Origin of the sequence: Acidovorax sp. (assembly GCF_046291265.1) — a bacterium.
Classification (GTDB): Bacteria; Pseudomonadota; Gammaproteobacteria; order Burkholderiales; family Burkholderiaceae_C; genus Acidovorax.
This window is the reverse complement of the sequence record NZ_JBKBTV010000018.1, coordinates 1-57262: the sequence shown is the minus strand read 5'-3', so window position 1 is coordinate 57262 and position 57262 is coordinate 1. Positions and strand designations below refer to the sequence as shown.

The window sequence follows — 57262 nt, the reverse complement described above, 5'->3', positions numbered from 1 at the left end:
TAGCGTTTGATTTGGGCCGCTTGCCGTGGTGTGCCCCAGGCGGCGGCATACGGCTCGGTGTACAGCTCCACGCGGTCAGCGCCTGCGGCTTTGGCAGCGGCCATCTGCTCCGGCACCGGGTCCATGAACAGGCTCACACGCACGCCCAGCGCCTTGCACTCGGCGATCAGGGGCGCCAGCCGCTCGGCATCCTGTGGAAAGCTCCAGCCGTGGTCGCTGGTGAACTGGTCTTCGCTGTCGGGCACAAAGGTGGCTTGATGAGGGCGCACCTGGCGGATGAATTCCATCAGGTTCTGCGACGGGTTGCCTTCGATGTTGTATTCGCGGTCCGGCCAGGCCTTCATCAGCGTCGCCAGCTCGAAAACATCCTGGCCGCGAATGTGCCGCTCATCGGGCCGGGGGTGCACGGTGATGCCCTGGGCGCCGGCCTGCAGGCACAACTCGGCCGCGCGGGTGACACTGGGAATGCCGAGGTGGCGCGTGTTGCGCAGCAGGGCGACTTTGTTGACGTTGACCGACAAGGCGGTGCGGTGCGATGGCTGTGAAGTGGGTGTCATAGGGCCTGCAGGTCAATCATGAGCTGGCGGGTGCGCAGCATCGGACTGCCGCAATGGTATTGCAGCAAGGTCCGCAACTGCGGTTTGAGTTCAGCGGCCACTGGCGCACAGGCGCGCAAGGTGGCGGTGTAGCTGGCGGTGTCGTCCAGCGCGCGCTGCAGCGTTTGCCACTGGCTGCCAAGCAGGCCCGCGCGGTCTGCGGGGGACGCGGCACGCAGGCCGCCTTCGGCCACCAAGGTGTAGCGCGTGGTGGCCTTCAGCGGCTCCAATGTCATGGTCTGCGCATCCAGGCCGGGAAGCAAACCGATTTCACGCAGCAACAGCAGCTCGAAGCTGCGCAACACCGGCTCCAGCGCATCACCGTGCTCGCTGGCCAACACGCGCACCACACCGGCATAGGCATCGAACAGGGCATGGTGCGGGTCGGCGCGGGCCAGCAGGCGCAGCAGGAGTTCGTTAAGGTACATGCCCGACAGCAGCGCATCGCCCGTGGGCATCACATGCCCGCCCACCCACTCTGCGCCTTTGAGGGTGTGAATGTCCGCATTGCCATCGCCCGTGAGCGTGTAGGTCACCAGAAGGGGCTGCAGCGGCAGCAGCACCGGGCGAAAGTTGGAGCTGGGCTTTTTCGCGCCCTTGGCGACCAGCGCAACACGCCCTTGCTGGCGGCAAAAAACTTCCAGGATCAGGCTGGACTCGCTCCAGTCGTAGCTGTGCAGCACGAAGGCGGGTTCATCGGAGACACGGCGCGCGGGCATGGATTGCTATGTTATCAATAGCTGCTAGCGCTTATCCATCAAGCGCTGGAGGCCAATTCTCTTCAGATCAAAGATCCACTGCACTCGAACGCCCGGCGCACTGCCCGAAAGCGTCACGGCGCTCGTTGATCAGAAGGCCGCGGAGCAGGCCATGCCAGCGGATGTCACGGAACGGGCTTTGCCCGGCCGCTGACGTCGCCCCCTGGAGGGGAAGGCGCCGCAGGCGACTCAGGGGGAACTCACTCATAACCGAACGAGCGCACGCGGGCTTCGTCGTCGGCCCAGCCGGAGCGGACCTTGACCCACAGCTCCAGGAACACTTTGGCATCCATGAGCTTTTCCAGCTCCTGGCGGGCTTCGGTGCCGATGCGCTTCAAGCGCTCGCCCTTGTCGCCGATGACCATCATCTTGTGGTTGTCACGCTCGACCACGATGGTGGCGGCGATCTTGACCATGCGCTTGTGCGCCTTGCTGGCTTCTTCCTCGAACTTGTCGATGACGACTGTCGAGGTGTAGGGCAATTCGTCGCCCGTGAAGCGGAACAGCTTTTCGCGCACGGTCTCGGAGGCCAGGAATTTTTCGCTGCGGTCGGTCAGCTCGTCTTCGCCATACCACCAGGCCTGCTCGGGCAGGTATTTGGCGCAGATGCCAAACAGGCGTTCAATGTCACCCTTGTTCTTGGCCGACATGGGCACGAACTCGGCAAACGGATGGCGCTCCTGCATGCTCTTGAGCCAGGGGGCCAGCTCGGCGCGGCGGTGCACCATATCAAGCTTGTTGGCCAGCAGCAGCGTGGGAATGCCGGGTTTGAACAGCGACAGCACCTTGGCGTCGGCCAGCGTGAAGTTACCAGCCTCAACGACGAAGAGGATCAAGTCCACATCGCCGATTGCGCCCATGACCGTCTTGTTGAGCGACTTGTTGAGCGCGGTGGCGTGCCGGGTTTGGAAACCGGGCGTGTCCACAAAAATGAACTGCGTCTGCTCGCGCGTGCGGATGCCCGTGATGCGGTGGCGCGTGGTCTGCGCCTTGCGCGAGGTAATGCTGATCTTCTGGCCCACGAGGGCATTGAGCAACGTGGACTTGCCCACGTTGGGCTTGCCCACAATGGCGATCACGCCACAGCGCTGACCGGGGATAGCCGCCGGAGCGCCCGCGGCGGCCAGCATGGCTTCCAGGTCATTTTGCACCGGAGCGCTTTCTGGGTCTGCATCACCAGCTACATCTTTGGTAGCATCATTCATAATTTCTTTGCTTTCAATGTGGCCAGCATGGCCTCTGCGGCGGCCTGCTCGCCCGCCCGGCGGGAACCACCGATGCCACGCTCGGTGAGGCCCAGTTCGGGAATATCGCACTCGACATCAAAGGTCTGGCGGTGTGCGGCGCCTACCGTCGCCACCACTTTGTACTGCGGCAGCTTCATTTTGCGGCCCTGCAGCCACTCCTGCAACGCGGTTTTCGGGTCTTTGGAGGCTGCCTGCATCTGCGGATTGATCTCTACACCCTGAAACAGCCGGTGGACCAACGCCTCGGCGCTGGCATATCCAGCATCCAGGTACACAGCACCGATCAAGGCCTCCAGTGCATCGGCAAGGATGGAGGGACGCTGCTGCCCACCCGACTTGGATTCGCCCTCGCCCAGACGCAACACCTCGGAAACTTTCAACCGCAAAGCCAACTGGTGCAAGGTGTCTTGCTTGACCAGGTTGGCGCGTACCCGCGAAAGATCCCCTTCCGGCAGCGCCGACAACCGCTGGTACAGCAGGCTTGCCACGGCCAGATTTAGAACGGAATCACCCAGAAACTCCAGCCGCTCATTGTGGTCCGCAGAAAAACTGCGGTGTGTGGTAGCGCGCTGAAGGAGGGACGGATCGGAAAAGACATACTGCAGGCGGTCCTGCAACGCTAAAAGGCCAGGATGCACTTATTTGGTCTGCTCTTCGAAGCGGTAAACGAGGAAGGCCGGGCCCGCCAGAGCGATTTCACGCGAGTACTTGAATCCCACCACGGTTTTGTCACCGCGCTTGGTGATCTCAAGGTCACTGCCTTTGATGGACGTGATGTCGTCGATAGCCGCAGCCCGATCAAATGCCGCTCTGATACCTGGAACCGTGCCTTCGAATTTTGCCTTTTCTGCAGCTTTCTTTATGGCGACATTCTCCAGAAAGATAGGCACCGACTGACCGCCAATCGCGAAAGCGGCAACAGCAAACACGCCAATAAATACAAGCCCAAAAAATGACAAGCCGCGCTGACGCGACCGGCTGGCTGTACGATGCAATTTCATAATTTACCCTCTCCTTGTGTTCTGCGACGGATCCCGCTCAATGAAATGGACCAATTCGCTTGAGACTACCGAAATTCATCCAGACAAAAAAGGCTTTTCCGACAATATTGCCCTCAGGCACAAACCCCCAATAGCGCGAATCCAGAGAGTTGTCCCGGTTGTCGCCCATCATGAAGTAGTGGCCTTCAGGCACCTTGCAGGTGACGCCTTCGACACTGTAGCGGCAGTTGTCTCGGTAGGCAAAATTGCTAGCACCCTGCACAAAGGCGGGCACATCCGGATTGTTCAGCAGGCGGTGCGGCTGGTTCCCCAGCTGTTCTTCGAACTGCTTGAAATAGCGCATCGAATCTTCTTCAAAAAAATCAGGCGCTGCTTTGGTGTCCACGGCTTGGCCGTTGATCGTCAGGCGCTTGTTGATGTAGGCAACCTCGTCGCCCGATACACCCACGACCCGCTTGATGTAATCCAGGCTTGGTTGCGGTGGGTAGCGAAACACCAGCACATCACCGCGCTCTGGCTTGTTGCCCTCGATGATCTTGGTATGGATCACCGGAAGGCGAACGCCATAGGTGAATTTATTCACCAGAATCAGATCACCGACCAACAAGGTCGGAATCATGGACCCCGAAGGGATTTTGAACGGCTCAAACAGAAACGAACGCAAAAAGAACACCGCGGCTATCACGGGGAACAGGCCCGCTGTCCAGTCCAGCCACCAGGGCTGCATGAGAATGCGCCCCTTGGCCTCTTGCGCATCCACATCCACTTGCCGAATGCCCATGCGATCCAATTCGGCGCGACGTTGTGCTGCGGCGTCTTCGATGGCCTGTGCTGCCCGCCGACGGCGGGGCAGGAAATACAGCCGCTCGGCCAGCCAGTACGCCCCGGTGACCACCGTGGCCAGAAACAGCAAAAGCGCAAAGTTGCCTTCAATGGCACCCATGTACCAGGCGCCGATATAGCCCGCAAAAGCGGCCAGCACCATGGAGGTGATGATTTGCATGAACTGCATCAGTCTTCCACCTGCAAAATAGCCAAAAATGCCTCTTGTGGCACCTCGACCGAGCCAATCTGTTTCATGCGTTTTTTGCCTGCTTTCTGCTTCTCAAGGAGTTTGCGCTTGCGGCTGACGTCACCGCCATAACATTTTGCCAACACGTTTTTGCGCAAGGCCTTGATGGTCTCGCGCGCAATGATGTTGGCACCGATGGCCGCCTGGATGGCCACGTCATACATCTGGCGACTGATGATTTCGCGCATTTTCGCGACCACGGCACGGCCGCGGTACTGAGACTGCGAACGGTGCACGATGATGGACAAGGCATCCACCTTTTCACCGTTGAGCAGAATATCGACCTTCACCACGTCGGAGGCTCGATATTCCTTGAACTCATAGTCCATGGATGCGTATCCGCGCGACACCGATTTGAGTTTGTCGAAGAAATCGAGCACGATTTCACCGAGTGGCATCTCATACGTCAGCATGACCTGACGACCGTGGTACGCCATGTTCATCTGCACGCCGCGCTTTTGGTTGGCCAGAGTCATCACCGGGCCCACATAGTCCTGGGGCATGTAAAGGTGCACCGTGACAATGGGTTCACGGATTTCTTCCAACCGCCCTTGATCGGGCATTTTGGAAGGGTTCTCCACCATCACCACTTCGCCATCTGCCCGGACCACCTGATAGACCACGCTGGGAGCGGTCGTGATGAGATCCTGGTCGAACTCCCGCTCCAGCCGCTCTTGCACGATTTCCATGTGCAAAAGCCCCAAGAATCCACAGCGAAAACCAAAGCCGAGCGCCTGGCTCACCTCGGGTTCGTAGTGCAGCGACGCATCATTGAGCTTGAGCTTTTCCAGCGCATCACGCAGAGAGTCGTATTCACTTGCTTCGGTGGGGTACAAACCAGCAAACACCTGGGGTTGAATTTCCTTGAAGCCTGGCAACGCCTCAGAAGCTGGGCCCGCGTTGTTGGGCAACTTCTTTTCGAGCGTAATGGTGTCGCCCACCTTCGCTGCCTGCAACTCTTTGATGCCGGCAATGATGTAGCCGACCTGGCCTGCGTCTAGCGAGTTGCGCGGCTCGTTGGCGGGCGTGAAGACGCCGAGGTTATCGGCGTTGTACACCGCCTCGCTCGCCATCATCTTGATGCGCTCACCCTTGAGCAGACGGCCATCCACCACGCGCACCAGCATCACCACGCCCACATAGCTATCGAACCAGCTGTCGATGATCATCGCGCGCAGCGGGCCATCTGCCTTGCCACGTGGTGCAGGCACCTTGGCCACAATGGCTTCCAGGATCTCGTCAATGCCCATGCCGGTCTTGGCCGAACAAGGGATGGCGTCGGTCGCGTCAATGCCGATCACGTCCTCGATCTCTACCTTGGCATTCTCTGGGTCTGCGTTGGGCAGATCCATCTTGTTCAGCACCGGCACCACTTCGACTCCAAGGTCCAGCGCGGTGTAGCAGTTGGCCACGGTCTGTGCTTCTACGCCCTGAGATGCATCAACGACGAGCAGAGCGCCTTCACATGCAGACAACGAACGGCTCACTTCATACGAGAAGTCGACATGGCCCGGCGTGTCGATCAGATTGAGGTTGTAGACCTGTCCGTCCTGCGCCTTGTACTGCAGCGCAGCGGTCTGCGCCTTGATGGTTATCCCACGCTCTTTTTCGATGTCCATCGAGTCCAGAACCTGAGCCTCCATATCGCGATCTGACAAGCCTCCGCAGCGCTGAATCAAGCGGTCGGCAAGCGTCGACTTGCCATGGTCGATGTGCGCAATGATGGAAAAATTTCTGATGTGGTTCATCAACGGAAAGCGTCAAGTGATTGAATTAAAACAGTGCGCACAAGAAAAAAGGGCGCGTCGAATGGCGACGCGCCCTGAACCAACAATCATTGGCAACTGCGATAGTTGGATCTTCATTGTAGGCAAAAAGCCCGCCCGAGAAAGCCCGGGCAACTGCATCTGAGGGGAGTTGCCAAGGTGCAACAAGGATTTTATACACAGCTTATTCACAGTCGCATCAACAACAACGCTGGACAACTTGTGGGTGAGCTGTGGATCAGCTGTGCATTGCACAAAAACATCCCGCATCGTGAACATGGCACCCGTCGATATGCAATTGGCATTGAACAGGGACCTCTATTCTATCGAATTTGATCCAAGACCATGCGTAAAGTTAGCACAGGCTAACATCTAACTCGATCTTAGAAACGGGTGGAATACGCCTTCAGACTCGGTCAAGCAGCGAAAGCCCCCGCACTCAAGCAGGGAATCACGCCTTCGCAAACCCCGCAAATCATCAACGAGCGGGTCGGATCAACGCGTACTGCGCCCATTCTCCCCGGCGATACAAGATGTTGATGGGCTTGCTCTTGTCGGCCTTGCTCAGTGCAGCTTCGAACTCTTTGACGCCCGATACTTCCGTGTTGGCGATTGACAAGATGATGTCACCTTCCCGCAGCCCTGCACGCGCAGCAGCCTCTGTCACCGCAGCAACTGCGACACCACCGCGAAGCTTCAACTCTTTCTTCTGAGCATCGGTCAACTCCGTCACGGCCAAACCAATCTGTTGCGCAGCCACCGACGCCTTAGGCTTCTCCTCACGCTCCGGCGCCTTTGCCACAGCGGGCTTGTCTGCTTCGATCTCGGCAATTGTGATGCCCAAGTCACGCGAGGCTCCGCGTCGGAAAACCGTCAACGTGCTCTTGTTGCCCGGTTTGGTATTGCCCACAAGGCGCGGCAGGTCCGCCACCTTTTCAATCGGCTTGCCATCGAAGCGCGTGATGATGTCCCCCGCCTCCACGCCAGCCTTGTCCGCTGGCGAACCCGTCTCCACGCCTGTCACCAGTGCGCCCTGCGCCTTGCCAAGGCCGATGGATTCAGCAACATCCTTGGTGACTTGACCAATCTGCACACCAATGCGTCCGCGGGTAACGCGGCCCGATGCACGCAGTTGCTCGCTCACGCGGATTGCTTCGTCCATCGGGATCGCAAACGAGATCCCCATGAACCCGCCTGAGCGCGAATAGATCTGGCTGTTGATACCGACCACTTCACCACGCATGTTGATGAGTGGCCCACCTGAGTTACCCGGGTTAATGGCGACATCCGTCTGAATGAAAGGCAGGTAGTCGCCCGTGTCACGCTGCTTGGCGCTCACGATGCCTGCAGTGACCGTGTTCTCCAGGCCGAAAGGCGAGCCAATGGCCATCACCCACTCGCCAACGCGAAGGCGGCTGACATCACCCACTTTGACCGCGGGCAGCCCCGACGCTTCAATCTTCACCACCGCCACATCCGTGCGCTTGTCAGCACCGACGATCTTGGCCTTGAATTCACGCTTGTCCGGGAGGGTCACGATGACTTCTTCCGCACCGTCAACCACATGGGCGTTGGTCATCACAAAACCATCGGCCGTCAGAATGAAGCCCGATCCCACGCCACGCGGCTGGGGGTCTTCCTCTTGTTGCGGCCGTTGTGGCCGCTGCTGACGGGGTGCATTCGGAATGGGCACGCCGAAACGACGGAAGAATTCCAACATCTCTTCATCCATGCCGTTGGCATTGCCACGAGCGGCGGCTTTTTCTACCGTTCGGATGTTGACGACAGAAGGACCTACCTGGTCCACCAAATCCGTGAAGTCGGGCAACCCTCTCACCACGGCGGACGGCTGCGCGTTGGCGACTCCATGCGGCAACACCAACAGACTGGATGCCCCGGCAAAAACACTGACAAGTGCCGCGGAGCGCAGCGTATCCCAAACAAACTTTGGCATCATTGACCTTTCATGATTTGTAGCGACGGCTGTCAACAAACTGTGTGTGATGTGAAGAGTGTGCAGCGATTTGGTTCCCAAACGCACAGCGTCCGCCCGATGACCATTCGGACCATCTCCCATAGCGCTTGGCCCGCTCGACAATCGCGGTGAGGGGATGCGGCAGAAACTCAGCGAGCGCGCTCAAGCTGACCCGCAAAAAGACGCAGTGTCTGAAGCGGCACCTCCCCCACCACGGTGACCCAAGTGTCTGGCGGCACACGCTGCGCAAGCAATTGCGTAGCCCCCATGCTGGTCACCTGAGGCTCCGCGGGATAGCGCTGCGAATCAAAGGACTCAAAAAACAGCGATATCGAAGCCAGTCCATCCGAGTAAAGACACTGCAGCACGCTTGGAGCGCTTTCTGACGCAGAGACTGAACGACGAAGGCAACTTACCGCGATAAATCCCGCGACCGGCTGGCGCAAGATCCAACCTTCAGCCAGCGCGGTGGTGTTGACCACAGCAGGAGCGACCACCTTGAAGCCCGCCGTAGCGTCCATCATCCGAGACAATTGTTCTGCGCGGACCGAAGCATTCAAATCCAGCTCAGAAAAAGCGGCTTGCTCCAACACCCGGCCATCCCCGCCCAGCGTTTGAAGTTTGACGACCAGTCCCGTGTCGCGCTCGCTCCACAGCCGGTAACCGAACCGCAGAGAGTCTTGCGGCTTGAACCACACAACATCGGCTACATGGCCCGCTACCCGCTCTTGCCCTAAAAGGCGCACCCCGTAGAACTGAGAAATCGAAGCACCGCTGACGACCGGAACCCGTGGAAAAATGCCGGAGGCTTCACGCTGATCCGTGCGAACCACCCGAGACTGGGGCAAGAACGTACGCACCTCATCATTGCGTCGAAAAACGGTGCGTGGTGTGCCACTGAGCGCTTCCACGCGTTCCAGTTGCTGCGCTCCATCACACGCATGCCATATTCGCGAGCTGGCCATCGCCCCTGCGGACGACAACACCACGAAGGTACCGGTGTACGCCCGTGCGCAAGGCGCCAAGCGCACCCGTTCAATCCACTGCGCCGCATCGCGTTCGACCGTTGGTACTCGACTCGTGGCTTGACCAGGCGCATCAGCGGCGGGCGCAGCAGCAGCCGCTGATATCCAAATGGTCCCAAGCGCCAGTGCAAACAGAAGCTTGTTGCCACCACGGGGCAGGCTGCGGATTTCTTTCACCAGTTCAAAAGTAACCATCACCCGCTCTCAGCATCAGAAACCGCCCAGAACAGCGCCCACCTCAGCGACCCGGAGATTCGAACGTCGCGTTGCGCAAGAATCCTGCGGGCATCTGCAATGCAGAGGTGCTGCCGAACTGCTTGTGTGCGGCCAGAAGTTCATCGAGACGGGGGTCACGAAGCATGACTTGCTGACCATCACTGTCAACCACCGCAACCACAGGTGCTGCAGGCACCACCGACCGCGTCGGAGCGGAAGCCAATTGCCCCCCGGGCGCCTGACCCGTACCCTGCAGCGTGGCCAGCGACGTCCACCCAATGGCGGCAACAGCCGCCAGCGATGCAACGCCAGCAACCATCTTCCACCGAAAAACGGATGCATTGGCAGCCCGGTCCACGCCAGCAGCAGCAACCACAGCGACCAACGGCTCGGCAGGCCGCGGCGAAATAGTTTCTTGCGCAATCTGCTCACGCAAGCGGGCCATAAACGCCAGATTTGCGGGCCGCGCTAGTTCCGACGAGCGCAACACATCCCCGACCAAGTGATAAAGCTCCCAGGTCGACCGCCCTTCATCACCGCAAGCAAAAGACACGGCATCACGCCACTCTCCATCATGCAGTTGACCATCCGCCAGCGCCGAGAGCTGTTCACGTTGACTCAATTCATCGATCATCATGGTGTTATCCAAAGACCCGTCGTTACCTGATATAGCCTGATTCATTTCTATCACCTCACCAACGTTTGCCTGACTGGTTCTCAAGCAAAGGCCGTACGCGTGCCGAGATAGCTTCGCGTGCCCTGAAAATCCGGGAGCGCACCGTGCCGATGGGACAACCCATTGCGGTAGCGATCTCCTCGTAACTCAGCCCTTCGATTTCGCGTAACGTTACAGCCTGGCGCAAATCGTCGGGCAATGCCTCCATCGCCGCATTCACGGCTTGCGCAATTTCTCGGGCTGCAAGTACGGTTTCGGGTGTTTCTTCGCTGATTAGTTCATGCCCAAGGCGGGAAGTTTCATCATCATCGTCATTGCCGCGCAGGGCATTCTCTGAAATCACCGGATTGCGCTTCATGTCCATCAGCGCCTTTTTTGCGGTATTGACAGCAATCCGGTACAGCCAGGTATAAAACTGCGCGTCCCCCCGAAACTGATGGAGTGCGCGATAGGCCCGAATAAACGTCTCCTGCGCAATATCAGGAATGATGTCGGTGTCACGCACCATCCGCCCGATAAGTCGCTCGATGCGGCGCTGGTATTTGATGACAAGTAACTCGTAGGCACGCTGATCGCCCGCTACCGTGCGCTCCACCAGTTGGAGATCGCTGTCTTCGGGAGGGGAAGGCGGAATTACAGTCATGGGTACTCGGGATTCACACCCCACGGCTGTTGGCCGGGGCGGTTTCGTCAGCGTTGTCAGCGCCCGGTCTGGCGCGCGAATATACCGCACGGCGCAAGTCCATCCAACGCTCTGGCTGGCTCGAACGCTCCAACCACAGCCAGATGCGGCTACGCCCTGCGGGCAATACAGACACCCAAAGGCGGGTCTGCATGTCCAGAAGGACTTCGGGAGGCGCAGAAAGTGCCCACGGAACGCCCTTCGGGTCTGGATCTAAAAGATGCCAATGGAGCCCGTCCCAATGCAGAGCACCAACAAACTGGCCACGCCAGCACTGCAAAGCACCAACCCCGGCGAGGCACCAGAAAATCCAAGCAACAAATTTTGGAGGGGAGGCCGTCCCGGCGCCTTGAAAGGACCAAGCAGCCAAGGCGCAAAAACCCAGGACCAGCAGCGATACCAAGACCACGGCAAAGGCGGCGCTGCGCCTGAGCGGATAAGAAACAGAAGGCGGCTGCCGCGACACTCGGCTCATTCAACGCCACACATCTGCAACGAACGAGGTTGGAGCTCGCCCCTGTAGAGCTCGTGCGAGACGACAATAAGTCGAACGCCGACAAAGAGCCCGGGCTGGGCCAGAAAAACAGGAGTGTTCAGTGCCGTCAGACGCGCTTGAAAACCAACGTCCCGTTGGTGCCACCAAAACCGAAGTTGTTTTTGACTGCGACATCGATCTTCATGTCCCGCGCTGTGTTGGCGCAGTAGTCCAGATCGCACTCAGGATCCTGATTGAACAGGTTGATGGTGGGGGGAATCTTCTGCTCGTGCAGGGCCAGCACGGTGAACACACTTTCAATTCCACCCGCACCACCCAGCAAATGCCCGGTCATCGATTTGGTCGAACTGATCACGGTCTTGTAGGCATGCTCGCCCAAGGCCGCCTTGATCGCATTGGTTTCGTTAAGGTCACCCAAAGGTGTGGAAGTGCCGTGAGCGTTCAGGTAGTCGACCTGATCCGCATTCAAGCCCGCATTGCGCAAAGCACTGAGCATGGCGCGACGAGGGCCATCCATGCTGGGGGCGGTCATGTGGCCTGCGTCAGCACTCATGCCAAAACCACTGAGCTCGGCATAAATCTTGGCGCCACGGGCTTTGGCGTGTTCGTATTCTTCCAGCACCATCACCCCGGCCCCTTCGCCCAGCACAAAACCGTCACGGTCCTTGTCCCAGGGGCGAGACGCGGTTTTCGGGTCGTCGTTGCGGGTGGACAAGGCACGCATGGCAGCAAAGCCACCAATGCCGAGCGGAGAAACCGTGGCCTCGGTCCCACCGGCCACCACCACGTCTGCGTCTCCGTATTCGATCATGCGTCCGCCTTCACCGATACAGTGCAGGCCTGTTGTACAGGCCGTCACGACCGCAAGATTAGGGCCTTTGAAGCCAAAACGCATGGACACATGGCCAGCCACCATATTGATGATGGATGCAGGCACAAAAAAAGGCGTGATACGCCGAGGCCCGCGGCTGACCAGCTCTGCATGGGTGTTTTCGATCAGCGGCAAGCCACCGATTCCAGAGCCGATCACACACGCAATGCGTGTTGCGAATTCGTCGCTGAGAGCCTCACCCGTTGGCAAACCAGCGTCCTGCACCGCCTGCGCAGCTGCGGCAATGCCGAAATGGATAAAGGCATCCATCGCGCGCGCATCCTTCGCGCTGATGTACGACTCCAGGTCAAGACCTTTGACCTCCCCTGCAATTTTGCAGGCAAAGTTCGACGCATCGAACTTGGTAATGAGATCAATGCCGGATTGGCCGGCAAGGAGATTGGCCCAGGAATCGGCCACCGTGTTGCCCACGGGGCTGACGCAACCCAGGCCGGTCACGACAACGCGACGACGGCTCATGCGTAAAAAACCTTTTGCTGATCGCTTGAGTCAGGCGCAATGCGCCGCTCAGGCCTTCTGGTGGGTGTTGGCGTAGTCGATGGCGTTTTGCACCGTGGTGATCTTTTCGGCGTCTTCGTCGGGGATCTCGATGCCGAATTCGTCTTCCAGTGCCATCACCAGTTCCACGGTGTCGAGCGAGTCGGCACCGAGGTCTGCCACGAAGGCCTTTTCATTGGTGACTTGAGACTCTTCCACACCGAGTTGCTCGGCAATGATTTTTTTGACGCGTGCTTCGATATCGCTCATGGTTTCCCTCTGGGGGTTGTAAATGAATCCGCGATTCTAGCCGCTTCAGGAGAAGCCCCTCAGCAGCCCGCCGTCCGGATGAACCGGCGTTAACTTGTCTCAATTACATGTACATGCCGCCATTGACGTGCAACTCCTGCCCCGTCACATAGCCAGCCTCACGCGAAGCCAGATAGGCGACCGCATGAGCAATGTCTTCAGGCTTGCCCATATGCCCCAAAGGGATCTGCGCATTGAGGGCTTTTTGCTGTTCTTCCGGCAACGCAGACGTCATGTCCGTCTCAATAAAACCGGGCGCCACGCAGTTGACGGTGATGTTTCGACTGCCCAGCTCCCGGGCCAGTGCACGGGTCATGCCCGCCACACCCGCCTTGGCGGCAGCGTAGTTGGCTTGCCCTGGGTTGCCAGAGGCCCCCACCACACTCGTGATGCTGATGATGCGCCCAAACCGCTGTTTCATCATGGGACGAATCGCCGCACGGCTGACCCTGAAAACCGCTTTGAGGTTGGTGTCCAGCACCGCATCCCAATCATCGTCCTTCATGCGCATGGCCAGGGTGTCGCGGGTGATTCCCGCATTGTTGACCACCACGTGCAAACCCCCTTGCTGCTTGACGATAGCGTCAATGAGCGCCTCGATGGCGGCACCGTCATTCACGTTCAGGTTGGCGCCACGGCAGCCTGGATAGGCCGCCAGGGCCTTCGTGATGCGCTCTGCACCCTCGTCCGTGGTGCCGGTTCCCACGACCTGATAACCACGGGCTGCAAGCTCCAAGGCAATGGCAGCGCCAATGCCACGCGATGCGCCGGTAACCAGCGCCACTTGCGCCGTCTGGGTCGAATCCGTCATGCCAACAACTCCCGGGTTTCAGCCAAGGTGGCCATGTCAAACAATGCAGCACCGACCAGCTCAGGGTCAATGCGTTTGGTCAGGCCCGCCAGCACCTTGCCAGGGCCACTTTCAACAATATGGGTCACACCACGCGCCTTCAGCGCATGCACACACTCCACCCAGCGCACCGGGCCAAAAGCCTGGCGGTAGAGCGCATCGCGAATCGCGTCACCATCTTGCTGCACCGCGACATCGACATTGTTCACCACAGGGATCTGGGGCACGGCAAGCGTGACCTCGGCCAGCGCCACGCGCAGTTTTTCGGCCGCAGGCTTCATCAGGCTGGAGTGGAAGGGCGCCGAAACCGGCAGCAGCAGTGCACGCTTGGCGCCCGCAGCCTTCAGCACTTCGCAGGCCTTATCGACACCTGCCTTGGTGCCCGCAATCACGGTCTGCGCTGGGTCGTTGAAATTGACGGCTTCCACCACCTCCACCGATCCCGCTCCGAAAGAAGCCAGGGCTTCAGCACAACCGGCAACCACCTTGGATGCGTCCAAGCCCCGAATCGCCGCCATCGCACCCGTGCCTGCTGGCACCGCCTCCTGCATGGCAGCGGCGCGCAAGCGGACCAGCGGTGCCGCTTGCGCCAGCGTGAGGACACCGGCCGCCACCAGGGCCGAATATTCTCCGAGCGAATGACCCGCCAACGCCACGGGCGCAGCGCCACCCTCGGCGCGCCAGACGCGCCAGGCGGCAACGCCCGCCACCAGCATCACGGGCTGGGTGTTGGTGGTCATTGCGAGCGCTTCTTTCGGGCCTTCCTTGATCAACAAGGCGATGTCTTCACCCAAGGCATCCGATGCTTCTTGCAGGGTCTGCGCCACCACAGGGTGGTCGCCCCAACCGTCGAGCATGCCCACCGACTGGGAACCCTGCCCCGGAAAGACAAATGCAAAAGACTTCATGAAAAATCCAAAATATGAATGAAATTAGCTTCTATCGCTTATGGATAAAGCGCTACTAGCTACAATTTCAGGAGCACCGCACCCCAAGTGAAACCACCGCCCACCCCTTCGAGGAGCAGCGTTTCGCCCTTCTTGACCTGGCCTGTGCGAACCGCATGGTCGAGCGCCAGCGGGATGGAAGCCGCAGAGGTGTTGCCGTGTTGGTCCACCGTGACCACCACCTTGTCCATGGACATCTTCAGCTTACGGGCCGTGCTTTGCATGATGCGGATGTTGGCCTGGTGCGGAATCAGCCAGTCAATATCCGCCTCGGTCAGACCCGCCTTGGCGAGAACGGCATGGGCGGCTTTTTCCAGAACGCCCACCGCCAACTTGAAAACCGCCTGACCATCCATCTTGAGCACGGGATCGCCCAACACCTGCCCACCCGACACATTGCCCGGCACACAGAGGATGTCGACGTGTTTACCGTCCGCATGGAGGTCGCTCGACAAAATGCCGGGCGTCTCCGAGGCCTCCAGCACCACGGCGCCTGCCCCATCGCCGAACAACACGCAGGTGGTGCGGTCGTTGAAATCCAGAATGCGGCTGAATACTTCAGCGCCAATCACCAGCGCACGGTTGGCAGCACCCGTCTGGATCATGGCATCCGCCACCGACAGGGCATACACAAACCCACTGCACACCGCTTGCACGTCAAATGCGGCGCAGCCATTGGCGCCCAGTTTGTTCTGCAAGATACAAGCGACCGAGGGGAACACCATGTCCGGCGTCGACGTGGCCACAATGATCAGGTCGATGTCGGTGGGCTGCAGCCCGGCCGCCTGCAAGGCATTGCGCGCAGCTTCCAAACCCAGATCACTGCTGGTCACGTCAGGCGCTGCAAAGTGGCGCGCCCGGATACCCGTGCGCTCCACAATCCATTCGTCCGAAGTTTCGATGCCGCGTTGGCCCAGTTCGGCTACCAGATCGGCGTTGGTTAACCGGCGGGGTGGCAGATAACTGCCGGTGCCGGTAATGCGGGAATAGCGTCTCATCTAGTGTGTGGTCGCCGCCACGCCAGGCTTGGGCTGGGCATCTGCAGGCACCAGAAGGGGCGCCGCATGCGCAATCCGGGTCCGGACACGGTCGAGCAAGTTGTTGCGGGCTGCATCATACGCCCGGTTCAACGCCTGCTCGAACGCCATGGCGTCGGCCGAGCCGTGGCTCTTGAACACCAGCCCGCGCAGACCCAAAAGCGCCGCGCCGTTGTAGCGGCGGTAATCCATGCGGCTCATCAGCGCTTTTAGAACAGGATAGGCGACGATCGCAGCCATTTTGGTGAAGATGTGGCGAGAAAACTCTGCCTTCAACCCACCAATGACCATCGATGCAACACCCTCGCTCGCTTTCAGCGCGACGTTGCCCACAAAACCGTCACACACCACGATGTCCACGGTTCCTTTAAAAATGTCGTTGCCTTCGACATTTCCATAAAAATTCAAATCGCCGGAGTTGGCAGCCGATCGAAGCAGTTCACCTGCTTTTTTGATGACTTCGCTGCCTTTGATGACCTCTTCGCCAATATTGAGCAGACCTACGGTGGGCTCATCGACATCTTTGAGGACCGACACCAAAGCCGAACCCATGACGGCGAATTGCAGCAGATGCTCTGCCGAACAATCCACATTGGCTCCCAGGTCCAGCACGGTCGTGGCGCCACCCTGGGCGTTGGGCAACTGCGTGGCAATGGCCGGGCGGTCAATACCATCGAGCGTCTTGAGCAAGTAACGGGCAATGGCCATCAACGCGCCGGTGTTGCCGGCAGAGACAGCCGCAGACGCGGTTCCATCCTTGACCTGCTGAATCGCCACACGCATCGAAGAATCCTTCTTCTTGCGCAAGGCGACTTCCACAGGGTCGTCCATGGCCACCACTTCGGAGGCAGGAACGATGGTGGCACGGTCGTGCGAAAACGCCTGCAAGCTGTCCGGCAGACCGACAAGCAGCAGACGGGCGTCAGGGTGGTGGTCGAGAAACTGGCGGCACGCCGCGAGCGTGACGCGGGGGCCATGGTCGCCCCCCATGCAGTCAACAGCCAGTGTGATCATGGGCGACTTGTCCGGTCGGCCAGGCAGGCCGAAAGATGAATACGACGGTCAAAACAAAGGCCCGCGCTACATTTTTAGTAGCAACGGGCCTTTGGATGGGGCGAAAGTCAGGCTTCAGACTTGTTCTTCAGCACCTGGCGGCCACGGTAAAAACCGTTGGGGCTGATGTGGTGACGCAGGTGCGTTTCACCGGTAGTGGGTTCCACAGCAATGCCTGGCACCACCAGAGCATTGTGCGAGCGGTGCATACCGCGCTTGGAAGGGGACTTTTTGTTCTGCTGAACGGCCATGATGGCTCCTGATCTGGAATAGGTTGGTAAAAACGCGATCAGCCCAAAAGACACGATGGGGTTCGCGTGAAGCCCACGATTATAACCCAAATGATTTTTGGGCCGCCTGATTAGCCCTTGTCTTCTTTGCGCAGCGACGCCAACGCGGCAAAGGGGTTGGGCTTTTCAGCGTTGGCTTCCTCGAAATCGTCGTCCGACGATGCCAGCGGCACCGAGGTGGGACATTCGTCATGTTTTGGCACGACAGGCAGGGCCATCAGCAGTTCATCTTCGATCAGCTCGTGCAGATCAAACTCGCGGCTCATGGCAAGCAAGTCTTCTTCGCTCTCGTCGTCCAAAGCCTCTGCCGTGGCCTCGTCCGCCACAAAACGGAACTCTCGCTCCACTTCCAGCGGCACATCGACAGGGGTCAGGCAGCGCTGGCATTCCATGGGGAAACTCGCCCGCACCTTGATGCGCAGCCATACCTGACCGATACCGCCCAGCGCGGTGCGCACCTCACCCATCGCCTCCCAGTCCACCAGCAGGTCGGGATGCAGGCCTTTGGCCTCCTGGGCCAGGCGTTCGTACTTCAAAAGTGATTCGTGTCCCGACAGCCGCGCGCCCGCCTGTGCGAAGGCTTTGACGTCGAGGCGCAACGGGGAGAATTCCTTGGTCATGGGCGCAGTGTAAGAGAATCGGCGCATGCATCAATCCCCCTCCCTGCAACGCCCTCTGGTATTGGGCTCTACCTCGCGCTACCGGCGTGAATTGCTTCAGCGATTGAACCTGCCTTTTGACGTCACCGCCCCGGATGTGGACGAAACACCCTTGCCCGGCGAAGCCCCACGCACACTGGCCTTGCGCTTGGCGCTGGCCAAGGCGCGCGCCGTGGCGGAGCAACACCCCGAGGCGGTGGTGATCGGATCGGACCAGGTGGCAGACCTTGCGGGCGAACCTTTGGGCAAGCCGGGGCACCACGAACGTGCCGTGCAACAGCTGCGCCAGATGCGCGGCCAGACCGTGGTGTTCCAGACCGCCGTCGCTGTGGTGTGCCTTGCCACCGGCTTTGAGCAGGTGGACCTGGCGCCCGTGGAAGTGAAGTTCCGGGCGCTGACCGACGACGAAATCGAACGTTACCTTCGGGCCGAGCAGCCGTATGACTGCGCTGGCAGCGCCAAAAGCGAGGGCCTCGGCATCGCGCTGCTGGACGCGATCCACAGCGATGACCCCACTGCCCTCATCGGCCTGCCCCTGATCCGCACCTGCCGCATGCTGCGCGCTGCGGGACTGGTGTTGCCATGATGGGTGCACCCACCGCTACCGCCAGCAACGGCAACGGCGAAAGCAAAGGCAGCCTGTACCTGGTGCCCGCACCGCTCGACTTTGGGTGCGACACCCAGGCCGCGTTACAAGACGCCCTGCCCTCCGCCACGCTGCAGACGGCCGCCCGCCTGACCCACTGGGTGTGCGAGAACGCCAAAAGCACCCGCGCCTACCTCAAACGCATCGACGCTCTGCACCCCCTGGCGGCCCCGCTGCAGCAACAAGAGATCACAGAGCTGCCCCGCGAGGTTCATAAAAAAGGGGACCACGGCGACAAGGGCTCGGCCCCGTTCGATGCCCGGCCGCTGCTCGCCGCCGCGCTGGCGGGGCACGACATCGGTCTGGTCAGCGAAGCCGGCATGCCCGCCGTGGCCGACCCGGGCTCGTCGGTTGTGCGTGCCGCACACGACCTGGGCATCACCGTGGTTCCGCTGGTGGGCCCCGTTTCACTGCTGCTGGCACTCGCGGCCAGCGGGCTGAACGGGCAGAACTTCGCCTTTGTGGGCTATCTGCCGCAAGATGGACAAGAGCGCACGCAGCGCATCAAGGAGCTGGAGGCCACGGCCCACAAAACCGGGCAGACGCAGCTTTTTATTGAGACCCCGTACCGCAACGCGGCGCTGTGGCAAGCGCTGGTGCAGACACTACAGCCCCAGACCCGGCTGGCATTGGCCAGTGGGTTGACGCTGCCCTCTGCCCGCGTTCACAGCAAGCTGGTGCACCAATGGCGGCAGCAACCTGCACCGCCAGACAACCGCACCCCGGTCGTTTTCGCCTTGGGGCGCTAAGCCACAACACTCCTGGCGATTACTATATTTTTGATAGCTACTAGCGCTTATGGAATAAGCGCTAGAGGCCAATTTGACCACTATTTAGCTGCGCGAAGTCGGTAACCTGATGGCCGACGTGGCCGCCAGAGCCACCTCAGCGCAGCTGGGGGCCCGCCCCGGACAGTGACTTGACCGCCCCTACGCCCATGGCGGCACCAAAGCGCTTGACCAGACGCTCTGCCACGTTGTCGCGGCGGGTGTAGTCGATGATGTCCTCGGCCTTCACCACCTCGCGCGCCACGTAGTCCAGGTTGCCGAGCTTGTCGGCCAGACCCATTTCGACCGCCTGTTGACCCGTCCAGAACAAGCCACTGAAGGTGTCTGGCGTGGTTTTCAGCCGATCACCCCGGCCCGCCTTGACCACCGCAATGAACTGCTGGTGGATCTGGTCGAGCATGGTTTGCGCATAAGCGCGTTGCTTTTCGGTCTGCGGGCTGAAGGGGTCGAGGAAGCCCTTGTTCTCGCCCGCTGTCAGCAAGCGGCGTTCCACGCCGAGCTTTTCCATGGTGCCGGTGAAGCCAAACCCGTCCATGAGCACGCCGATGCTGCCCACAATGCTGGCCTTGTCCACATAGATATCGTCAGCCGCGGCGGCGATGTAGTACGCAGCGGAGGCGCAGGTTTCTTCCACCACGGCGTAGATAGGCTTGTTGTGTTTGGCCTTCAGGCGAATGATCTCGTCGTTGATGATGCCCGCCTGCACCGGGCTGCCACCGGGCGAATTGATCAGCAGCACCAGGGCTTGCGAGCCTTCGTCTTCGAGCGCGCTGCGCATGGCGGCCACCACAAACTCGGCGCTGGCCTCAGCACCCGAAGCGATTTCGCCTTTGATGTCCACCACAGCCGTGTGCGGGGAGCTTTTGCTGGTGCTGGGCGACGCCTGGCGCAGCGCGGTAAACACCACGGCAGCGATCAGAACCAGCCAGGCCAGTCGGAAGAAAATTTTCCAGCGGCGGGCGCTGCGTTGCTCATTGAGTGCGGAGAAGGCCAGCTTTTCCAGCGTGGCACGCTCCCAACCGGGTTCACGCGGTGAATCGCTCACAGATGCTCCTGAATTTGTAGCTGCTTGCGCCCACAAGTCGGGCGCGGGATTGCTTTTGGGGTCAAAACCCGAGGAACCGGGTTGTTGGGGATCGGTCATGTCATGCGTCCTGGCGCTGTGCGGACGCAGGCGTCAGCGCGTAAAGGTCATTCATCCAGATTTGCATAGTGCAGTGTTTCCCGCTATCTGGCACATAAAAGGCGTCTTTTCGCCTCTGGCAGCGTTGCAAATCCTCGCGATACACCCGGTATCGCTCCGGTTCGCGCCTTGCCAGATCCAAAAATCCATCCTTTTTACTTGTGCCATGAAGCGTGAAACACTGCACTAGAACTCGGCGGGTTGCAGGTGGTGCGCAGTATGCCAGTGCACCACACCATCGGTTTCCGACAAAAAAATCTTTACCAGCCCGCCGCGGCACGGCCCGCCGGCACATTGCCCGGTGTCGGGCAAATAGGCCGCTCCATGGGTGGCGCACAGCAGCCACTGTCCCGAGTCGTCAAAAAACCGGTCGGGCTGATAGTCCATCTCCATGGCCACATGGGTGCAGCGGTTCAGATAGGCGTGGGGCAGCCCTCGGTAACGAATGGCGAAGGCGCGGCAGGTCTGCCCCGCGTACCGCACATCGAACGGAACCGCCGGGCCGCTGTCGACCAAATCGCCGCTGTTGCACAGTGCGAGGGTTTGCTCGGGCTCGGTCGTCATGGGCGTTGAAGGATGGACTGCAGTGCTGTGTTCAGGCGTTCAGCAGCAGCCAGTCATGCAACTCACGCACCGAGTGCGCGACATGCAGCGGGTTCAACGCATGGAACACGTCAGGTTCATGGGCGCCGTAGCTGACACCAACGCTCGCACAGCCTGCGTTGACCGCCATTTGCAGGTCGTGGGTGGTGTCGCCAATCATCAAAAGGCGTTCGGGCGCGACATCGAACTCGGCCATCAATTCCTGCAGCATGAGCGGGTGGGGCTTGCCCGCGGTCTGGTCCGCGGTGCGCGACCCATCAAACACGCCGCGCAAATCCACCGAGTGCAGGGCCTCATCCAGCCCACGCCGACTTTTACCCGTCGCCACGGTAAGCAGGTGACCACGTTCGCGCAGATCATTCAAAAGTGGCAGGACGCCCTCGAACAGGCTCAGGTCGTCTTGGTGCTGGACGTAGTGAAAGCGGTAGCGGTTGCCGAGGTCGTTGTACTTTTCAGGCGGCACATCCGGGGCGGCGTGGGCCAGCGCCTGCGTGAGTGCCATGCCAATCACATACGAAGCTTCTTTGTCGGTGGGCACGGTGCCACCCACGTCGCGCACCGCGGCCTGGATGCAGCGCACGATGATGGCGGTGGAGTCAAACAAGGTGCCATCCCAGTCAAAGGCGATGAGGTCGAAACGGCGCGGGCGGGAGGTTTTGGCAGGCATGAAGTCGTTCGCGCGTTAGGGGGCTGGAGAGACAAAATCGCTCAGCTCGGGGGGCAATTCGGCATTCAACGCCACACGCTCCCCGGAGGCGGGGTGGTTGAACTGTAACCGCCAGGCATGCAAGAACATGCGCTTCATCCCCTGCTTCAGCAGGCGCTTGTTCAGTTCAAAGTCGCCGTACTTGTCATCTCCCACTATTGGCTGCCCCTGGCTGGCCAGGTGCACCCGGATCTGGTGGGTGCGGCCGGTTTTGATCGTGACCTCCAGCAGCGACATGGCAGGCAGGCCCAGCGCCATGCGCGCGGGTATGGAGTTGCGCACCTTGACGAGTGTGATGGAGCGCATGCCGTCCGGGTCGTCGGCCGTGGTCACTCGCACGCGACGCTCGCCGTCGGCCTGCAGGTATTTGTGCAACGGCAGGTCGATGACCTTTTTGTTGGCAGGCCAGGCGCCCGTGACCAGCGCCAGATAGGTCTTGCCAGTTTCTCTTTCGCGGAACTGGTCCTGCAAGTGAGTGAGCGCTGACCGTTTCTTGGCGACCAGCAGGATGCCCGAGGTGTCTCGATCGAGCCGGTGCACCAGTTCCAGGAATTTCGATTGCGGACGGGCCTGCCGCAGTTGTTCGATCACGCCAAAACTCACGCCGCTGCCGCCATGCACCGCCACGCCCGCGGGCTTGTCAATGGCGATCAGGTGTTCATCTTCCAGCAGGATCGGAAATTCGCGTGCTGGCGCGGGGCGCTCGGCCTTTTCGGCGACCTTGTCGGAGATGCGCACGGGCGGCAGGCGCACCACGTCGCCCGCCGCTACGCGGGTGTCGGCGCTCACGCGGCCTTTGTTGATGCGCACCTCGCCGCTGCGGATGATGCGGTAGACGTGCGTTTTGGGCACACCTTTCAAGTGGCGTATCAAAAAGTTATCAAGCCGCTGGCCTGCAGAGTCCTCATCGACCTCGACGAGCCGGGCTGCCGGGGGATTGGAAGCCAGGGCGGGGTCGGATGGCGGTTTGCCCCCTATAATGTGTTTCACCTGCGCGTTGCTGTGTAAGTGGTTGATTTGTCTGGAGTTTAGTCCACACAACCCTTGCATTGGCGTAGGAAGGTCGATGCCAACGGGCGTCGTACACGCAGATTGCAGGTCAGATGCCTGTGGTGGCCTGTATGCCGTGCGGCGGGCTGACAGATTGAAACACTGATACGGAATCCCCCAAGCTGGCAGATGCACCCTACCCGGGAGCGGTCTGCCAGCGGATCGAAGCGAGCATGTGGTTGTTGATGGCATGGTTGGTGACCTTGTGGCGGTGGCTGTTGCCCCCGGCTGCGCGTTCCAATCCGGCTCCAGCGCCCGACCAGCAAGCGCAAACAGCTATTTTTTCAATAGCAGCACTGCGCCACTCTCACTCGCCCCCATCCACGCGCCCCTGCCTTTCACTGCTGCGCTAGCGCTCGGCAGACCTTTGGCATTCCCGGCAATTCCCTTCGTTTCGATGCGTCAGTCCAGGCATTCACAGCTCCTGTAGAGCTTGTTATTGGTTTGGAACTGCGGGTGGCAGCCCGCTGCAGCCGTGTTGGCTGCGCCGCTGCCCACCGCGAAACACAAGAAGGAATCGCATCATGAAGCGGATGCTCATCAACGCCACGCAGCCTGAAGAACGGCGCCTGGCCATCGTCGACGGACAAAAGCTCCTCGACTACGAAATCGAAATCGAAGGGCGTGAACAGCGCAAGGGCAACATCTACAAGGCCGTCGTCACGCGCGTCGAGCCCTCGCTGGAAGCCTGCTTCGTCGACTACGGCGAAGACCGCCACGGCTTCCTGCCGTTCAAGGAAATCTCGCGCAGCTACTTCGCACCCGGTGTTTCGCCCAACCAGGCCCGCATCAATGAAGTGATCCGTGAAGGCCAGGAACTGCTGGTTCAGGTCGAAAAAGAAGAGCGCGGCAACAAGGGCGCAGCGCTGACCACCTTCGTCTCGCTGGCCGGTCGCTATGTGGTGCTGATGCCCAACAACCCCCGTGGCGGTGGCGTTTCGCGCCGCATCGAGGGCGAGGACCGCGCCGAGCTCAAGGAGGCGATGGACCAGTTGGAATACCCCAACGGCATGTCCATCATCGCGCGCACCGCCGGCATCGGCCGCACCGCGCCCGAGCTGCAGTGGGACTTGAACTACCTGCTCAAGCTCTGGACCGCCATTGACGGCGCTGGCAAGGGCGGCAAGGGCGCGTTCCTGATCTATCAGGAATCGAGCCTCGTGATCCGCGCGATCCGCGACTACTTCAACAACGACATCGGTGACATCCTCATCGATACCGACGACATCTACGAACAGGCGCAGCAGTTCATGGCGCACGTCATGCCCGAGCATGCCGCCCGCGTGAAGCGCTACCGCGACGACGCCGCCCTGTTCAGCCGCTTCCAGATCGAGCACCAGATCGAATCGGCCTACGCCCGCACCGTGCAACTGCCCTCGGGCGGCGCCATCGTGATCGACCACACCGAAGCGCTGGTCAGCGTGGACGTGAACTCGGCCCGCGCCATCAAGGGCGGCGACATTGAGGAAACTGCCACCCGCACCAACCTGGAAGCCGCCGACGAAGTGGCGCGCCAGATGCGCCTGCGCGACCTGGGCGGCCTGATCGTGATCGACTTCATCGACATGGAGGAGAGCAAGAACCGCCGCGAAGTGGAAAACCGCCTGCGCGACGCGCTGCGCCAGGACCGCGCCCGCGTGCAGTTCGGCACCATCAGCAAGTTCGGCCTCATGGAAATGAGCCGCCAGCGCCTGAAGCCCGCCTTGAGCGAAGGTTCGTCCATCCCCTGCCCACGTTGCGGCGGCTCGGGCCACATCCGCGACACCGAGTCCTCGGCGCTGCAGATCCTGCGCATCATCCAGGAAGAGTCCATGAAGGACAACACGGCTGCCGTGCACTGCCAGGTGCCGGTGGAAGTGGCATCGTTCCTGCTCAACGAAAAGCGCACCGAGATCGCCAAGATCGAACTCAAGCAGCGCGTGGCCGTGTTGATGGTTCCCAACAAGACGCTGGAAACCCCCAACTACCGCCTGGAACGCCTCAAGCACGACGACCCGCGCCTGGACCACATCGAAGCCAGCTACAAGCTCGCCGAAGAAGTGGAAGACCCCACCGCCGTGACGCGCCGCTCGCAAGAGCCCACGAACAAGCAGACCCCCGTGATCAAGGGGGTGCTGCCCGACGCACCCGCGCCCATCGCCGAACCGCGCGAGCCCCGTCCTGAAGGCGGCGCCCGCCCACCCCGTGGCGGCCAGCGCACTGCGGCAGCCACGGCTCCAGCATCAGCCCCTGTGGCCGCACCGGCACCGGCGGCAGCAGCACCGCAAGAGCAAGGCTTCTTTGCCTGGCTCAAGAGCCTGTTCGGATTTGGTGATACCCCGGCTGCCCCCGCAACCGTGGCAGCGCCAGCCCCCGCCCCTGCGCCTGAAACCACAGGCCGCGGCGAACCCCGTCGTGATGGCCGCAATAGCGAAGGCCGTGGTGGCCGTGGCGGGCGTGGTGGCAACCGGGATGGAAACCGCGACGGCAACCGTGACGGGCAACCACAGCGCGACGCGGGCCCCCGCGACGGCAACCGTGAAGGTGCCAACGAAGGCCGTGGCCGCCGTGGCGAACGCCCGGCCGAAGGCCGCGGACCGCGCGACGCTGAAAACCGCCCTCCTCGCGACGGAAATCGCCCCGAAGGCGAAGCACGCGAAGGCCGTGAAGCCCAGCAAGGTCGCGAAGGACGCAATGGCCGTGACGGCAACCGCCCCCGCCGCGATGCGGAGCCCCGCAACCAGGCCGCTGGCCTGAACGGTGACACCACCCCCGCGCAAGCGCAGGTGGAAGGCCCGAACGGCAATGGTCCTGACGGCGCACCCGGCGCACAACCCCCCCGTGAGCGCGGCCCCCGCCGTGACCGTGGTGATCGTGGCAACCGCGGCGAACGCGGTGACCGTGGCGAGCGCGCACCCCGTGCGGCAGAAGGCCAGGAAAACGCCATGGCGGTGCCCACCGCAGCCGCGGTACCCGGTGACTTTGTGGACACAGCCCCGCTGGCCACCCTGCCCGACCTGGACCTGACCGGCAACGAGGCACCCGCCACCGAAGAGCAACAGCGCCGCGAACGCCGTTCACGCGACCGCTACGGCCGTGACCGCCGCGAGCGTGGCGAACGCGGCCCCCGCGACAACGGCAATGCCGACGCCGCAACCACTGCAGCAGCAGCGCCCGCGATGATGGATTTCGATCCCGCTGCTGGTGCGCAGGCCGAACCAGCCGCAGCGCAGGACGAGGCGCCACGCCGCAGCTACTTCAGCGCACCCGCCCCGTCGGCAGACGCTGCGCCCGCAGTGGCAGCACCCGCCCCTGTGGCGGCGCCAATGACGGCAGCCTTAGCACCGGCACCCGCCGTTGCCAGCCCTGTTGCTCCAGCAGCTCCAGTGGCTCCAGCAGCCCCCGTTGTTGCGGCACCCGCACCGGCCCCTGTGGTGACTGCGGCCCCTGCCCCGGTCGCTGCAGCCCCTGTCGCTCGTGCGCCCGCACCTGCGCCCGTTGTGGCAGCTCCGGCCACCACCGGCATGCCACGGGTTCAGGCGTTCACGCTGCCCATCGACGCGCTGCAGCAAGTGGCAGCCACGTCGGGCCTGCAATGGGTGAACTCCGACGCGGACAAGATCGCTGCTGTGCAAGCAGCCATTGCGGCCGAGCCACAACTCATCCGCGTGCCACGCGAGCGCCCACCCGCCGTGGCTGTGGACGACGGCCCGCTGGTTCTGGTGGAAACCCGCCGCGACCTGTCGGCCATGACCCTGCCTTTTGAGCAGCCACCGGCGGCTTGATGCCTGCCTCGAGCCCGCAGCTTTGGCTGCGGCGCTCTCCCCTAGAAGGCGGCCCAGGCCGCCTTCTTTCATTGGGGCCTGCCAAAAAGCATCCGGGCGCAGCGCAGGCGATAACCCCCACCGACCCGCTAAAAACACCAGACGGCTTTTCAGCAGGTACCATTTTGGGTCGCCCCCTCGCGCAGCCCTCCGCGATGTTCTGCACAGCACGTGTCCTCGTTCAGACGATCGCTGCAGACCACCGCTTGCTTTACCCTCCCAGATCCACGGACCCTCCGGCCCCACCCCATGCTGCTCCTGCTGTCCCCCGCCAAATCGCTCGACTACGACACACCGCTGCCCGAAGGCTTGCCCCACACCACGCCCTCGTTCGTGGCGCAATCCGCAGCGCTCATCGACGTGCTGCGCACCCAGTCACCCCAAAACATTGCTGCGCTGATGGACCTGAGCGACAAGCTCGCAGCGCTCAACGTGGCGCGCTACCAGGCCTGGCGACCCCGATTCACGGCCACCAACTCGCGCCAGGCGCTGCTGGCTTTCAACGGGGATGTGTATGAAGGCCTGAACGCGCGCACGCTGGACACCCAAGACCTGGAGTGGGCGCAGAGCCACGTGGCCATCCTCAGCGGGCTGTACGGCGTGCTGCGGCCGCTGGACCGCATGCAGCCCTACCGCCTGGAAATGGGCACGCGCCTGACGACCGATGCGGGCAGCAATCTGTACCAATACTGGGGCGCCCAGATTGCCGAACACCTCAACACCCGCCTGCGTGCCGACACCACGCCCGTGCTGGTCAACCTTGCGTCGCAGGAATACTTCAAGGCGGTGGACCGCAAAGCCCTCAAAGCGCGCGTCATTGACTGCGTGTTCGAAGACTGGAAGGGCGGCGCGTACAAGATCATCAGCTTTCATGCCAAACGCGCCCGCGGCCTGATGGCGCGCTATGCCATCACGCACCGCATCGCCACACCCCGCCAACTGGAGGGATTTGATCTGGACGGCTACGCCTTTGCACCGGCATCATCAACCCCCGAACGGCTGGTGTACCGTCGCAAGACGGCCGCCGCCTGAGCAACAAGCACCGCCACCAGACTTGCAACCCATCGACGTTGAAGGACCGCCATGGCATCGCGCTCTGAACAGCCACTGGACAGCACCCTGACCACCGAGCGCGCCAGCGCTGCGCGGCAGGTCATCACGCCCGAACTGCGCCGCTGGATCATCGAGCAGGCGCAGGCTGGCTACGAAGCGCCTGTGGTGCTGCAGTCCATGCGCGACGCTGGCTGGAACGAAGACGTGGCCGCCGATGCGCTCGAAGTCACGCTGCAAGACCACCTCAACGAGCTGGCCGTGCAACAAGGCCAGCCCGCCGCCGTGCCCGTGCCCGAACCCTTGCTCGACGAGTCTCCCGCCCAGGTCGACTGCGGCGACCGCAGCGTGAGCGTGTTGCTGGCCATTGCGCAGCCGCGCATCGTGGTGTTTGGCAACCTGCTGTCGCCCGACGAATGCGACGCCCTGATTGCCGACGCCGAACCACGCCTGGCCCGGTCCCTCACCGTCGCCACCAAGACGGGGGGCGAAGAGATCAACGCCGACCGCACCAGTGACGGCATGTTCTTTCAGCGCGGTCAGACCCCGTTGATTCAGCGCATTGAAGAACGCATTGCCCGCCTGCTCAACTGGCCCATTGAAAACGGCGAAGGCTTGCAGGTGCTGCACTACCGCCCCGGCGCCGAGTACAAGCCGCATTACGACTACTTCGACCCCGCCGAGCCCGGCACCCCCAGCATCGTCAAACGCGGCGGGCAGCGTGTGGGCACGCTGGTGATGTACCTGAACACCCCCAAAAAAGGCGGTGGTACCACGTTCCCGGATGTGCATGTCGAAGTGGCGCCGCAGCGCGGCAACGCCGTGTTCTTCAGTTACGAGCGCCCCCACCCGTCCACCAAAACCTTGCACGGCGGCGCTCCCGTGATCGCGGGGGACAAGTGGATCGCCACCAAGTGGCTGCGCGAGCGTGAGTTCAAGTAAGACGTCGCTTTGCAAGCCAGACGGAAAATATAAGCAAAAACAGGCCCTAGCGCTTATTCCATAAGCGCTAGCAGCTATTATTTACATAGCAACACCATCCTCAGACCGGCCATGAACACGCCAGAACAATCCCAACTCGGCAAGGCATCGGCCTATATCGACCAATACGACGCCTCGCTGCTCTTCCCTATTCCCCGCCAGGCCAAGCGGGCCGAGATCGGCGTCACCGGTGCTGCGCCTTTTTTCGGGGCCGACCTGTGGACGGCGTTCGAACTGTCGTGGCTGAATGCGCGCGGCAAGCCGCAGGTGGCGCTGGCGCACATCACCGTGCCCTGCGAGACCCCCAACATCGTCGAGAGCAAGTCGTTCAAGCTGTACCTCAACAGCTTCAACAACACCCGTTTTGCCGATGCGGCCGAGGTGCAGGCGCGCATCCGTGCCGACATCAGCGAAGCCGTGTGGCGCGGCGCAGAACACCCTGCCACCGTGGGCGTCAAACTGATCAGCCCCGACCTGTTCGACCAGGAGTCCGTGCATGAACTCGACGGTCTGAGCCTGGACCGGCTGGACGTGGAATGCACGCAATACCAGCCAGCGCCGGGGCTGCTGACCGCGCAGTTTGACCAGACACCGGTGACCGAGGTGCTGACCAGCAACCTGCTCAAAAGCAACTGCCTGGTCACCGGCCAACCGGACTGGGGCAGCGTGCAGATCAGCTACAGCGGCCCGCAGATCGATCAGGAAGGGTTGCTGCAATACCTGGTGAGCTTTCGCAACCACAACGAGTTTCACGAGCAGTGCGTGGAGCGCATCTTCATGGACCTGTGGACGCGCTGCAAACCCATCAAGCTGACGGTGTACGCACGCTACACGCGCCGCGGCGGCCTCGACATCAACCCGCTGCGCACCAGCCACCCGCAGGGCCTGCCACGCAACGTGCGCACGGCGCGGCAGTAGTCTTGCTGGCGGCCGTTACTGAGTCGGCATCCACTCATCTGAAGCCGTTCACGCTGAGCTTATCGAAGCGCCGCGCGAGGCTTCGACAAGCCTGTCCTGAGCCTGTCGAAGGGCTCAGCCCGACCGGGTTTTTGAAGTTCAAAGAGACCGACTCACTAAAAAAGCGGGCGGGTATGGGGATCGGCTTCGCGCACCCGGCTCGCGCGCGGCTCTGGTGGACCCTCCGACACGTCGCCCACCCGTTCCAGCGTGCCCACGCGCACGCCCAGCAAACGCAGCTTCTGGTCCAGCGGCACGCGCTTGAGGCACAGGCCCGCCGTGCGGCGGATGGTGGCTGCGTCCTGGGTGTAGCGATTCAGCGTCTGGTCGCGCGTGGCGATTCGGAAGTCGTCGTAGCGCAGCTTGATGCCGATGGTCTTGCCCACATAACCCTTGCGCTGCAGGTCGCCCGCCACGCGCTCGCACAGGTCGGTGAAGATGGCGGACAGCTCTGCCCTGTCGCGCACGGCGTGCAGGTCGCGGTCGAAGGTCGTCTCGCGGCTCATGCTCACCGGCTCGCTCTCGGTCACCACCGGGCTGTCGTCGCGGCCCCAGGCCACGCGGTGCATCCAGGCGCCGCTCGATTTGCCAAAGCGCGCAATCAGCCACTGCGGGTCTTGCGCGGCCAGCTCGCCAATGGTGTGGATGCCCAGCCCCGCCAGCTTCTCGCCCGCCTTGGGGCCAATGCCGTTGATCTTGCGCACATTCAAGGGCCAGATCTTCGTCTGCAGGTCGTCCTCGTAAACGATGGAAATCCCGTTGGGCTTGTTGAACTCGCTCGCCATTTTGGCCAGCAGCCGGTTGGGCGCCACGCCGATGGAGCAGGTCAGCCCGGTCACGTCAAAGATGCTCTTCTGGATCAGCCGGGCCAGCACCCGGCCCCCTTCGCGCTGCCCGCCGGGCACATCGGTGAAGTCGATGTACACCTCGTCCACCCCTCGGTCCTGCATCACCGGTGCGATGTCCATGATGGTGGTTTTGAACAGCCGAGAAAACCGCCGCACCTCGTCAAAATCCACCGGCAACACGATGGCCTGCGGGCACAGCTTGGCGGCCTTCATCATGCCCATGGCCGACCCCACGCCAAACTGCCGCGCGGGGTAGGTGGCGGTGGTGATCACGCCCCGGCCCACGTAGTCCTTGAGCAGCGGGAAGTCCTCCACCGGGATGAAGCAGGGCTCACGCAGGCCTGAACCATCCGGGCTTTGCAGCAGCAGTTCATCCACCTTGCGCCGCCCGCCCCCAATCACCACCGGCAGGCCCTTGAGCTGCGGGTAGCGCAGCAGCTCGACGGATGCAAAAAAGGCGTCCATGTCGAGGTGGGCGATGCGGCGCAGCTTGCCTTCGGGCTGGGCCGGGGCAGCCGGGCTGTTTGCAGCAGTGTCAGGGTCAGGAACGGTCACGGTCGTTATTGTGCTGGGCGTTGTGACAGGCTGCTGCCAGTCGCGCACCTGTTCCCTTTCAGAGAAACGCCATCCTTTGCGTGCGCAACGCATCCCGGTCGATGCTGGCATGCAGCAGCTCCATATCAGCGCGGCACACGCCCTGCTGCGCAAAATGGGCTTGCCAGCCATCCACGACACGCGCCACCTGCCGGATCAGTTCCATGGCACGGTCTCGGCGAATGCCAAATTCGTTGAGCTCCGTGAGCGCGTTGTCCAGGCTGGACTCCGCCCCCGCCTTGCCCACTGACATCGCCTGGTAACCCAGGTTCTGCAGCGTGGGCACCACATCGTACGCAGGGGTCAACTCGTAGTAGCCGTCCAGCCCCAGGCGCAGGCTGTGGTTGCGCTCGTGGTCGTCGGTGTTGTCCATGAGGATGTTGAACACCATGCGCTGGAACAGCTCCTCGCGCTGTTCGCGCTGTCGGTCGGGGTGGCCCAGGCGCAACAGCACCGTGGCCAGAGCGCTGTAGCTCTCGGGCAAACGCGCGGCGCGCAGCACGGTGCGGGCCGACAGACAATGCAGGCGGTAGTCACCTACGCGGTCAAAGCGCTCAATGGTCAGTGCGTGGCGCGCCTTGCCGTGGCGTGCAGGGATGGGCAACACGCCCGTGGCCGCCACGCGGATGCCAGCCTTGGCGGCCAGGGTCATGGTGGCGTGTTCCACCAGGGGCGTATCCACCGCGTCATCCAGCTCGCTGAACTTGATGACACATGCCCCGCCATCGGTTTGCAGCAGAGCCTTGGGCCGTGCGCCGCCCAGCGTCACACCGGGCTGGATCAGCCTCTGCATGGCAGCCGTCACCGGGGCCTGGGTCTGCAGGTCTTCCATGGCGGCGCTGAGCTGTACCAAGTCGCGCAACTGCGGATACGGCCCCAGCTGGCGCGGAATGTATTGGTCTGCCGACACCGACACGCCCAAAGCACCAAACCGGTCATCGCCCGCAAATAGCAGCATTTCCAGAATGGACAGGCGCGCGGGCCGGTCCACGTGGCGGATGATGCGCTCGCCCCAGCGGTCGGGCCGCGCATCGTCGATGGCGCCGGGCGCACTGCCGCGCTCGCCCGCAGTGAACTCCTGGCCCTGCACCAGCGGCAGGTCTTCGCTCAGCGCAAAGTTCCACCACTGCGGGACATAGGCAAACGTGGCGCAGTCGGCCACCAGCTGCGACAGGCGCAGCTCGCCCACCAGCATGGGCTGCGCAGGGTTCACCAGAGCCCATGCGTAGAGCTGGTCTTGCGGCACGTAGTTGTGCGGGGTGACTGCACCGGTCATGTCGAAACCTTTGCGGCCGGGTGCAGCAACGCAGCCAGGCCTGCTGCCGTGTTGTTGGCCGCCTTGGCCGCAGGAGAAGGCACGGCTGCGGCGGCCGCCGTGCGCTTTGCGACCGGCGGTGCGGGCTTGCGCGCGCCCCGCACTCGGGTCACCTCGCGCTCGAGCGCCGCATGGTCGCTCTGCGGCGCCACCAGGTCCGCCACCACTACGGCCGGGTTGACCAGCCACATGCACATCACATACGAGGCCATGGCCACCGAAGGATCGCCCCGCTCAATGCGCGCCATGGTCGGCTGCGACACCCCCAACCGCCGCGCCCATTGCGCCTGCGATTCGCCACGCCGCTTGCGGGCGATGGCGATGTTCTGCCCCAGCAACTCAATCTGCTGCAGGACGGCCTGGGGGTAGTCAGTCGGACTGGTGTTTTGTCTTGGCATTCATAGATAGTAGCTTTTTTAGCGTTTTATGGAAATCTATGAATAATTTTCCGACACCGAAAGTAGCAGGAGCAAACCCACTGACCAAGTCGCCAAATAATTCATAGATTACTCATTTGAAGTAAAAAAGCAAACTCTATGAATAAACCACTTACTCAGAGCCTCACTGCTTCGCCATCGCCGCGCTGCGAATCCCCTGCAACGTACCCGTGGGCGTGATCGCCTCGGGGTCGATCAAACAGTGCAGCACGCTGGGCAAGCCACTGGCACGCGCGCGGGCCAAGGCGGGGGCAAAGTCTTCGGTGCGCTCCACGCGTTCGCCGTGGCCGCCAAAGGCCTGGGCGTAGGCCTTGAAGTCAGGGTTCTTCAGTTGCGTGGCGCTCACGCGGCCCGGATACTCGCGCTCCTGGTGCATGCGGATGGTGCCGTACATGGCGTTGTCCAGCAGCACCGCGATGATGGGCAGGCTGTATTGCACGGCGGTCGCAAACTCTTGCCCGTGCATCAAAAAGTCGCCATCGCCCGCAAACACCACCACCTCGCGCTGCGGCCACAGGCGCTTGGCGCCCACGCCCGCTGGCAGGCCGTAGCCCATGGAGCCACTGGTGGGCGCCAACTGGCTGGCGTAGGTGGTGAACGGCCAGAAGCGGTGCACCCAGGTGGCAAAGTTGCCCGCACCGTTGCAGAAGATGGTGTTGGCGGGCAGCGTGGATTTGAGGTGCTGCATGACCTGGCCCATCTGCAGTTCGCCAGGGATCTGGATGGGGTTGGTATCGCTCCACAGCACGTATTCAGACCGCGCCATTTCGGCATGGGCCTGCCAGGCCACCGGCGCTGCGGGGCGCACGCTGGCCAGCGCCGCAGTAAAGGCCTGGGGCGTGGCATGGATGGCCTGCGCCGGGCGGTACAGCTTGCCCAGTTCATCCGCATCGGCATGCACATGCACCAGCGGCTGTGCGGGGTTGGGGATGGCAAACAACTCGTAACTCTGCGACGGGATCTCTGACAACCGCCCGCCCACCACCAGCACTAGGTCCGACGCACGGATGCGTGCCAGCAGGCGCGGGTTCACGCCCAGGCCCAGGTCGCCGCCATAGCACGCGTGGTTGGCTGGGAACAGCATTTGCCGACGGAACGAGCAGTACACCGGCAGCGACCAAGCCTGGGCAAACGCCACAAACTCTTGCACCGCCTGCTCGGACCAGCGGCTACCGCCCAGGATGGCCACGGGCTGGTGCGCGTCTTTCAAGCGCTGTGCAAGTTCGGCCATCTGCGCTGGGCCAGGGTGTGTTTCCGTGACCTGGTAGGGCAGCGCATCGGCCACCGTGGCGGCTTCGGTCAGCATGTCTTCGGGCAGCGCCACCACCACAGGGCCGGGGCGACCGGATGTGGCGACGTGGAAGGCGCGCGAGATCAGCTCGGGCACACGCGCCGGGTCATCAATCTGCACCACCCACTTGGCCATGGTGCCAAAGACGGCGCTGTAGTCCAGCTCCTGAAACGCCTCGCGCCCCATGGCACCGCGCGCCACCTGGCCCACGAACAGGATCATGGGCGTCGAGTCCTGGTGCGCAATGTGCACACCAGCCGACGCATTGGTGGCGCCCGGCCCGCGCGTCACAAAGCAGATGCCCGGCTGCCCGGTGAGCTTGCCCTGCGCCTCGGCCATCATGGCCGCGCCGCCTTCCTGGCGGCACACGGTCACGCCAATGTCGGCATCGTGCAAGGCATCCAGCACGGCCAGATAACTTTCGCCAGGCACGCAGAACAATTGCTTCACGCCATGGGTGATGAGCTGGCTGACCAGAATCTGGCCGCCGGTGCGCGAGGGGGTGGTTGGGGGTGTGGTGGTCATGTCAGGCAGTCGTTTCACAAACAAAAGTTAATCAGAACAGCGCCGTGCACGCGCGCTGAATGCGCGCGCAGGCCTCTTGCAGGTCGGCCATGCTGGCAGCGTACGAGATACGGAAGTACGGCGCCAGCTCCAGCACGCTGCCGGGCACCACGGCCACGTGAAACTCGCGCAGCAGGTAGTCGCAAAAGTCCGCATCGCTGCGCAGCAGTGCACCGCCCGGCGTGGTGCGACCCAGCACACCTTCGCAGCTGGCAAAGGTGTAGAACGCGCCCTCAGGCACGCGGCAGCGCAGGCCGGGCGACGCGTTGAGGGCCGCTACCACCAAATCGCGCCGCGCCTGGAACGCGCGGCAGCGCTCGGCCACCACGTCCTGCGGGCCGGTCAGCGCGGCCACGGCCGCCGCCTGGCTGATGGACGAGGCGCACGACGTCACCTGGCTCTGCACCACGGCCATGGCAGCAATCAGCGCCTTGGGACCTGCGCCGTAGCCAATGCGCCAGCCCGTCATGGCATACGACTTGGAGACGCCGTTCACCGTGAGCGTGCGGTCCCGCAGTGCGGGCAGCACGGCTACGGGGGTGGCAAACGCATGGCCGTCGTACAGGATGTGCTCGTAGATGTCGTCCGCCAGCACCCACACCTGCGGGTGGCGCAGCACCACCTCCAGGATGGGCTTGAGCTGCTCGGCACTGTAGGCCGTGCCGCTGGGGTTGGACGGCGAGTTGATGAACACCCATCGCGTGCGTGGCGTGATGGCCGCATCGAGCTGTTCGGCAGTGATGCGAAAGCCGTTGGCCTCGCTGCACGGCACCACCACCGGCACGCCGCCCGCGATCAGCACCATGTCGGCGTACGACGTCCAGTACGGCGCGGGCAGGATCACCTCGTCGCCAGGGTTCAGGCTGGCCATCAGCGCGTTGTAGATGACCTGCTTGGCGCCCGCACCCACCGTGATCTCGTTGGTGGCGAACTCCAGCGCGTTGTCGCGGCGGAACTTGAGCTGGATGGCCGCCTTGAGGGCGGGCGTGCCATCGAGCACCGTGTAGTGCGTGTCGCCCTGCGCCATGGCCTGCTGCGCGGCTTCGATCACATGGGCGGGCGTATCAAAGTCGGGCTCACCCAGGCCCAGCACGATGACGGGCTGGCCCTGGCGCTTGAGTTCGTTGGCGGCCTGGGTGATGCGCACGATGTCGGACACACCGATGGAGCGGAGGCGGTCGGCGGGCACGAAGGCAGTGGCTGGAATGGCCGTTGCGGAAAGAGGAAGCGGAGCGTTCATGGCGACTCACTACAAAAGGGTCAATGGATTTGGTGCGCAGGCTTCGACAGGCTCAGCCCGAACGGGTTGGGGGCATGTACAGATGATTCGCACATCGGTAGCCTATTGAACGCGGTTTAGATCACGTTCTTCTCCAGCAGCGGGCGGTTGTCCACCAGCCGCTGGATGGAGACGGGCGACAGATCCAGGCTTTGGTAACGCCCGGTCAGCAGCAGCTCGGCCAGCCCGCGCCCCACGGCGGGGCACTGCTGCAGGCCGTGGCCTGAGAAGCCGTTGGCAAACACCAGGTTGTCGCACGCGGGGTGCAGGCCCACGATGGCGTTGTGGTCGAAGGTGTTCATCTCGTAGTAGCCCGCCCAGGCGCCCTGCATGCGCAGCGCCTCAAAGCCCGGAATGCGCTCGGCCAAGGTCGGCCAGACGTGATTGTCAAAGGCGTCGTACTCGGGCTCCAGCGGGGCAAAGTCGGCATCGTTGTCGGCCGCAGGCGCAAAGCCGCAGATAAAACCCTTGCCCTCGGGCCGCAGCCAGATGCCGCTGGTGTCGATGAGCAGCGGGCAGCCTGGCAGCGCCGCAGGGCTGGCCAGGTTGAACACCGTGCGGCGCTTGCCGACCACGGGCAGGTCAATGCCCGCCCAGCCTGCAATGGCTGCCGCCCATGGGCCACCGGCGTTCACGGCATAGCGGCACGGCAGCACGGCGCCGCTTTTCAGGCGCACCGCGTTCACATGCGGCACGCCATCGCTGGTAACCATGTCCAGTCCCACAGCCTCATCGGCCACATAACGTACGCCCTGGCTTTGCGCCTTCTTTCGCAGCGCCGTCAGCAGCAGGTAGCCATCGAACCAGCCCTCGCCCGACAGGCCTAGCGAGCCCAGCGCCACGTCCTGCAGCGCCAGCCACGGAAAACGCTCGGCCAGTTGCTGTGGACTGAGCAGCGCCACGTCGGCGCCGTGCCGCTTTTGCAGCACGTGGTTCTCGCGCAGCGTGGCCTCACCCGCCTGCGTGGCCAGATACAGGTAGCCACCTTCGTGCAGGCCAATATCCGGCACGTTGCCATTGCAGGCCAGCAGCGTGCCCACGTTGCGCAAAAAGCCAATGCCGAACGCCGAGATCTGGATGTTGATGTCGGTAGAAAACTGCTGCCGAATCGAGCTGGCCGACAGCGCCGACGAAGCGCGCGCATAGGTCGGGTCCCGCTCGACCACCACCACCTCGCAGCCTGGCTGCTGCAGGGTGAGGAAGTACGCAATGGCGCTGCCGATGACGCCACCGCCGATGATGACGATGGGTTGGGATTCAATGGTCATACAAAAAACTCACGCTGCAAGGGCTGTATTTGGACAAGCTCGCGATGAACCGGCACTTCGACAAGCTCAACCCGAACGGGATGAAGGTTCACGCTGTGCACTGCCCCACCCGTTCGGGCTGAGCCTGTCGAAGCCTTGCAAGCACTTCGCTTTACCTGGGTTTCGACAAGCTCAACCCGAACGGAGGGAACCAGAAGGGGCAGAGACACAAAAGCCTTCACCCGTTCACACATCAAACGTCACACCCTGCGCCAACGGCAGTGCCGTCGAATAGTTGATGGTGTTCGTCGCGCGGCGCATGTAGGCCTTCCAGCTGTCCGACCCCGCCTCCCGCCCGCCACCCGTCTCCTTCTCGCCACCAAACGCGCCGCCAATCTCCGCACCGCTCGGCCCAATGTTGACATTGGCAATGCCGCAGTCCGAGCCCGCCGCAGACATGAACAACTCGGCCTCGCGCACGTTCAGCGTGAAGATCGACGACGACAGCCCCGCGCCCACCGCGTTGTTCATGGCGATGGCCTCGTCCAGCGTGCTGTAGCGCACCACATACAAGATAGGCGCAAAGGTTTCGTGCAGCGCGGGGCCTTCGTGCGCTTTCAACTCCACCAGCGCAGGGCGCACGTAGTACGCATCCGCACCGCCCACGCTTTCAACACGGCCACCACCGTGCACCGTGGCGCCCAGCGCGCGGCTTTGCTCCAGCGCCTTTTGCATGCCGTCAAATGCGGGGCGGTCAATCAGCGGGCCCACCAACGTGCCGGGCGTGCGTGGGTCGCCCACCTGCACATTGGCGTACACCTTGGCCAGCTGCGGCACCAGTTGGTCGTAAATGCTCTCGTGCACAAACAGGCGGCGCAGCGTGGTGCAGCGCTGGCCCGCCGTGCCCATGGCCGCAAACGCAATGCCGCGCAGGGCTAGGTCCAGATCAGCCGTGGGCGCCACGATGGCGGCGTTGTTGCCGCCCAGCTCCAGAATGCCGCGCGCAAAACGCGCTGCCAGGCGCGGGCCCACGGCGCGGCCCATGGCGGTGGAGCCCGTGGCCGACAGCACCGGCACGCGGGCGTCATCCACCAGCACCTCGCCAACGTCGCGCTGGCCCACGATCAGCTCCAGCAGGCCTTCGGGCGCATCGCTGCCAAAGCGGGCGATGGCGCGCTGCGCAATGGCGTGCGTGGCCAGGGCCGTGAGCGGGGTCTTTTCCGAAGGCTTCCACACCACCGAATCTCCACACACTAGCGCCAGCGCCGCGTTCCACGACCACACAGCCACGGGGAAGTTGAAGGCCGAGATCACGCCGCACACACCCAGCGGGTGCCAGGTTTCCATCATGCGGTGGCCGGGGCGCTCAGTGGCAATCGTCAGGCCATACAGCTGGCGCGACAGGCCCACGGCAAAGTCGCAGATGTCGATCATCTCCTGCACTTCACCCAAGCCTTCGGACGGGATCTTGCCCGCCTCGATGGTCACCAGCAGCCCCAGGTCCGCCTTGGCGGCGCGCAACTCTTCGCCCAGCAGGCGCACCAGCTCGCCCCGGCGTGGTGCGGGCACATGGCGCCACGCCAGAAAGGCCGCATGCGCACGGCCAATGGCGGCGGTGGCGTCGGCGGGACTTTGCTGCGGCACCTGGGCCAGCACCTCACCGGTGATGGGCGAGCGCGCAGCCAGCGTGCCACCGGTATAGGCGGTGCGGGGCACGCCCAGGCGTTGCAGCAGTTGATCCACTTCGTGAGAGACCGAAGCGGCAGGCGTGGTGACAGGGGTGCTGGCAGAGGTAGCAGACATGGCAGTGGTGTGGTGGTGGTTGCAGTGGCGGGCGATGGTGGCCGAGCGTCTGAACAAACAGCAAGGCGGACTGGAGAAAGCAAGCAACAAAACGCCAATATCCGCCAATCGCCCAGCCGTGGATAGCAAAAAAATGGAACAACTTGATGTCAAAATGGAATCAAGTGCCTTTTTAATCAAAAACGCTGGCGCTTATTGAATAAGCGATAGCGCCCAAATAGACTGTTTTAGGCCTCCCAAATTCATTCCCCCACCGCATAACCTTACATGCTGCGCCGCGCCTTCCTCCCCTCCATGGCCGACCTGCTGGCCTTTGAGGCCGCCGCGCGCCACCACAGCGTGTCGCGCGCCGCCGCAGAACTGCACCTGACCCAAAGCGCCGTGTCGCGCCAGATCCGTCAGCTGGAAGAACAACTGGGCACCGCCCTCTTCCACCGTGTTCGCCAGCGTGTGGTGCTGACCGACGCAGGCCGCGTGTACGCCGCCGATGTGCAGGGCGTTCTGCAGCAACTTTCAGCCATCACCCAAAAAGCCATGGCGTTTTCCAGCGCAGACGGTTTGCTCAACCTGGCCGTGCTGCCCACGCTGGGCACGCGCTGGCTCATCCCGCGCCTGCCGCGCTTCATGGCGCTGCACCCGGACGTGACGGTCAACTTTTCTGCCCGCACCGAGCCCTTTGACTTTGCCGGCACCCCGTTCGACGCAGCCATCCACTTCGGCGCGCCGCATTGGGCGGGCGCCGTGTGCCAATACCTGATGCACGAAGAAGTGGTGCCCGTGTGCAGCCCCGGCTACCAAAACCAGCACGGCATACACACCCCGCAAGACATCGCCCGCGTGGTGCTGCTGCAGCAAAGCACCCGCCCCACCCAATGGGCCGAATGGTTTGAACGGGTGGGCGCCCCCACCAACCTGGCGCTGCGCGGCCCGAGGTCCGAACAGTTCGCCATGATCGCCCAAGCCGCCGTATCCGGCCTGGGCGCCGCCCTGCTCCCCCGCTTTCTGATCGAACCCGAGCTGGCCGCGGGCAGCCTGGTAGAGCTATCGACCACCGTGCTGACCAGCAACGACGACGCGTATTACTTGGTGTACCCGGAGACACGCGCACAGACGCCGTTGGTGAAGGCGTTCAGGGATTGGGTGGTGGGGGAGTGCGCGGGGCAGCGGCAGGGGTGAGGCGGTGGCGCGTCAGCGCGCAATGCTAGCCGGGCGGCCCGCACCGGCAAGTGGACAAAAATATGAATGAAAAGTGGCTCTAGCGCTTACTGATAAATCGCTAGCAGCTATAAAAACAGAAGTATTTTCGGCTTCGATGGCTTGGACTTCTCAGTCATCCACCACGCAAAACCGCCGTAGATGCCCCGCATCGATGCCCCAAGAGCGCGCGTATGATGCACAAAATTTTGTACAGCAAAGGAGCCCCCCATGGCCATCTCCGCCAGTGACGTGATCCCCCTGTCCCAAGCCCGCGCCAACCTGTCAGAGCTGGCCGACCAGGTGAAGGCAGGCGCCGAAAAAATCATCACCAAAAACGGTGAGAGCTACATCGCCATGATCGATGCCCGGCGGCTTGACTACTACCACCAGTTGGAACGCGAGCGCATTCATTTGCTGCTCATCAACGACGCCAGCCAAGGCCTGGCCGATGTAGCTGCAGGCAAGGTCAAGGACGCCCGCAGCACGCTGTCTGCACTGCAACGCCGCCGCGCTACCGCAGCCAACGCCGCCCCAGCTCCAAGCCCAGACTGATGGAGCGGCTTGCAGCATGACCGCCCCCAACAACCCAACCACAGTCATCAAGCTCACAGCCAACTTCGAACGCAACCTTGCCGAGATTGAAGTCTTCTTGACAGCCGCCCAAGCGCCCCACGCATTCGATGCGCTTCTGGACGAACTGATGGACACCACCATCCCCAACCTGGAGCGCTTTCCGGGCCTGGGGCGACTGTTTTTAGAGCGCCCTGTGCGGTCGGTGGAGGCCGCCAACGGCGTTGCGCGCCTTACCCAGCAACTCGGTGCCATCGCCCAAGACGGCGAACTGCGCGAGTACGTGATGACGCACTACCTGCTGCTGTATGCGCGCATCCAAGGCACGGTTTATCTGCTGTCGATTCGGCACCAGCGGCAGCTGTCGTTTGATTTTGAAAGCCATTGGGATGCGTAAGCGCTAGGCGCGCGATCAACACAACTAAAACCAGGCATCGCACAACTTGCCGACAACAGCACAGAGCACGACCCATGAGTAAATTGCCCGCCACTGCCAACGACAACCTGCACGCAGAGCTACGCGCTTTGATCACCACCAGCCGCCAGCGCCTGGCAGCAGCGGTGAACGCCGAGTTGACCCGCCTTTACTGGACTGTGGGCGAACGCTTGCGCACCGAAGTGTTGGGTGGCGCAGACCGCGCCAAGTATGGCGACCAGCTGATCCAACGCGTGGGCGAACAACTGGCGCAAGAGTTTGGCCGTGGGTTTGAAGCCAAGAACCTGCGGCGCATGGTGCAGTTCGCCCAGACGTTCCCGCAGCCGGAGATTGTCGCGACACTGTCGCGACAATTGAGCTGGAGTCACTTTGTGAACCTGATTCCCCTCAAAACCGAGCAGGCACGCCAGTTCTACGCAAGCCAAGCTGCAGCCAACACCTGGAGCGTGCGCGAGTTGCGCCACCAAATCGACCGCAAAGCCTTTGAACGCACTGAGCTTGCATCCTTGCAGGCCGACGCCCCCATTCACACAGCGTCAAACAACGCCTCCAGCCACAGCCCGGCCCTCGTTTTCAAAGACCCGTACTTTCTCGACTTCCTGGGCCTCCGCCAGGGTCACGACGAAGCCGACCTGGAAACCGCCATCCTGCGCCAGCTGGAAGCCTTCATCCTGGAACTGGGCCGGGGCTTTGCCTTTGTCGAACGGCAAAAGCGCATGGTCATCGACGGCGACGACTTCTACCTCGACCTGCTTTTCTACCACCGCCGCCTGCGCCGCCTTGTGGCGATCGAGCTGAAACTGGGCCGCTTCAAGGCTGCCCACAAAGGTCAGATGGAGCTGTATCTGAAATGGCTGGACAAACACGAACGCCAGCCCGGCGAAGAAGCGCCCATCGGCCTCATCCTGTGCGCAGAGTCCAGCAGGGAGCAAGTGGAGTTGCTGGAAATGCACAAGGACGGCATCACGGTAGCGGAGTATTGGACGGAGTTGCCCCCAAAGGCTGAGCTGGAGCAGCAACTGCATCAGGCGTTGCTGGAGGCGCGGGAGCGGTTGGCGCAGCGGGGTGTTTTGCTTGAGGACAAGAACGAACATTGACACAGCAAATGTCCTCATTCCATCGCTTCTTCCACCACGCCTTGCGGCAACAGTATGCTGCCCCCTCCACAACCGCTCATTGATTCATCCACCATGACTAAAGAAAATCAAACCGAGCCATTTTCCGATGACGAATTTCCCGATTTTTTGCTAAAAATTGGACTAGCTGTATTCGTTTTTGCGATTCTCGTTGTTTCGGTGTTTGCATTCAAATTCTCTAATCAACCTATCTCTGATAGCGCCGGTGACTGGGGCACCTTTGGCGACTACGTGGGCGGACTACTTAACCCTGCAGTAGGTTTAGCTACAGTTCTCCTTGTAATAATTTCTATAGTCACTCAGCGAAAGGAATTGAGAGCTTCACTGAAAGAAATGAAAGCAGCAAACGAAGCTGCTGCACAAATGAGTTTCGAACAATCCATGTTCGCTTGGTTAGGCAACTATCACTCTCAGATCAAAGAAATAGAAAGAGAAAACTACAGAGGCAGAATGGTGATGCAGCATCTGTACCAGCAGGCCTTATCTCCGCTAAAGACCATCGCTTTCGGTGGAGCACATCTAAACATTCCTGTCGTACTAGATTCTGATAGCGCGGCAAACGAAGCATACATACGAATTAATACACCCGGACCAAATGGGATAAAACAAATGGGTGAAAGACAGTTCTTCGCAACAATTGAATACCAGAAGCTCTATCACACACACAAATCCGATTTTGATGCTCCCTTTCGAACCCTTTATCGCCTCATCCGTTGGATCGACGAAAGTCCTATGGCAATCGAACGCAAGTGGCATTACTGCGCATTGGTGCGCTCACAACTTTCTTGGATTGAATTAGTTTTCCTTTACTACAACGGCCTTATTCGAGAAGGTGAGAAACTTGCTTTTTATGCAAACAAGTACGCAATTTTCGACAATTTAGTCTCATCCGATGAACTAATTAGATGGGCATCTGATGAGTTGACCATGTGTCCAGCAGCGCAACGGCCGAAAACCCGGGATGGGGATGCTCGATGGCCATACAAAGCCGAGGCGTTCCAGTCGTCTCTTGCCAAGATACAACTCGGTCTCCCGCCAAATACGTAGACACGTCTAAGCGACGAAACTCATTCCTGATCGCTTGCATCCTCGACTGCAGTTTGGGACGCGAGCAAAATCAGGTCTCGTTCACGGTACCGCCAAGCCTAATCACCTGCCCCAGCGCCCCACCCGAGAGGCTTTGCGCAGGCCGCCGCAGCGTCGCATCAAACGGATTGATCTTCGGCCCAATCACCGCGGCCTCGCGCTTGAGCAACTCCACCACCGTTGGCAAGCGATCATCGTTCAAGCGCGCAGAAATGGTGCCCACGCTCAACGCCGCCACAGCCCGGCCTTCTCGGTCGCAGATGGGCACGGCTACGCCGGCCATGCCTTCAAGCAAACCCGTGTTGCGGCCCGCGTAGCCCAACTGGCGCACGCGCTCGATTTCGGTGCGCAGGTAAACCTCGTCAAACACGCCGTATTCGCGCACGCGCGAGAGGTTGAAGCGGATGACTTCTTCGCGCTCGGCCTCGGGCAAGAACGCCAGGATGGCCAGGGCGCCCTGCCCCACGCCCAGGGCCACTCGACCGCCGATATCGCCGGTGAAGGAGCGGATGGGGAACGGGCCTTCGCTGCGGTCCAGGCACACGGCGTCGAACCCGCTGCGCACCAACAGAAAGATGCTGTCGCCCAGGCTGGCGCACAGGCGCAACAGCACGGGACGGCACAGGCTGCGCAAATCTCCGGGGTTGCCCGCTTTGGCAGCCAGGGCGAAAAAGTCCATGCTCAGGCGGTAGAGCTTGCTGCGCTCGTCCTGCTCGACCATGCCCTCTGCCACGAGCGACTGCAGCAAACGGTGCGTGGTGCCCTGCGTGAGGCCCACGGCACGCGCCAATTGGGTGACTCGCCCACCCTCGTTTTGCACCGCAGACAGCGCGCGGATGACGGCAAACACCCGGGGTACGCCGCCTGAAGCGATGGGTGCGGTTGATTCGGCTTCCATACCTCGCTCCTGTGGAATTTTGTGTTCAAACTAACGGCATGATATTTCATTGAATGGAATAAATTTAAAAAATATTCTGTTTAATGGAATACCCGCAGCGTTCTGGTTTGTTTATTGCAATAGATTCAATCGAATCGAGCGGCTGCTTCAATTTTTGCGAGGCGATTGCACCACCCCGGTGCAATCACTCCAAAGCCCCACAGCCCATCCATGCAACTCCACAGCAGGTGACACGCGCAGGCCCCAGCCGACCCGCGCAGTGCCTCCACCGGAAAGGCTTTCGCCATGTCGTTTCTCAAGCTCACGGATGTGACCAAGTTTTATGGCAGCACCTGCGCGGTGCAGGCGATGAACCTCACGGTGCAAAAGGGTGAGTTTGTGTCGCTGCTCGGGCCCTCGGGCTGCGGCAAGACGACCACGCTGCAGATGGTGGCGGGGTTCGAGGCGGTGACCAGCGGGCGCATAGAACTGGACGGCAAGGACATCACGCACGCCAAGGCCAACACGCGCGGGCTGGGCATCGTGTTCCAAAGCTACGCGCTGTTTCCGCACATGACGGTGGCGGCCAACGTGAGCTTTGGGCTGGAGATGCGCAAGGTGCCCAAGGCCGAGCGTGCCGAGCGTGTGGCCCAGGCGTTGGCGCTGGTGCACCTGGAGGCGCATGCCACGCGCTACCCGCGCGAGCTGTCGGGCGGGCAGCGCCAGCGTGTGGCACTGGCGCGCGCGCTGGTGATTGAGCCGCCGGTGCTGCTGCTGGACGAGCCCCTGTCCAACCTCGACGCCAAGCTGCGCGAAGAAATGCAGTTTGAGCTGCGGCAGATCCAGCGTAAGGTGGGCACGACCACCATCATGGTCACGCACGACCAGAGCGAGGCCATGTCCATCAGCGACCGTGTGGTGGTGATGGAAGCTGGCCGCGCCACGCAGATCGACCACCCGCACCGCGTGTACGAACACCCGCGAACCCGCTTTATCTCCACCTTTGTGGGCAAGGCCAACCTGCTGCCGGGCAAGGTCACCCATTCGAGCGGTGCAGATGGCACACACACGCATGTGAAGGTGGGCACGCTGGCGGTAGAGGTGGACGGTGCCCGCTACCGCCCCGGCGCCGCCGTACTGCTGAGCGTGCGGCCTGAAAAAGTGCAATTGGTGCCCGCCGTGCAAGGCCGGATGGATGGCGAGGTGTGTGAGCGTTTCTTTCTGGGCAGCCAGTGGCTGTACCGCATCGGCACACCCGTGGGAGACCTGATGGTGCTGACGCCCAACGACGGCCGCCCCGATCTGGCCGAGGGCGAGCGCACGGGCGTGGACTGGCCCGACCACTGCATGCGCTTGTTGCCTGCTGATGAAACGGCGATGGCCGAGCTGGAGGCCGAAGACACCACCGCCGAGGTGGCGCCATGAGCCTGGCCACCACCTTGCTGCACAAAAAGGCCGCGCCCTGGTGGCTGTCGGGCCCGGCGCTGGTGCTGTTCACGGTGCTGCTGCTGGTGCCGCTGGCGCTCACCGCGGTGCTGTCGTTCAACGCGTTCGACCCGGCCACGGGGGTGAAGGCGGGTGAGTTCACGCTGGAGCACTACGCCCACGTGTTCACCGATTCGTACTACCACACGATCTTCTGGCGCACGTTCTGGATTGCGGGGCTGGTCACGCTGATCTGCGTGCTAATCGGCGCGCCCGAGGCCTACATCCTGAGCCGCATGGGCAACCCGTGGCGCTCCATCTTGCTGCTGGTGGTGCTGGCGCCGCTGCTCGTATCCGTGGTGGTGCGGGCCTTTGGCTGGAGCATGCTGCTGGGCCCCGAGGGGCTGGTGAATGGCGCGCTGCAATGGGTGGGCATTGGCCCCGTGAAGATGCTCTACACCGAGATCGCCGTGGTGATTGCGCTGGTGCATGTGATGCTGCCCTTCATGGTGATCCCGGTGTGGACATCGCTGCAAAAGCTGGACCCGGGTGTGGAGAACGCGGCCCTGTCGCTGCAGGCCACGCCGTTCACCACGCTGCGGCGCATTGTGTTGCCGCAGGTGCTGCCGGGCATTCTGTCGGGCAGTTTGATCGTGTTTGGGCTGGCGGCCAGCTCGTTCGCAATCCCTGGTCTGCTGGGCGGGCGGCGGCTGAAGATGGTGGCCACGGTGGTGTACGACGAGTACCTGCATGAGCTGAACTGGCCCCTGGGTGCGGCGATTGCGCTGACGCTGCTGGTAGCCAACCTGGTGGTCATGCTGAGCTACAACCGCCTCGTTGAAGGCCGGTACAAGAAAGCGTTGGGCTGAAGCTATGCAAAAGAACGGCCCCCTCGCCCTGGCGTTCAACGCGCTGGTCATCACCTTCATGCTCGCACCGTTGCTGGTGGTGTGCATCGTGGCGTTCACGCCGCACAACACGCTGACGCTGCCCACCACCGAGTTCTCGCTGCGCTGGTTCAAGGCGGTGTTCGAGCACTCAGACTTTGTGCAGTCGTTCTGGAACAGCCTGTGGCTGGCGTTGGCATCGGCCACGCTGGCCACTGTGCTGGCCGTTCCAGCGGGCATCGCCATCACGCGCTATGAGTTTGCGGGGCGTGGCTTTTTGAACGGCCTGTTCCTGTCGCCGCTGATCATTCCGCACCTGGTGCTGGGCGTGGCTCTGCTGCGCCTGTTTGCGTTGCTGGGCGGCACGGGCAGCTTTGGCTGGCTGGTGTTTGCGCATGCGCTCATTGTCACGCCGTACACGCTGCGGCTGGTGGTGGCTGCGCTGGTGGGGTTTGACCGCAGTGCCGAGCATGCCGCTCTGTCGCTGGGCGCGAGCCAGGCCACGGTGTTCACGCGCATCACGCTGCCGATGATCTTGCCCGGTGTGACGGGCGGCTGGCTGCTGGCCTTCATCAACAGCTTTGACGAAGTGACCATGTCGATCTTTGTCACGTCGCCCAGCACGGTGACGCTGCCGGTGCGCATGTACATGTATGCCACCGAGTCGATTGACCCGCTGATGGCCGCCGTGTCGGCGCTGATGGTGGCCTTGACGGCCTGCGCGATGGTGATTCTCGACCGGGTGTACGGACTGGACCGCGTGCTGGTAGGGCGCAAGTAAATGGGCACGACTTCCATGACTGTGAATACAGCCCTGCTCCACCGCGTAGCCGAAAAAGACCGCGCGCCCGTACCCTTCGTGCTCGATGGCGAGCCCGCCACCGCTCTGGAAGGCGACACGGTGCTGACCGCCATCCTGACCCACCGCGCCCAGTTGCGCCGCAACGAGTTCAGCCACGAGCCGCGTGCTGGGTTTTGCCTGATGGGCGCATGCCAGGACTGCTGGGTGCTGACCGCCAGTGGTGAGCGGCTGCGGTCTTGCGCCACCTTCGTGACGGCAGGCATGCAGCTGACCACCGGGGAACCCGCATGACCGCCCTCCACTTGCAACCGGTCATCGTCGGCGCAGGCCCTGCGGGCATTCGCGCCGCGCAGACCCTGGTCGCACACGGTGCGCGGCCCGTGCTGATTGACGAGGCCGCGCGCGGCGGCGGACAAATCTACCGCCGCCCACCTGCCCACTTTGCCCGCAGTCCGCAAACGCTGTACGGCACCGAAGCCACGCGCGCCACGGCATTGCACAGCACGCTGGATGGCCTGGACGCCCACATCGACTACCAACCCAACAGCCTGGTGTGGAACGCCCAGGGCGGCTTGCTCGATGTGCTGCACGGCCCCAAACAGACCACGTGCACGGTGCCCTATGGCCAGCTCATCGTGGCCAGCGGCGCCACCGACCGCGTGCTACCCGTGCCGGGCTGGACACTGCCCGGCGTGTACACGCTGGGTGGCGCTCAAGTGGCGCTCAAGTTCCAGGGCTGCACCATCGGCCGCAACGTGGTGCTGATGGGCACCGGGCCGCTGCTGTACCTGGTGGCGTACCAGTATGCCAAGGCGGGCACGAAGGTGGCTGCGGTGCTGGACACGGCCCGCTTTGCCGACCAGTTGGCCGCCTTGCCCGGCATGCTGACCCAGCCCGCCGTGTTGGCCAAAGGCATGTACTACGTGGGCTGGCTGCGCGCGAAGGGCGTGCAGGTGCACACCGGCGTGCGCCCCGTACGCGTGCAAGGCGACACACGGGTGAACGCCGTGGTGTGGAGCGACGGGAACAACGAGCACACCATGCCCTGCGACGCCGTGGGCTTTGGCTACGCACTGCGGTCCGAGACCCAACTGGCCGACCTGCTGGGTTGTCGCTTTGCCTGGGCGCCGATGCACCGCGCCCACCTGCCCGAGCGCGACAGCGCGGGCCGCACCAGCGTGGCGGGTGTGTACCTGGCGGGCGATGGCGCGGGCATCCTGGGCGCCGATGCAGCCGAATGGGCGGGCGAGCGCGCCGCGCTGGCACTGCTGGCCGACCACGGCGTGAAGGTAGATGCCGCACGTGCCGGAGAACTAGAGCACAAGTTGACGAACGTGATGCCCTTCAGACAAGGACTGGAACGCGCCTTCCCCTTCCCCACCGACTGGGCCGCCCACGCACCCGATGCGCTGGTGGTGTGCCGCTGCGAGAACATCACAGCAGGCGAGCTGCGCGCCTGCGCCCGCAACACCGGGGCCGACGAGATGAACCGCCTCAAGGCCCTGACCCGCGTGGGCATGGGCCGCTGCCAGGGCCGCATGTGCGGCGTGGCTGCGGCGGAAATCCTGGCCCAAGCCACCGGCAAGCCGGTAGAGCTGGTGGGGCGCCTGCGTGGACAAGCGCCCATCAAGCCGATTCCGATCCATCTGCAAGCACATGCCGCTGAACCGCACCACACCCAGGCGGAGGCCGCCGCATGACCACCGCCACCCGAACGATTGACACCGATGTCGCCATTGTGGGCGGCGGCATTGTGGGCGCGTCGGCCGCGCTGGCACTACGCCGCAAGGGCGTCAGCGTGGTGCTGCTGGAGCGCGACCTGTGTGGCTCGCGATCGAGCGGCGTGAACTACGGCGGCGTGCGCCGCCAGGGCCGCCCCGTGAGCCAGCTACCCCTGGCGCTGCGCGCGCACCAGGTCTGGGCAGATCTGCCTGCACTCATCGGCACCGATGGCGAGTACCAGCGCACCGGGCACTTCAAGATTGGCCGCAGCGAAGCGGACATGGCTTCGCTGGAAGCCTACGCCGCGCTGAGCCGCGACTTTGACTTGGGACTACAGCTCATCTCCGGCGCCACGCTGCGCGAGCGCTGCCCCTGGCTGGGCGGGCGCGCGGTGGGTGGATCGCTGTGCCCCGATGACGGGCAGGCCAACCCACGCCTGGTGTCGCCCGCCTTTGCGCTGGCTGCACAACGCGCCGGGGCGCAGATTTTGGAACGCACGCCGATGACATCGGTGGAGCATGACGGGCAGCAGTTCACCGTGCGCTCAGGCAACGCCGTGGCCGTGCGCGCGCCGGTGCTCATCAATTGCGCAGGTGCCTGGGCCGGTGCCCTGGCCTCGCAGTTTGGCGAGCCTGTGCCCATCCACTCAGGCCACCCAGCCATGGCCGTGACCGAGCCCCTGCCCTTCTTCATGCACTGGAGCCTGGGCGTGGAAGGCGGCGGCATCTACTGCCGCCAGGTGGCGCGCGGCAACCTGGTGCTGGGCGGTGGCGCGGGTGTGGCGCTGGATGCCGACCGCGCCCGCTCAGAGCGCAGCGCCATCGCCGCTCTCTCCGTTCAAGCAGTCGAGCTACTGCCAGCGCTGAAAAACGCGCACTTCATTCGCACTTGGAGCGGCACCGAAGGCTATCTTCCCGACCGCCAGCCGGTGCTGGGCCAAAGCAGTACCACACCCGGACTGATCCACGGCTTTGGCTTTGCAGGCGCAGGTTTTCAGATTGGCCCCGGCGTGGGCGAGGTGCTGGCAGAGCTGGCCCGAGATGGCCGCAGCACCACGCCGATTGATGCCTTCGCGATTGAGCGATTTCTCCCCACCGCATCGGCGCAAGTGGCCACCGCTGCGGTCGCCCACTGAAAACAACTGCCACCGTTTTGCTTTCTATAGCGACCTCTTCCCCCTCACCCGAAAGGAAATCACCATGACCACCTTTGCCCTTCGCCATGCAAGCCCCGCCCGCCGCAAACTTCTGGCCGTTGCCACCATGGCCGCCATTGCGGTAGCGGGCACCGCTACCGCGCAAACCAAGACGATCTACATCGGCATGAACGGCGGCACCATGGAGAAGGCGTATACGCAGTACGTGTTCCCGGCGTTTGAAAAGCTGCACGGCGCCAAGGTGGTGGTGGTGCCAGGCACCTCGTCCGACATCCTGGCCAAGGCCCAGGCCAACAAGGACAAGCCGCAGATGCATGTGATGTTTCTGGACGATGGCGTGATGGTGCGCGCTATGGGCATGGGCCTGTGTGAGAAGCAAAAGCCCAACCCGCACCTTAGCGAGATTTACCCCGCCGCCCGCTTCAAGGACGACCTGGCCAGCGGCGTCAGCGTGGGCATGACGGGCATTGCCTACAACACCAAGATGTTTGCCGAAAAGGGCTGGGCTGCGCCCACCTCATGGATGGACTTTGCGGACCCGAAATTCAAAGGCAAAGTGGTGTTCCAGTCCATGCCGTCGTCATCGTTCGGACTGCACGGATTTTTGATGTTCAACCGCATCCAGGGCGGCAATGACAAGAATGTGGAACCAGGTTTCAACAACTGGGCCAAGACGATTGGACCCAACGTACTGGAGTACATCCCCAGCTCGGCCAAGATCTCCGAGATGGTGCAAACGGGCGAGGCTGCGATCTTCCCGCTCACACCTACGGCCGTGTCTGCACTCAAGACCAAGGGAATCCCGGTCGAATACGCCCAGCCCAAGGAAGGCTCGGTGGTGCTGATGACGGCTCAGTGCGTGATCGCCAAGAACAACGAACCCGAGCTGGCGCAAAAGCTGGCCGAGTTTCTGCTGAGCCCGCTGGCGCAGGCCAATGTGCTGCAGTTTGGCGCGCAGATCCCCACCAACCCCAAAGCCCCCGCCGTGGGCGAAGGCGCCGAGCAGGTCGCCAAGATCAATCAGTGGATGAAGAACGCCGTGACCCTGGACTGGGACAGCGTGAACTCCAACCGCCCCACATGGAACACGCGCTGGAACAAGACCATCGAGCGCTGAGCGCGCTGCACCCCGCCCGCCACGGGCCACACCAGCGGGGTGTTTGTGACAAATGTCACCGACTGTGTCCCACCCTGCGGCGGTAGGGGGTCACAAACCGCTTCTTCGAATTCAGAATCCAGCGCCTGAACACGCTGATTCGTTCAGTGAGCCATTCATTCGAAGAAGAGGGATACCACCATGAAACGCTGGATCAAATGGACCGCTGGCAGCGCACTGCTGCTGGCTGTCATCGTCGCCGCCACGGCGGCCAGCGGCCTGTATCTGGCCGAGCAAAAGCGCAATCGTTACATCGACATCAAGCCCCGCCCCGTGGCCTACACCACCGACGCGCAGACGATTGAGCGCGGGCGGTATCTGTATGCATCGCGCGGCTGCACCGACTGCCACGGTGCACAGGGCACGGGCCGCGAGTTTGTGAACGATGGCAAGGGCACGCGCCTGGCGGGCCCCAACATCACACCCGCTGGCGTGGTCGCCCGCTACCAGCCCGAAGACTGGAACAGCGTGATCCGCCACGGCGTCAAGCCCAATGGCCGCCCGCTGCTGGTGATGCCCAGTGAGGACTACAACCGTTTTACCAACGACGACCTGAATGCCCTGGTTTCGTACGTGCGCCAGTTGCCACCCCAAGAAGGCACCGCTGCTGTGGTCGATCTGCCCCGCCCGGCCTGGGTGCTGTACGGCCTGGGCGCCATCCCCGATGCAGCGGCACGCATCGACCACCAGCTAGCGCCATCGCGCCCCGTGCCCGCGGGCTTGACGGTGGCCAACGGCCAGTACGTGGCCAACATGTGCATTGGCTGCCACGGCGCAGACCTGTCGGGCGGCAAGATCCCGGGCGGCCCGCCCGACTGGCCCGCCGCATCGGACATCCGCCCCGGCAAGGACAGCGCCATGGGGCGCTATGCCAGCAGCGCCAGTTTTGTGACCATGCTGCGCACAGGTAAGCGGCCGGATGGCACGCCGATTCAGGTGATGCCGTTTGAGTCGCTGGGGCAATTGAGTGATGTGGATGCGCAGGCCTTGTATTTGTTTTTGACGGCGCCTGGGGGGAGTGCGAAGGCGGGGGGTGCTGGTGCAGGGGCGCCACGCAGCGAAGATGTAGGACGTGTGGGCGGAGCTGCTGATGCGCATCTGGTGCGGGTAGAGGCGCCTAAGGGGCAGCAGCATCAGCCGTCGAATGTGCCTTCGGTTTCTTCGGGGTTGCGGATACCGGGGTGACGGTTTTTGTCAATTTTTAATGCTAGAAAATCACCGCCCTCGCAACATCTGCAACCCCGCGCTCCTCGGCGCCAGCTTCTCCAGCTGCGGCCCAAAAGCAGCTGCCTGCTCCCGCCGCCCCGCGTGGCACAACGCCGACACCAGCATGCCCAGTGTTTCCCCCAGCTCCGGGTGTGCAGGGGCCGTTTTGTGCAGCGCGTTGAACAGCTTCTCCGCATCGTCCCACTGCTGCGCCCGCGCAAAGCGGCGTGACAGGCGGGCCATATCGTCGGGTTGCAAACGGGCGCCTGGCTTGGCTTTGTCCAGGTACGTGCGGTAGCTGGTGTGCTGAAAATCGAGCGTCGCCGTGTCGTGGGCTTGCAGGCGGAAGATGCGGCGCGCGGCGCGGTGAAAGTCTTCGCCGTCGGGCCAGAGCGATGCGGTTTTGAACCAGGCGCTCAGCACCGGCTGGTCTTGGGGGCGCAGCTTGGCGGCGGCGCGCCATTGGGTCAGCGCCTGCTCAAATTGCATCCCTTGGGCCAGGCGCTGGGCGTTGGCCACGTGGGTGTCAAAACCGTCGTCTCCGCCTTCCGCCTCGTCCTGCGTCACGGGCACCTCCAACGGCTTCTTGCGCAGCAGCATGGTCAGCGCCATCAGCGATGCGCCCGTCACCAAGCCGCCCAGGTGGGCCATGTAGGCCACGCCTTTGCCGCTGAGCCAGTGCTGCAGCAGCTCGTTGGCAATCCACGCAGGCAGCAGCAGCAATGCCGGTGCAGTGACGTAGTTGAAATAAAAGAACAGCTGGTAGAAGAACCGCACCCGCCGCAGTCGGTACAGCACGGCATACATGCCCATCAGGGCCGACACAGCGCCTGAGGCGCCCAGGCCATAGCTGCCCGTGCCCGCATAGGCCCAGCCCGCCAGCAGCGATCCGCCCAGGCCCCCTAACAAATAAAACGCCAGGTACCAGCCCCGGCCCAGCGCCAGTTCTACCGAAAAGCCGAACAGAAACAAAAACACCATGTTGCCGATGAGGTGCCCCGTGCTGCCGTGCAGGAACGTGGCGGTGAGCCAGGTGACGGGGTTGGGCTCGGCATCCTTGGCATAGCTCTGCGCCCACTTGCGGGTGAAGGGCGCGGGCAGGCGGGCTTCGTACTGGGTGCGGGCAGATTTCCAGTCGGCGTACTGCGGGTTTTCTTGTGACACAAAACCCGGGGCTTTCACGCGCTGCTGAAAGTCGTCTTCCTGCTCCATCCAGCGCAGCAGCATGCGGTGGTTGCCCGCCTTTTGCAGAGCGCGGGCTTCTTTCAGATGCTTGTCGCCGGTTTCTTCCAGCCAGGCCACAAAACGAGGCACTTCGATGGCGGGCAAAGGGCTGGCCACGTAGAAGGTGGCGGCGCGGTCACGGACGTTTTCTTCGCTGCGCTGGGGCCCCCAAAACACGATCATGTTGACCACGATCAGCAGCACCGTCATCCACGGCGGGTTGCGCCAGCTGGGGCGATGTTCGAGGGGGATGGCGTAGAACATGGATCGGTTGGGGCGAAGGCGGGGACAACTGCAGGAACCCCTTCAAGGCGTTTCCAGGCGGCAAGTGGGCGATAGCGTAGCAAACCCCAACACCCGTCCGGGCCGGGGCGCGTGGCCGATTTGGTGCGGGCGACCACGCGCAGATGGGGTTGCGTCCTACTCCGGCTTTGGGGCCGCCGTCCAACGATGTTGGCTTGGCTTCATTGATCCCCACAAACCCCTCAGGAGCGCCCATGGCACGAACCCCCACTTCGCGCGGCGCGGCGACAAAATCGCCGTCTGCACCCCCTTCTTCCACCCAAGCTGAAACCCACCGCGGCAACGCGGGCGAACTGCAACAGCAAGCGGGTGGCAAACACCCGGTGCTGACCACGCAGCAGGGTATCCCGGTGGCAGACAACCAGAATTCACTGCGCTCGTCCCCACGCGGCCCTGGGCTGCTCGAAGACTTCATCCTGCGCGAGAAGATCACCCACTTTGACCATGAGCGCATTCCAGAGCGCATCGTGCATGCACGTGGCTCGGCGGCCCATGGTTTTTTTGAGCTGACCCATTCGCTCAAGCAATACACCACCGCCAAGATACTCACCGACGTGGGCGTGCAAACCCCCGTGTTCACGCGTTTTTCGACCGTGGCGGGCGGTGCAGGCTCGGTGGACACCCCGCGCGACGTGCGCGGTTTCGCCGTCAAGTTCTACACGCCCGAAGGCAACTGGGACCTGGTGGGCAACAACATTCCGGTGTTCTTCATCCAGGACGCGATGAAGTTCCCAGACCTGGTGCACGCCGTGAAGATGGAGCCGGACCGCGGCTTCCCTCAAGCGGCCAGCGCCCATGACACGTTCTGGGACTTTGTCTCGCTGATGCCCGAGACCATGCACATGATCATGTGGGCGATGAGCGACCGCACCATCCCGCGCAGCCTGCGGACGATGGAAGGTTTTGGCGTGCACAGCTTCCGGCTGCTGAACGCGGCGGGCGAGAGCACGTTTGTGAAGTTCCACTGGCGTCCCAAGCTGGGCATTCAGTCCACGGTGTGGGACGAGGCGCTCAAGCTGCAGTCGGCCGACAACGACTTCCATCGCCGCGACCTGTTCGAGTCGATCGAGGCAGGCGACTTCCCGGAATGGGAGCTGTCGGTGCAGCTGTTCACCGAAGAAGACGCCGAGCGCTTCCCGTTCGACCATCTGGACCCCACCAAGCTCATCCCTGAGGAGTTGATTCCGCTGCAGCCCATCGGCCGCATGGTGCTCAACCGCTGGCCCGACAACTTTTTTGCCGAAACCGAACAGGTGGCGTTTTGCCCCGCCAACGTGCCGCCCGGCATCGACTTCAGCAACGATCCGCTGCTGCAGGGTCGGCTGTTCTCGTACCTCGACACCCAGCTATCGCGCCTGGGTGGGCCCAACTTTACGCAGATTCCGATCAATGCGCCCAAGTGCCCCTTCCACAACATGCAGCGCGACGGCCACATGCAAATGCAGGTGCCCAAAGGCCGTGTGGCCTACGAGCCCAGCAGCTTGCAGGGCGACACGCCGCGTGCATCACAAGCACAAGGGTTCCGCCATTTCACGCAGGCCGATGACGGTGTGAAGGGCCGTGTGCGCCCCGAGAGCTTTGCCGACCATTACAGCCAGGCGCGCATGTTCTTCCGCAGCCAGAGCCCGCTGGAACAGGCACACATGGCATCTGCACTGGTGTTCGAGTTGTCCAAGGTCGCCACGCTGCATGTGCGGGAGGCCGTGGTGGGTCATCTGCAGCATGTGGACCCGGAACTGGCCCAGCGCGTGGCCGATGGCCTGGGCATGAAGGCCCTGCCGCCCGCCCCGCAGACGGCAGAGCCCGTGCAGGACCTGGCCCTGTCGCCTGCGCTGCGCATCATCGACCGCATGAAGCCCACGTTGCAAGGGCGTTGTGTGGGCATTCTGGTGGCCGATGGCTCCAACGGCACCTCAATCGCCAACCTGCGCAAGGCGCTCGAAAAGGTGGGTGCCACCGTCAAGATCGTGTCGCCCAAGGTGGGGGGTGCGGTGCTGAAGGACGGCACGCTGTTGCCTGCGGACGGCCAGCTGGCAGGCACACCGTCGGTGGTGTTTGACGCGGTGGCCTCGGTGCTATCGCCCGACATGGGTGCGGTGCTGGCCAAAGAAGCGGCCGCCGTGGACTGGTTCCGCGATGCGTTTGGCCACCTCAAGGCCATCGCTGCCTGCAAGGGCACCCAGGCCATCCTGCAAGCCGGTGGCATCGAGCCCGACGCTGGCGTGGTGGACCCGGCCGACGCGCAGGGCTTCATCGCTGCTGCGCAAACCCGCCAGTGGGACCGCGAACCCAAGGTGCGCACCCTGGCGTGAGCCTCAAACCTTCCTTCCCCGCAAGACCCATCCAAGGAGACTCTCATGTCCAAACCCCGCTATGACAGCCAGCAGCTCCATGATCTGGTCATCCAGATGATGGAAACCGAACTCGGTGGCGAGCAGGTTTACCGCACCGCCATTGCCTGCGCCATCAACCCCGACCTGAAAAAGGAGTGGGAGGAGTATCTGGAAGAGACGCTCACCCACCAAAACGTGGTGCGCAGCCTGTGCGACACCTTGGGCCTGGACCCCGACATGCAGACACACACGCGCCAGGTGGTGAAACACATTGGCGAGTCGCTGGTGAAAGCCATGCAACTGGCCCAAAAGGGCGGCAACCCCGCAGCCGCCCAACTGGTGGCGTGCGAGTGTGTGGTGCATGCAGAGACCAAGGACCACGCCAACTGGGAGCTGCTGGGCAAGGTGGCCGAAGTGGCGACCGGCGACATCGGCAAGGCACTGAAGATGGCGCACGAAGCGGTGGAGCAGGATGAAGACCACCACCTCTATCACACCCAGGGCTGGTGCCGCGAGCTGTCGATCGAAGCGCTTGGCATGCCCGCCGTGCTGCCGCCGCCGGAAGAAGTGAAGAACG

At 62.6% G+C, this 57262-nt stretch carries 55 protein-coding genes (1 of these 55 cut by a window edge); 22 read left to right on the top strand and 33 right to left on the bottom strand.

Translation table 11 applies throughout. From position 1 onward, the window contains the following. From ACK41V_RS09475 to ACK41V_RS09380, 20 genes are all read right to left on the bottom strand, one after another. Window positions 1–557: the 5' portion of a pyridoxine 5'-phosphate synthase gene (locus ACK41V_RS09475; RefSeq protein ID WP_409781129.1), read on the bottom strand. It extends 229 nt beyond the left edge of the window; the window shows 557 of its 786 coding nt (coding positions 1–557); the start codon lies at window positions 555–557; its stop codon lies beyond the left edge, outside the window. Beyond that, the gene (gene recO, locus ACK41V_RS09470; RefSeq protein ID WP_409781126.1) at window positions 554–1315 is read right to left on the bottom strand and encodes a DNA repair protein RecO; all 762 of its coding nucleotides are present in this window, start codon (window positions 1313–1315) and stop codon (window positions 554–556) included. Before recO ends, ACK41V_RS09475 begins: the two co-directional genes overlap by 4 nt. A 239-nt stretch (window positions 1316–1554) precedes the next feature. Continuing rightward, on the bottom strand, window positions 1555–2559 hold the full coding sequence (era, locus tag ACK41V_RS09465) for a GTPase Era (protein WP_409781123.1): 1005 nt from the start codon (window positions 2557–2559) through the stop codon (window positions 1555–1557). After that, on the bottom strand, window positions 2556–3239 hold the full coding sequence (rnc, locus tag ACK41V_RS09460; protein WP_409781120.1) for a ribonuclease III: 684 nt from the start codon (window positions 3237–3239) through the stop codon (window positions 2556–2558). Before rnc ends, era begins: the two co-directional genes overlap by 4 nt. Beyond that, window positions 3240–3602 carry a DUF4845 domain-containing protein gene (locus tag ACK41V_RS09455; RefSeq protein ID WP_409781117.1) on the bottom strand — a complete coding sequence of 121 codons (363 nt, stop codon included), beginning with the start codon at window positions 3600–3602 and terminating at the stop codon, window positions 3240–3242. A 37-nt stretch (window positions 3603–3639) separates the two neighbouring features. Beyond that, window positions 3640–4614, bottom strand: coding sequence for a signal peptidase I (lepB, locus tag ACK41V_RS09450; RefSeq protein ID WP_409781114.1), 975 nt, complete (start codon window positions 4612–4614; stop codon window positions 3640–3642). Then, window positions 4614–6422 (bottom strand): translation elongation factor 4, encoded by a 1809-nt coding sequence (lepA, locus tag ACK41V_RS09445; protein ID WP_409781112.1) that lies wholly within the window; start codon window positions 6420–6422, stop codon window positions 4614–4616. Before lepA ends, lepB begins: the two co-directional genes overlap by 1 nt. Before the next feature lie 496 nt (window positions 6423–6918). Beyond that, window positions 6919–8394 (bottom strand): Do family serine endopeptidase, encoded by a 1476-nt coding sequence (locus tag ACK41V_RS09440; protein ID WP_409781109.1) that lies wholly within the window; start codon window positions 8392–8394, stop codon window positions 6919–6921. Window positions 8395–8564: 170 nt separating this feature from the next. After that, the gene (locus ACK41V_RS09435) at window positions 8565–9635 is read right to left on the bottom strand and encodes a MucB/RseB C-terminal domain-containing protein (RefSeq protein ID WP_409781107.1); all 1071 of its coding nucleotides are present in this window, start codon (window positions 9633–9635) and stop codon (window positions 8565–8567) included. Between the two features lie 43 nt (window positions 9636–9678). Further along, window positions 9679–10290, bottom strand: coding sequence for a sigma-E factor negative regulatory protein (locus tag ACK41V_RS09430; RefSeq protein ID WP_409781181.1), 612 nt, complete (start codon window positions 10288–10290; stop codon window positions 9679–9681). Window positions 10291–10348: 58 nt separating this feature from the next. Continuing rightward, the gene (rpoE, locus tag ACK41V_RS09425; protein WP_409781104.1) at window positions 10349–10975 is read right to left on the bottom strand and encodes an RNA polymerase sigma factor RpoE; all 627 of its coding nucleotides are present in this window, start codon (window positions 10973–10975) and stop codon (window positions 10349–10351) included. A 13-nt stretch (window positions 10976–10988) separates the two neighbouring features. Next, a complete protein-coding gene (locus ACK41V_RS09420; protein ID WP_409781101.1) occupies window positions 10989–11168 on the bottom strand; it encodes a hypothetical protein in 180 nt (59 codons plus the stop codon). A 448-nt stretch (window positions 11169–11616) separates the two neighbouring features. Continuing rightward, entirely contained in the window at window positions 11617–12861 is a 1245-nt protein-coding gene (gene fabF / locus ACK41V_RS09415) for a beta-ketoacyl-ACP synthase II (RefSeq protein ID WP_409781098.1), read from the bottom strand. Window positions 12862–12909: 48 nt separating this feature from the next. Next, window positions 12910–13149 (bottom strand): acyl carrier protein, encoded by a 240-nt coding sequence (acpP, locus tag ACK41V_RS09410; RefSeq protein ID WP_003058049.1) that lies wholly within the window; start codon window positions 13147–13149, stop codon window positions 12910–12912. 103 nt (window positions 13150–13252) lie between these two features. Further along, window positions 13253–13999, bottom strand: coding sequence for a 3-oxoacyl-ACP reductase FabG (fabG, locus tag ACK41V_RS09405; protein ID WP_409781088.1), 747 nt, complete (start codon window positions 13997–13999; stop codon window positions 13253–13255). Beyond that, a complete protein-coding gene (gene fabD / locus ACK41V_RS09400; protein WP_409781085.1) occupies window positions 13996–14946 on the bottom strand; it encodes an ACP S-malonyltransferase in 951 nt (316 codons plus the stop codon). The genes fabG and fabD overlap by 4 nt, the downstream gene beginning before the upstream one ends. 59 nt (window positions 14947–15005) lie before the next feature. Next, the gene (locus ACK41V_RS09395) at window positions 15006–15983 is read right to left on the bottom strand and encodes a beta-ketoacyl-ACP synthase III (RefSeq protein WP_409781082.1); all 978 of its coding nucleotides are present in this window, start codon (window positions 15981–15983) and stop codon (window positions 15006–15008) included. Next, the gene (plsX, locus tag ACK41V_RS09390) at window positions 15984–17036 is read right to left on the bottom strand and encodes a phosphate acyltransferase PlsX (RefSeq protein ID WP_409781080.1); all 1053 of its coding nucleotides are present in this window, start codon (window positions 17034–17036) and stop codon (window positions 15984–15986) included. A 107-nt stretch (window positions 17037–17143) separates the two neighbouring features. Next, window positions 17144–17326: a 50S ribosomal protein L32 gene (gene rpmF / locus ACK41V_RS09385; RefSeq protein ID WP_007830466.1), complete on the bottom strand. Its 183-nt coding sequence runs from the start codon at window positions 17324–17326 to the stop codon at window positions 17144–17146. Between the two features lie 110 nt (window positions 17327–17436). Then, the gene (locus tag ACK41V_RS09380; protein ID WP_409781077.1) at window positions 17437–17985 is read right to left on the bottom strand and encodes a YceD family protein; all 549 of its coding nucleotides are present in this window, start codon (window positions 17983–17985) and stop codon (window positions 17437–17439) included. Window positions 17986–18010: 25 nt separating this feature from the next. Here ACK41V_RS09380 and ACK41V_RS09375 point away from each other — a divergent pair, with 25 nt between their 5' ends. Both ACK41V_RS09375 and ACK41V_RS09370 read left to right on the top strand, forming a co-directional pair. Continuing rightward, the gene (locus ACK41V_RS09375) at window positions 18011–18610 is read left to right on the top strand and encodes a Maf family nucleotide pyrophosphatase (RefSeq protein WP_409781074.1); all 600 of its coding nucleotides are present in this window, start codon (window positions 18011–18013) and stop codon (window positions 18608–18610) included. Beyond that, window positions 18607–19419, top strand: a complete 813-nt coding sequence (locus ACK41V_RS09370; protein WP_409781071.1) for an SAM-dependent methyltransferase — start codon at window positions 18607–18609, stop codon at window positions 19417–19419. The genes ACK41V_RS09375 and ACK41V_RS09370 overlap by 4 nt, the downstream gene beginning before the upstream one ends. A gap of 136 nt (window positions 19420–19555) precedes the next feature. Here ACK41V_RS09370 and ACK41V_RS09365 read toward each other — a convergent pair whose 3' ends face one another. The 4 genes from ACK41V_RS09365 to ACK41V_RS09350 all read right to left on the bottom strand — a co-directional run bounded on the left by ACK41V_RS09365 (window position 19556) and on the right by ACK41V_RS09350 (window position 22940). Continuing rightward, window positions 19556–20602: a S49 family peptidase gene (locus ACK41V_RS09365; protein WP_409781068.1), complete on the bottom strand. Its 1047-nt coding sequence runs from the start codon at window positions 20600–20602 to the stop codon at window positions 19556–19558. 225 nt (window positions 20603–20827) lie between these two features. Beyond that, on the bottom strand, window positions 20828–21205 hold the full coding sequence (locus ACK41V_RS09360; protein ID WP_409781065.1) for a Rieske (2Fe-2S) protein: 378 nt from the start codon (window positions 21203–21205) through the stop codon (window positions 20828–20830). Between the two features lie 31 nt (window positions 21206–21236). Then, the gene (locus ACK41V_RS09355; RefSeq protein WP_409781062.1) at window positions 21237–21911 is read right to left on the bottom strand and encodes an HAD family hydrolase; all 675 of its coding nucleotides are present in this window, start codon (window positions 21909–21911) and stop codon (window positions 21237–21239) included. 15 nt (window positions 21912–21926) lie between these two features. After that, window positions 21927–22940, bottom strand: coding sequence for an RluA family pseudouridine synthase (locus ACK41V_RS09350; protein ID WP_409781060.1), 1014 nt, complete (start codon window positions 22938–22940; stop codon window positions 21927–21929). Between the two features lie 584 nt (window positions 22941–23524). Between ACK41V_RS09350 and ACK41V_RS09345 the strand changes: the two genes are divergently transcribed. From ACK41V_RS09345 to queF, 4 genes are all read left to right on the top strand, one after another. Further along, window positions 23525–26764 (top strand): Rne/Rng family ribonuclease, encoded by a 3240-nt coding sequence (locus ACK41V_RS09345; RefSeq protein ID WP_409781057.1) that lies wholly within the window; start codon window positions 23525–23527, stop codon window positions 26762–26764. A 288-nt stretch (window positions 26765–27052) separates the two neighbouring features. Then, window positions 27053–27835, top strand: a complete 783-nt coding sequence (gene yaaA, locus ACK41V_RS09340) for a peroxide stress protein YaaA (protein WP_409781054.1) — start codon at window positions 27053–27055, stop codon at window positions 27833–27835. 51 nt (window positions 27836–27886) lie between these two features. After that, entirely contained in the window at window positions 27887–28795 is a 909-nt protein-coding gene (locus tag ACK41V_RS09335; RefSeq protein WP_409781051.1) for a 2OG-Fe(II) oxygenase, read from the top strand. A 111-nt stretch (window positions 28796–28906) separates the two neighbouring features. Then, window positions 28907–29752 carry an NADPH-dependent 7-cyano-7-deazaguanine reductase QueF gene (gene queF, locus ACK41V_RS09330; protein WP_409781048.1) on the top strand — a complete coding sequence of 282 codons (846 nt, stop codon included), beginning with the start codon at window positions 28907–28909 and terminating at the stop codon, window positions 29750–29752. A 155-nt stretch (window positions 29753–29907) separates the two neighbouring features. On the opposite strand, the gene ACK41V_RS09325 is transcribed toward queF, so the two are convergent. From ACK41V_RS09325 to ACK41V_RS09295, 7 genes are all read right to left on the bottom strand, one after another. Beyond that, the gene (locus ACK41V_RS09325) at window positions 29908–31104 is read right to left on the bottom strand and encodes a Y-family DNA polymerase (protein WP_409781178.1); all 1197 of its coding nucleotides are present in this window, start codon (window positions 31102–31104) and stop codon (window positions 29908–29910) included. Between the two features lie 148 nt (window positions 31105–31252). Next, complete coding sequence (locus tag ACK41V_RS09320; protein ID WP_409781045.1) at window positions 31253–32509, bottom strand: type II toxin-antitoxin system HipA family toxin; 1257 nt, start codon at window positions 32507–32509, stop codon at window positions 31253–31255. Further along, the gene (locus tag ACK41V_RS09315) at window positions 32506–32946 is read right to left on the bottom strand and encodes a helix-turn-helix transcriptional regulator (protein ID WP_409781043.1); all 441 of its coding nucleotides are present in this window, start codon (window positions 32944–32946) and stop codon (window positions 32506–32508) included. The genes ACK41V_RS09320 and ACK41V_RS09315 overlap by 4 nt, the downstream gene beginning before the upstream one ends. Window positions 32947–33109: 163 nt before the next feature. Next, window positions 33110–34801, bottom strand: coding sequence for a thiamine pyrophosphate-binding protein (locus ACK41V_RS09310; protein WP_409781040.1), 1692 nt, complete (start codon window positions 34799–34801; stop codon window positions 33110–33112). Window positions 34802–34832: 31 nt separating this feature from the next. Beyond that, window positions 34833–36080, bottom strand: a complete 1248-nt coding sequence (locus ACK41V_RS09305) for a pyridoxal phosphate-dependent aminotransferase (protein ID WP_409781037.1) — start codon at window positions 36078–36080, stop codon at window positions 34833–34835. 116 nt (window positions 36081–36196) lie between these two features. Next, entirely contained in the window at window positions 36197–37387 is a 1191-nt protein-coding gene (locus ACK41V_RS09300; RefSeq protein ID WP_409781034.1) for an NAD(P)/FAD-dependent oxidoreductase, read from the bottom strand. A gap of 225 nt (window positions 37388–37612) precedes the next feature. Further along, entirely contained in the window at window positions 37613–39169 is a 1557-nt protein-coding gene (locus tag ACK41V_RS09295; protein WP_409781031.1) for an aldehyde dehydrogenase family protein, read from the bottom strand. Between ACK41V_RS09295 and ACK41V_RS09290 the strand changes: the two genes are divergently transcribed. The 6 genes from ACK41V_RS09290 (at window position 39168) to ACK41V_RS09265 (ending at window position 43555) form a co-directional block, all read left to right on the top strand. Further along, the gene (locus tag ACK41V_RS09290; RefSeq protein WP_409781028.1) at window positions 39168–39368 is read left to right on the top strand and encodes a hypothetical protein; all 201 of its coding nucleotides are present in this window, start codon (window positions 39168–39170) and stop codon (window positions 39366–39368) included. The two genes, ACK41V_RS09295 and ACK41V_RS09290, sit on opposite strands and share 2 nt — an antisense overlap. A gap of 68 nt (window positions 39369–39436) precedes the next feature. Next, a complete protein-coding gene (locus ACK41V_RS09285; protein WP_409781025.1) occupies window positions 39437–40345 on the top strand; it encodes a LysR substrate-binding domain-containing protein in 909 nt (302 codons plus the stop codon). Between the two features lie 249 nt (window positions 40346–40594). Continuing rightward, complete coding sequence (locus ACK41V_RS09280; protein WP_409781022.1) at window positions 40595–40918, top strand: type II toxin-antitoxin system Phd/YefM family antitoxin; 324 nt, start codon at window positions 40595–40597, stop codon at window positions 40916–40918. Window positions 40919–40934: 16 nt separating this feature from the next. After that, the gene (locus tag ACK41V_RS09275; protein ID WP_409781019.1) at window positions 40935–41333 is read left to right on the top strand and encodes a type II toxin-antitoxin system RelE/ParE family toxin; all 399 of its coding nucleotides are present in this window, start codon (window positions 40935–40937) and stop codon (window positions 41331–41333) included. Between the two features lie 74 nt (window positions 41334–41407). After that, a complete protein-coding gene (locus ACK41V_RS09270; RefSeq protein ID WP_409781016.1) occupies window positions 41408–42469 on the top strand; it encodes a YhcG family protein in 1062 nt (353 codons plus the stop codon). A gap of 93 nt (window positions 42470–42562) precedes the next feature. Next, entirely contained in the window at window positions 42563–43555 is a 993-nt protein-coding gene (locus ACK41V_RS09265) for a putative phage abortive infection protein (protein WP_409781013.1), read from the top strand. A gap of 70 nt (window positions 43556–43625) precedes the next feature. On the opposite strand, the gene ACK41V_RS09260 is transcribed toward ACK41V_RS09265, so the two are convergent. After that, window positions 43626–44492 carry an IclR family transcriptional regulator gene (locus tag ACK41V_RS09260; protein WP_409781010.1) on the bottom strand — a complete coding sequence of 289 codons (867 nt, stop codon included), beginning with the start codon at window positions 44490–44492 and terminating at the stop codon, window positions 43626–43628. Between the two features lie 285 nt (window positions 44493–44777). Between ACK41V_RS09260 and ACK41V_RS09255 the strand changes: the two genes are divergently transcribed. The 8 genes from ACK41V_RS09255 (at window position 44778) to ACK41V_RS09220 (ending at window position 52804) form a co-directional block, all read left to right on the top strand. Further along, the gene (locus ACK41V_RS09255; protein ID WP_409781008.1) at window positions 44778–45896 is read left to right on the top strand and encodes an ABC transporter ATP-binding protein; all 1119 of its coding nucleotides are present in this window, start codon (window positions 44778–44780) and stop codon (window positions 45894–45896) included. After that, window positions 45893–46765 (top strand): ABC transporter permease, encoded by an 873-nt coding sequence (locus tag ACK41V_RS09250; protein WP_409781005.1) that lies wholly within the window; start codon window positions 45893–45895, stop codon window positions 46763–46765. The genes ACK41V_RS09255 and ACK41V_RS09250 overlap by 4 nt, the downstream gene beginning before the upstream one ends. A 4-nt stretch (window positions 46766–46769) precedes the next feature. Then, on the top strand, window positions 46770–47564 hold the full coding sequence (locus ACK41V_RS09245; protein WP_409781002.1) for an ABC transporter permease: 795 nt from the start codon (window positions 46770–46772) through the stop codon (window positions 47562–47564). Between the two features lie 15 nt (window positions 47565–47579). Beyond that, complete coding sequence (locus ACK41V_RS09240) at window positions 47580–47876, top strand: (2Fe-2S)-binding protein (protein WP_409781000.1); 297 nt, start codon at window positions 47580–47582, stop codon at window positions 47874–47876. Further along, on the top strand, window positions 47873–49285 hold the full coding sequence (locus ACK41V_RS09235) for an FAD-dependent oxidoreductase (RefSeq protein WP_409780997.1): 1413 nt from the start codon (window positions 47873–47875) through the stop codon (window positions 49283–49285). Before ACK41V_RS09240 ends, ACK41V_RS09235 begins: the two co-directional genes overlap by 4 nt. Next, entirely contained in the window at window positions 49282–50442 is a 1161-nt protein-coding gene (locus ACK41V_RS09230) for an NAD(P)/FAD-dependent oxidoreductase (protein ID WP_409780994.1), read from the top strand. Before ACK41V_RS09235 ends, ACK41V_RS09230 begins: the two co-directional genes overlap by 4 nt. Before the next feature lie 64 nt (window positions 50443–50506). After that, entirely contained in the window at window positions 50507–51580 is a 1074-nt protein-coding gene (locus tag ACK41V_RS09225) for an ABC transporter substrate-binding protein (protein WP_409780991.1), read from the top strand. Between the two features lie 180 nt (window positions 51581–51760). Beyond that, the gene (locus ACK41V_RS09220) at window positions 51761–52804 is read left to right on the top strand and encodes a c-type cytochrome (RefSeq protein WP_409780988.1); all 1044 of its coding nucleotides are present in this window, start codon (window positions 51761–51763) and stop codon (window positions 52802–52804) included. Between the two features lie 30 nt (window positions 52805–52834). Here the strand turns inward: ACK41V_RS09220 and ACK41V_RS09215 are convergent, their stop codons facing one another. Then, window positions 52835–54313: a rhomboid family intramembrane serine protease gene (locus ACK41V_RS09215; protein WP_409780985.1), complete on the bottom strand. Its 1479-nt coding sequence runs from the start codon at window positions 54311–54313 to the stop codon at window positions 52835–52837. 233 nt (window positions 54314–54546) lie between these two features. Between ACK41V_RS09215 and ACK41V_RS09210 the strand changes: the two genes are divergently transcribed. Beyond that, window positions 54547–56664, top strand: coding sequence for a catalase (locus tag ACK41V_RS09210; protein ID WP_409780982.1), 2118 nt, complete (start codon window positions 54547–54549; stop codon window positions 56662–56664). A gap of 45 nt (window positions 56665–56709) precedes the next feature. Then, window positions 56710–57262, top strand: a 553-nt coding sequence (locus ACK41V_RS09205) for a hypothetical protein (RefSeq protein WP_409780979.1), incomplete at its 3' end; no start/stop codon positions are given.

Coding starts and splice junctions, on each gene's coding strand:
- recO (WP_409781126.1), bottom strand. CDS start 1,315: ATGCCCGCGCGCCGTGTCTCCGATGAACCCGCCTTCGTGCTGCACAGC.
- era (WP_409781123.1), bottom strand. CDS start 2,559: ATGAATGATGCTACCAAAGATGTAGCTGGTGATGCAGACCCAGAAAGC.
- ACK41V_RS09455 (WP_409781117.1), bottom strand. CDS start 3,602: ATGAAATTGCATCGTACAGCCAGCCGGTCGCGTCAGCGCGGCTTGTCA.
- lepB (WP_409781114.1), bottom strand. CDS start 4,614: ATGCAGTTCATGCAAATCATCACCTCCATGGTGCTGGCCGCTTTTGCG.
- lepA (WP_409781112.1), bottom strand. CDS start 6,422: ATGAACCACATCAGAAATTTTTCCATCATTGCGCACATCGACCATGGC.
- ACK41V_RS09440 (WP_409781109.1), bottom strand. CDS start 8,394: ATGCCAAAGTTTGTTTGGGATACGCTGCGCTCCGCGGCACTTGTCAGT.
- ACK41V_RS09435 (WP_409781107.1), bottom strand. CDS start 9,635: ATGGTTACTTTTGAACTGGTGAAAGAAATCCGCAGCCTGCCCCGTGGT.
- ACK41V_RS09430 (WP_409781181.1), bottom strand. CDS start 10,290: ATGATCGATGAATTGAGTCAACGTGAACAGCTCTCGGCGCTGGCGGAT.
- rpoE (WP_409781104.1), bottom strand. CDS start 10,975: ATGACTGTAATTCCGCCTTCCCCTCCCGAAGACAGCGATCTCCAACTG.
- ACK41V_RS09420 (WP_409781101.1), bottom strand. CDS start 11,168: ATGCAGACCCGCCTTTGGGTGTCTGTATTGCCCGCAGGGCGTAGCCGC.
- fabF (WP_409781098.1), bottom strand. CDS start 12,861: ATGAGCCGTCGTCGCGTTGTCGTGACCGGCCTGGGTTGCGTCAGCCCC.
- acpP (WP_003058049.1), bottom strand. CDS start 13,149: ATGAGCGATATCGAAGCACGCGTCAAAAAAATCATTGCCGAGCAACTC.
- fabG (WP_409781088.1), bottom strand. CDS start 13,999: ATGACGGATTCGACCCAGACGGCGCAAGTGGCGCTGGTTACCGGCGCA.
- fabD (WP_409781085.1), bottom strand. CDS start 14,946: ATGAAGTCTTTTGCATTTGTCTTTCCGGGGCAGGGTTCCCAGTCGGTG.
- ACK41V_RS09395 (WP_409781082.1), bottom strand. CDS start 15,983: ATGAGACGCTATTCCCGCATTACCGGCACCGGCAGTTATCTGCCACCC.
- plsX (WP_409781080.1), bottom strand. CDS start 17,036: ATGATCACACTGGCTGTTGACTGCATGGGGGGCGACCATGGCCCCCGC.
- rpmF (WP_007830466.1), bottom strand. CDS start 17,326: ATGGCCGTTCAGCAGAACAAAAAGTCCCCTTCCAAGCGCGGTATGCAC.
- ACK41V_RS09380 (WP_409781077.1), bottom strand. CDS start 17,985: ATGACCAAGGAATTCTCCCCGTTGCGCCTCGACGTCAAAGCCTTCGCA.
- ACK41V_RS09375 (WP_409781074.1), top strand. CDS start 18,011: ATGCATCAATCCCCCTCCCTGCAACGCCCTCTGGTATTGGGCTCTACC.
- ACK41V_RS09370 (WP_409781071.1), top strand. CDS start 18,607: ATGATGGGTGCACCCACCGCTACCGCCAGCAACGGCAACGGCGAAAGC.
- ACK41V_RS09365 (WP_409781068.1), bottom strand. CDS start 20,602: ATGACCGATCCCCAACAACCCGGTTCCTCGGGTTTTGACCCCAAAAGC.
- ACK41V_RS09360 (WP_409781065.1), bottom strand. CDS start 21,205: ATGACGACCGAGCCCGAGCAAACCCTCGCACTGTGCAACAGCGGCGAT.
- ACK41V_RS09355 (WP_409781062.1), bottom strand. CDS start 21,911: ATGCCTGCCAAAACCTCCCGCCCGCGCCGTTTCGACCTCATCGCCTTT.
- ACK41V_RS09345 (WP_409781057.1), top strand. CDS start 23,525: ATGAAGCGGATGCTCATCAACGCCACGCAGCCTGAAGAACGGCGCCTG.
- yaaA (WP_409781054.1), top strand. CDS start 27,053: ATGCTGCTCCTGCTGTCCCCCGCCAAATCGCTCGACTACGACACACCG.
- ACK41V_RS09335 (WP_409781051.1), top strand. CDS start 27,887: ATGGCATCGCGCTCTGAACAGCCACTGGACAGCACCCTGACCACCGAG.
- queF (WP_409781048.1), top strand. CDS start 28,907: ATGAACACGCCAGAACAATCCCAACTCGGCAAGGCATCGGCCTATATC.
- ACK41V_RS09325 (WP_409781178.1), bottom strand. CDS start 31,104: ATGGACGCCTTTTTTGCATCCGTCGAGCTGCTGCGCTACCCGCAGCTC.
- ACK41V_RS09320 (WP_409781045.1), bottom strand. CDS start 32,509: ATGACCGGTGCAGTCACCCCGCACAACTACGTGCCGCAAGACCAGCTC.
- ACK41V_RS09315 (WP_409781043.1), bottom strand. CDS start 32,946: ATGCCAAGACAAAACACCAGTCCGACTGACTACCCCCAGGCCGTCCTG.
- ACK41V_RS09310 (WP_409781040.1), bottom strand. CDS start 34,801: ATGACCACCACACCCCCAACCACCCCCTCGCGCACCGGCGGCCAGATT.
- ACK41V_RS09305 (WP_409781037.1), bottom strand. CDS start 36,080: ATGAACGCTCCGCTTCCTCTTTCCGCAACGGCCATTCCAGCCACTGCC.
- ACK41V_RS09300 (WP_409781034.1), bottom strand. CDS start 37,387: ATGACCATTGAATCCCAACCCATCGTCATCATCGGCGGTGGCGTCATC.
- ACK41V_RS09290 (WP_409781028.1), top strand. CDS start 39,168: ATGGCAGTGGTGTGGTGGTGGTTGCAGTGGCGGGCGATGGTGGCCGAG.
- ACK41V_RS09295 (WP_409781031.1), bottom strand. CDS start 39,169: ATGTCTGCTACCTCTGCCAGCACCCCTGTCACCACGCCTGCCGCTTCG.
- ACK41V_RS09285 (WP_409781025.1), top strand. CDS start 39,437: ATGCTGCGCCGCGCCTTCCTCCCCTCCATGGCCGACCTGCTGGCCTTT.
- ACK41V_RS09280 (WP_409781022.1), top strand. CDS start 40,595: ATGGCCATCTCCGCCAGTGACGTGATCCCCCTGTCCCAAGCCCGCGCC.
- ACK41V_RS09275 (WP_409781019.1), top strand. CDS start 40,935: ATGACCGCCCCCAACAACCCAACCACAGTCATCAAGCTCACAGCCAAC.
- ACK41V_RS09270 (WP_409781016.1), top strand. CDS start 41,408: ATGAGTAAATTGCCCGCCACTGCCAACGACAACCTGCACGCAGAGCTA.
- ACK41V_RS09265 (WP_409781013.1), top strand. CDS start 42,563: ATGACTAAAGAAAATCAAACCGAGCCATTTTCCGATGACGAATTTCCC.
- ACK41V_RS09260 (WP_409781010.1), bottom strand. CDS start 44,492: ATGGAAGCCGAATCAACCGCACCCATCGCTTCAGGCGGCGTACCCCGG.
- ACK41V_RS09255 (WP_409781008.1), top strand. CDS start 44,778: ATGTCGTTTCTCAAGCTCACGGATGTGACCAAGTTTTATGGCAGCACC.
- ACK41V_RS09250 (WP_409781005.1), top strand. CDS start 45,893: ATGAGCCTGGCCACCACCTTGCTGCACAAAAAGGCCGCGCCCTGGTGG.
- ACK41V_RS09245 (WP_409781002.1), top strand. CDS start 46,770: ATGCAAAAGAACGGCCCCCTCGCCCTGGCGTTCAACGCGCTGGTCATC.
- ACK41V_RS09240 (WP_409781000.1), top strand. CDS start 47,580: ATGACTGTGAATACAGCCCTGCTCCACCGCGTAGCCGAAAAAGACCGC.
- ACK41V_RS09235 (WP_409780997.1), top strand. CDS start 47,873: ATGACCGCCCTCCACTTGCAACCGGTCATCGTCGGCGCAGGCCCTGCG.
- ACK41V_RS09230 (WP_409780994.1), top strand. CDS start 49,282: ATGACCACCGCCACCCGAACGATTGACACCGATGTCGCCATTGTGGGC.
- ACK41V_RS09225 (WP_409780991.1), top strand. CDS start 50,507: ATGACCACCTTTGCCCTTCGCCATGCAAGCCCCGCCCGCCGCAAACTT.
- ACK41V_RS09220 (WP_409780988.1), top strand. CDS start 51,761: ATGAAACGCTGGATCAAATGGACCGCTGGCAGCGCACTGCTGCTGGCT.
- ACK41V_RS09215 (WP_409780985.1), bottom strand. CDS start 54,313: ATGTTCTACGCCATCCCCCTCGAACATCGCCCCAGCTGGCGCAACCCG.
- ACK41V_RS09210 (WP_409780982.1), top strand. CDS start 54,547: ATGGCACGAACCCCCACTTCGCGCGGCGCGGCGACAAAATCGCCGTCT.